Origin of the sequence: Microvirga arvi (genome assembly GCF_016892765.1) — a bacterium.
Lineage (GTDB): Bacteria > Pseudomonadota > Alphaproteobacteria > Rhizobiales > Beijerinckiaceae > Microvirga > Microvirga arvi.
The window spans coordinates 1-55,154 of the sequence record NZ_JAFEMD010000002.1 but is presented as its reverse complement, the minus strand read 5'-3'; the positions used below and the strand labels follow the sequence as shown (position 1 = coordinate 55,154).

Genomic DNA, 55,154 nt, shown 5'->3' with positions numbered 1-55,154 from the left:
AGCCTGCCAAGGGGCACCGCGCCGGCACCGATGCGGTGCTGCTCGCAGCTTCGGCTCCTGTGAAGCCCGGAAATATCGTGGTGGATGTGGGCGCTGCCACGGGCGCGGTCGGGTTGATGGCCGCCGCCCGGGAGCCCGATGGGCGCTTCATCTTCGTGGAGCGCGACCCCGCCCTCGCCGAGCTCTGCCGCCGGAACTGCCGAGACAACGGGGTGCACGGGGAGGTCGTCATCGCCGACGTGCTGGACAGGGCCTCGCGTCATGCCGCCGGCCTGATGCCGGAGAGCGCCGATCTCGTCCTCACCAACCCGCCCTTCCTGGAGGAGGGGCAGGCCCGGATCTCGCCCGACCAGGGGAGGGCGGCGGCGCATGCCCTGCCGGCGGGCGGGCTGGAGGCGTGGCTGAAGGCGTGCACGGGGCTCTTGAGGCCCAAGGGTCGGCTCGTGATGATCCACCGGGCCGAGAGGGTGGCCGAATGCCTCGAAATCTTGGGAAAAGGGCTCGGCGGCGTGGAGCTTCGCTTCGTTCATCCTGGCGCCGACCGGCCGGCGATCCGCTTCCTGCTCTCCGGCGTCAAGGGCAGCCGGGCTCCGTTGACCGTCTTGCCGCCCCTGATCCTCAATGGCTCCGATGGGCGCTTCACCCCTGAAGCCGAGGCGCTGCACCGGGGCGAGGCCACCCTCCTATGAAGAAGGGCGCCTTTCGGCGCCCGAGGAACCCCCTATAAACAAGGGCGCCATCCGGCGCCCTTGTTGTCAATAGCGGTAGTAGGGTCTGGCCGCCGTGCGGCAGACCTCCACCGGACGGCGCACCCAACCATAGGCGGTCCGGACCGGCCGGCGCTCGACCCAGCAGCGCCGGGCCGTGCGGACCGGGCGATAGGCGCCATAAGGCCGGTACTCGCGGTAGGGACGGCGGTACTGCACGCTCACGACGGGCCGCGGACGGCCATAATAGCGCTCGACCACCGGGCGATAGCCATAGCCGTAGCCCGGATAGTAGGGCTGGGCCTCGGCCGGTTGCGCCGAGAGGGCGCCGAAGCCGAGGGCCGCAAAACCAAGAAGACCAAAAACCAGCTTACGCATTCTTCTCTCCTTGCCTCCGCCTCGGTTCCGGCTGATCCGGAGCCGGGCAGGGCTCTTCTTCATGATGAGGGTTTAACCCATCGTAGCTGAACGAAGGCCAACGAATTCCCTAACGGGATGTTCATCTTGGGAAGCCGGGCCGTGCACCCTACATAGAGGCCATGGCTCAAAAATCCCTCCTCTCCATGCTCCCCGCGCGTCTGCAGTTCCTTCTTCCGGCCAAGTACCGCACATACGCCCATCCCATCGTGCCCGTGTTGCGCCTGTCCGGCCCCATCGGCGCCATCATGCCCCTGCGCTCGGGGCTTGCCATGTCCAGCGTGGCGCCCCTCTTGGAGCGCGCCTTTTCCGTGCCGGGCGCGAAGGCGGTGGCCCTCGTCATCAACTCGCCGGGCGGCTCGGCGGCGCAGTCGCACCTGATCTTCAAGCGGATCCGCAGCCTGTCGGAAGAGAAGAAGCTTCCCGTCATCGCCTTCGTCGAGGATGCGGCGGCCTCCGGCGGCTACATGATCGCCTGCGCGGCGGACGAGATCTATGCCGATCCGGCCTCCATCGTCGGCTCCATCGGCGTCGTCTCCGCGAGTTTCGGCTTCCATGAGCTGATCGAGCGTCTCGGCATCGAGCGGCGGGTGCACACCGCCGGCAAGAGCAAGGCCATGCTCGATCCGTTCCGGCCCGAGAACCCGGATGACGTGGTGCGCCTGAAGGGGCTTCAGCACAAGATCCACGATGTCTTCGTCGATCTCGTCCGCAGCCGCCGGGGCGAGAAGCTCAACGATTCCTACGACGATCTCTTCTCCGGCGCCTTCTGGGTCGGGGCGGAGGCGGTCGATCTCGGCCTCGTCGACGGCCTCGGCGACATCCGCTCCGTCATGCGTCAGCGCTTCGGCGAGAAGGTGCGGTTCCGCATGATCGAGCCGGCCCGTCCACCGCTCCTGGGCCGCCTGCTGGGTCGCCGACCCTTGGGCCAGAGCAGCCTGATCGATCCGGGCGAGATCGTCGGCACCCTGGAGGAGAGGTCCGCCTGGGCGCGATTGGGACTATAAGAGCGCCGTCATGGCCGCAACAAGTCCGGCCATGACGGCGAGAGCGTCCCCCAACGCTTGACTTGAAGCGCCCGCCATCCCAAGGGTTCGGCTGACATTTTCGAGACAAACCGGACGCTGACATGACGAGCGAACCCGCGCACATGAACCCTGCGCGCTCTTTCCAAGGCCTGATCCTCACGCTCCAGCGCTACTGGGCCGAACAGGGCTGCGTCATCCTCCAGCCCTACGACATGGAGGTCGGTGCGGGCACCTTCCACCCGGCGACGACCCTGCGGGCTCTGGGTCCGAAATCCTGGCGCGCGGCCTATGTGCAGCCCTCCCGCCGCCCGAAGGACGGTCGCTATGGCGAGAATCCGAACCGCCTCCAGCACTATTACCAGTTCCAGGTCATTCTGAAGCCGAACCCGCCGAACCTGCAGGAGCTCTATCTCGGCTCCCTGAAGGCGATCGGCATCGACACCGCGCTCCACGACATCCGCTTCGTCGAGGACGACTGGGAGAGCCCGACGCTGGGCGCCTGGGGGCTCGGTTGGGAATGCTGGTGCGACGGCATGGAGGTGTCTCAGTTCACCTACTTCCAGCAGGTGGCGGGCTTCGAGTGCTCTCCCGTGGCGGGCGAGCTGACCTATGGCCTCGAGCGCCTCGCCATGTACCTGCAGGGCGTCGAGTCGATCTACGACCTCAACTTCAACGGCCTCGAGGGCGTCGAGAAGGTCACCTACGGCGAGGTGTTTCTGCAGGCCGAGCAGGAATATTCCCGTCATAACTTCGAGCATGCCGATACCGACATGCTGTTCCGGCACTTCCGCGATGCGGAACTGGCCTGCCGCAAGTATCTAGAAGCCGGCGAGCCGAAGCCCGACGTCAACGACCAGCGCCACCTCATGGCGCTGCCGGCCTACGACCAGTGCATCAAGGCCAGCCACATGTTCAACCTGCTCGACGCCCGCGGCGTGATCTCCGTCACCGAGCGCCAGAGCTACATCCTGCGCGTCCGCGAGCTGGCGAAAGCCTGCGGCGCGGCATGGCTGAAGACAGAGGGCGGAGGCGTGGCGGCTTGACCGCTTCGCTCTCCCGTTCGCCACTCAGATAAAAAGTTCTCCCATGCCCGATCTCCTCCTCGAACTCTTTTCCGAAGAAATCCCCGCCCGCATGCAGCGCCGTGCGGCGGAGGATCTGAAGAAGCTCGTCACCGACGCGCTCGTGGAGCGCGGCTTCCTCTACGAGGGCGCCAAGGCCTTCGCGACGCCACGCCGTCTGGCGCTGCATATCGCAGGCCTGCCCGTGAAGGGCCAGGACGTGCGCGAGGAGCGCAAAGGGCCGCGCGTCGGCTCGCCGGATGCGGCGATCCAGGGCTTCCTGAAAGGGGCGGGGCTTTCCTCCATCGGGCAGGCGAGGATCGAGAGCGATCCGAAGAAAGGCGAGTTCTACGTCGCGATCATCGAGAAGCCCGGCCGCTCGACGCCCGACGTGCTGGCGGAGATCCTGCCGGGGATCATCAAGACATTCCCATGGCCGAAATCCATGCGCTGGGGCGCGGCCTCGCGTGAGCCGGGCAGCTTGCGCTGGGTGCGTCCGCTCCATTCCATCGTCTGCACCTTCGGGCCCGAGACCGAGGATCCTGAGGTAGTGCGCTTCAATGTCGAGGGCATCGGATCGGGCGACGTCACGATGGGTCACCGCTTCCTCGCGCCGGGCGAAATCCGCGTGAAGCGTTTCGACGATTACGCGCGGGCTCTGGAGCGCGCCAAGGTCGTGATCGACACGGACCGCCGCAAGGACATGATCCTGCACGACGCGAAGGACCTCGCCTTCGCGCAGGGGCTCGAGCTCCTCGAGGACGAGGGGTTGCTGGAGGAGGTCGCTGGTCTCGTGGAATGGCCTGTGGTGCTCATGGGCTCCTTCGACGAAGCCTTTTTGGACATCCCCCCGGAGGTGATCCGCACCACGATCCGCGCCAATCAGAAATGCTTCGTGCTGCGCGATCCGAATACCGGAAAACTCTCCAACAAGTTCCTGCTGACCTCCAATCTCATCGCCAGCGACGGCGGCAAGACGATCGTCGGCGGCAACGAGCGCGTGGTGCGCGCGCGCCTCTCCGACGCGAAGTTCTTCTGGGAGACGGACCAGAAGGTGAAGCTGGAAGACCGGCTCGAGAAGCTGAAGACCATCGTGTTCCATGAGAAGCTCGGCACGCAATACGAGCGCGTGGAACGCATCGCGGCGCTCAGCAAAGAACTGGCTTCCATCGTCGGCGCCGATCCTGCACTGGCGGAGCGCGCCGCGCGCCTCGCCAAGGCCGATCTCGTCACCGAGATGGTGGGCGAGTTCCCCGAGCTGCAGGGCCTCATGGGCCGCTATTACGCGACGTTGCAGGGCGAGCATACTTCCGTTGCAGCTGCCATCGAAGAACACTACAAGCCACTCGGCCCGTCCGATCGCGTGCCGACCGATCCTGTGTCCGTTGCAGTGGCGCTGGCCGACAAGATCGACACCCTCGTGGGCTTCTGGGCCATCGACGACAAGCCGACGGGATCGAAGGATCCCTATGCGCTGCGCCGCGCGGCGTTGGGTGTGATCCGACTGGTGCTGGAGAACAATCTCAAGCTGCCGCTGATCTCTCTGCTCGCGAAGCCATTCGCCCGCGACGCGAAGGACGTCCTATTCGAGGAGTTCCTGCAGGCCAAGAAACTCGTCGAGGCCATCGACGACAGTGCCATTGCCGGGCTCGTGTCTCACCCGACCCTTCCGGACCTCGAATCCATCTTCCGGCAACGGCAGCTGGGGAATGCCGAGAGCCTTGCACGCATCATGTATGTGCGTGCGCTCGATCTCCTCTCCTTCTTCGCCGACCGCCTGAAAGTCTATCTCCGCGACAAGGGCGCGCGTCACGATCTCATCGATGCCGTATTCGCGCTCGAAGGCCAGGACGACCTGCTCATGATCGTCCGCCGCGTGGAGGCGCTCGGCCGCTTCCTCGACACGGAGGATGGGCGGAATCTGCTCGCCGGCTATCGCCGCGCCGCGAACATCCTGCGCATCGAGGAGAAGAAGGACGGGCGCGCCTACAACGAGGCGCCCGATCTCCAGATCGTGAACGACCAGGGGCAGATCGAGGAGAAGGCGCTCGCCGTGGTGCTCGATGGGGCGAAGCGCGAAGCCGCCGCTGCGGTCGAAGCGGAGGATTTCGAGGGGGCGATGCGCGCCCTGTCCCGCCTGCGCCAGCCCGTGGACGCCTTCTTCGACAAGGTGACCGTGAACGCGGAGGATCCGGCGCTTCGGGCCAACCGCCTGCGGCTTCTCAACAGCATCCGCGAGGCGACCCGCACGGTAGCCGACTTCTCTCGCATCGAGGGATAATCCCGTACGGTCCCGGACAATGTGATGCCATAACCGATGAGGGTTGCACCACGCGCATGGGACCGCCCTCATAGGTTAATTCAGATTAAGGTGTTGCCTGAGGGGCACAGCCAACGCGGCTCTCAGGCCCTAGGTAGACGGCAACCGATTCCATTCAGAAGACCGATGATGATTCGACGCCTCCTGATCGCCGCTCTCCTGGGCGCGCCTCTTGCCGCCTGCCAGACCGCTCAACAGCCCGTCGCCTCGATGGACGATGACAATTGGTATGTCGGTTCGATCCCCGACCAGCCTCACAACATCCCGCTGGTCGACCGCCGCAGGATGGACGCGAGATACGCCCGCCAGACGGTGGAGTACAAAGGCTCCGAGAAGCCGGGCTCCATCGTGGTCGATATCGACGAGCGCATGCTCTATCTCGTCCAGCCCGAGGGCAAGGCGATCCGCTACGGCGTCGGCGTCGGCAGGCAGGGCTTCTCCTGGCGGGGCGTCGCGACCGTCGGCCGCAAGGGCGTATGGCCCAACTGGTCGCCCACCAAGACCATGGTCGGCATCAAGCCCGAACTGCCGCGCTACGTGGAAGCCGGCCTCAACAACCCGCTCGGCGCCCGCGCCCTCTACTTGCACCAGAACGGCGCCGATACGCTGTTCCGCATCCACGGCACCAACGAGCCCTGGAGCATCGGCGAGCAGGTCTCCTCCGGCTGCGTGCGCATGCTCAACGAGGACGTCGCTGACCTCTACGAGCGCGTCCCCGTGGGCACCACGGTCTACGTGAAGCGCAACGGGCAGTACCGGGTGTGACCCCGGATTCATGAAAGATCACGATGGCCGGGCATCTCCCGGCCATTTTTGTTTGGTTTATCGTCATGGCCGGGCTTGCCCCGGCCATCCACGTCTTGTGTCGTGTTTTAGGACGTGGATCCCCGGAACAAGTCCGGGGATGACGGGGAGGGAAGAGACTCCGGCTACCCAAATGTCTGCCCCTCTGAATTTTCCCGGAACCTCGGCTGTTCAGCTTGCGTTTGGGCTCCACATGTTTCAAGCCAACACCTGCGCTGCAGCAGGGCGTTTTCTGAGCCAAGGGATCGAGCGATGACGCAGTGGGTCTATACCTTCGGGGACGGTAAGGCCGAGGGCCAAGCGGGGATGAAGAACCTGCTGGGCGGCAAGGGGGCGAATCTTGCCGAGATGTCCAACCTGGGCCTGCCGGTGCCGCCAGGCTTCACCATCAGCACCGAGGTCTGCACCTATTACTACGACCACGGCCGCTCCTATCCGAACGAACTCAAGGCCCAGGTCGAGAAGGCCCTCACTTACGTCGGCCGCCTCACGGGCCGCACCTTCGGCGATGCCGAGAACCCGCTTCTGGTCTCCGTGCGCTCCGGCGCCCGCGCCTCCATGCCCGGCATGATGGATACGGTGCTCAACCTCGGCCTCAACGACGTGACCGTCGAAGCGTTGGCCAAGGGCGCGGGCGACGAGCGCTTCGCCTATGACTCGTACCGCCGCTTCATCACCATGTATTCCAACGTGGTGCTCGATATCGAGCATCATCACTTCGAGGAGATCCTCGACGAGTTCAAGGACCGCAAGGGCTACAGCCTCGACACGGACATGACCGCCCAGGACTGGAAGACCATCTTGCCGCGCTACAAGGCACTGGTCGAGAAGGAGCTGGGAAAACCCTTCCCGCAGGAGCCGCAGGAGCAGCTCTGGGGCGCCATCGGGGCCGTGTTCGGCTCTTGGATGAACAACCGCGCCATCAAGTACCGTGAGCTGCATGCCATCCCGGCGAGCTGGGGCACGGCGGTGAACGTGCAGGCCATGGTGTTCGGCAACATGGGCGAGACCTCGGCCACCGGCGTCGCCTTCACGCGCAATCCCTCCACTGGCGAGAGCGAGCTCTATGGCGAGTTCCTCATCAACGCCCAGGGCGAGGACGTGGTGGCGGGCATCCGCACGCCGCAGGACATCACCGAGAGGGCTCGCATCGCGTCCGGCTCCGACAAGCCGTCGATGGAAAACGCGATGCCGGATGCGTATGGCGAGCTGTGCCGCATCTACGGCATTCTTGAGAAGCACTACCGCGACATGCAGGACATGGAATTCACGGTGGAGAAGGGCAAGCTCTGGATGCTCCAGACCCGCAACGGCAAGCGCACGGCGAAAGCCGCGCTGCGTATCGCGGTGGAGCTGGCGAGCGAGGGCCTGATCACCGAGGAGGAGGCCATCACCCGCGTGGAGCCGGCGGCCCTCGACCAGCTGCTGCATCCCACCATCGACCCCAAAGCCGAGCGCAGGATCCTGGCCACGGGCCTGCCGGCCTCTCCGGGCGCGGCCTCGGGCGAGATCGTGTTCAACTCGGACGATGCGGAAGCGGCCAAGAAGGCCGGTCACAAGGTCATCCTTGTGCGCGTCGAGACCTCGCCGGAGGACATCCACGGCATGCATGCGGCCGAGGGCATCCTCACCACCCGCGGCGGCATGACCTCGCACGCGGCGGTGGTCGCCCGCGGCATGGGCAAGCCCTGCGTGTCGGGTGCCGGCCAGATCCGCGTGGATTATGCGACCCAGACGCTCATGGTGGCGGGCCAGACGCTGAAGAAGGGCGAGATCGTCACCATCGACGGCTCCAACGGCCAGGTGCTGCTGGGCCAGGTGGAAATGCTGCAGCCGGAGCTGTCCGGCGAGTTCGCCACCCTCATGGGCTGGGCCGACAAGGTGCGCCGCATGAAGGTGCGCGCCAACGCGGAGACGCCGCTCGACGCCAAGACCGCGCGCTCCTTCGGTGCTGAAGGCATCGGCCTGTGCCGCACGGAGCACATGTTCTTCGAAGGCGATCGCATCGTCGCTGTGCGCGAGATGATCCTCTCCGACGACGAGGCGGGCCGCCGCGCGGCGCTCGCCAAGCTGCTGCCGATGCAGCGCAAGGACTTCGTCGAGCTGTTCACGATCATGAGCGGACTGCCGGTCACGATCCGCCTGCTCGATCCGCCGCTGCACGAGTTCCTGCCGCATTCGGAAGAGGAGATGCAGGAGGTGGCGAAGGCCATGAACGCCTCCGTCGACAAGCTCAGGCACCGCGCCCGCGAGCTGCACGAGTTCAACCCGATGCTCGGCTTCCGCGGCTGCCGTCTCGCGGTGGCTTATCCCGAGATCGCCGAGATGCAGGCGCGCGCCGTGTTCGAAGCGGCGGTGGAAGCCGGCAGGACGACCGGCCGGCCCGTGGTGCCGGAGATCATGGTGCCGCTCGTGATGACGAAGCCGGAGCTCGACCTCGTGAAGGAGCGCATCGTCGCCATGGCGGAAGCCGTGAAGGCGGAAAGCGGCGTCGCCATCGAGTATCAGGTCGGCACGATGATCGAGCTGCCGCGCGCGGCGCTGCGCGCCGGTGAGATCGCGGAATCGGCGGAGTTCTTCTCCTTCGGCACCAACGATCTGACCCAGACCACGCTCGGCATCTCGCGAGACGACGCAGCCTCGTTCCTGGGTCCCTACACCCAGAAGGGCATCCTGCCCGCCGATCCCTTCGTCACCATCGACCAGGAGGGCGTGGGCGAGCTCGTCAGGCTCGCCGTGGAGCGCGGAAAGAAAACGAGGCCGAACATCAAGCTCGGGATCTGCGGCGAGCACGGCGGCGATCCGGCCTCGATCCACTTCTGCGAAGCGACGGGGCTCGACTACGTGTCGTGCTCGCCCTACCGCGTGCCGATCGCGCGCCTTGCCGCTGCGCAGGCGGCGCTCGGCAGCAAGGCCGCGAGTCAGGCTTGAAACAAATGGCTCTGTCGCGCGGGCGCCTGCTCTACATCGCCGCGGTGCTGGTCTCCGGCATCGTGATCGGCCTCATCGTGGCGCGGCAGCCCCATCTGCAGCAGCTCGCCGTACCGCCTGCCGCCTGGCCCTTCGCCGTTTCCCTGGTGCTCGATCTCGTCATCGGCCAGATGGCGGCGCAGGGCAGGGTGGAGCCGCTGACCATGGGCGACCGCTTCGTGGCCGTGCTCGGCGCTGGCCTGATCGTGACGGCGATGGTAGCGTTCGCGGCCTGACAATAAACGGGGGGAATGATGGCGCTGCACAAGGGCTCCTGCCATTGTGGCAAGGTCGCGTACGAGGTCGAGACGGATCTCGAACAGATCATCGAATGCAACTGCTCGATCTGCCGTCGCAACGGCTATCTCCTGACCTTCGTGCCGCGCGGAGCCTTGACCATGATCCGGGGCGAGGAGGACCTCGCCACCTACACCTTCAACACCCATACGATCCAGCACCGCTTCTGCTCCACCTGCGGCACGTCGACCTTCGGTGAAGGCAAGCAGCCGACGGGCGAGGCCATGGCCGCGATCAACGTGCGCTGCCTGGAGGCGGTGGACCTCTCGGCGATCAAGCCGGTGCCCTTCAATGGGCGGGATCTGCGCGGCTGACCTACGGCGTCATCCCGGACGAAGCGCAGCGCAGATCCGGGATGAAGCGCGATGTATGTGCGATCAAACCACCGCTTCCTGCGACCGCCGCAGGCCCACATACTGGAACTCCGCATACATCAGCACCACGATTGCCTGCGCAACCACGAAGGCATAGCCTGCGCTCGTCGGCGACACCCAGCCACTCGCCAGGAGCAGGATGCTGTCCGCCACCCAGAGGGCGTTGCCCAGCACCACGGCCCAGGCGATGGGCTTCTGGATTTCTTCTCGCACGCCGAGCCAGCCGATGAAGCCTGCATAGGGCAGGAGTGCGACGCCTGCGATGCGCAGCAGCATCTCCGGCAGTCCGAGGATGCTGCTTAAGGGGCCGGCGCCGATCAGCACCAGCAGGCCGAAGGCGGCGCTGGTGGCGGCATCGGCCACGAGAGCCTGGCGAAGAAGCGGGGAGGAATGGATCGTCAACATGGCAAGCTCCTTGTCATTCACCGGCTGATTGCCTCAACCGTGGATGAAGGATCGCGTGAGCAGGGAGCGCCGTCGATTACCTCCGAGGTCATGGAAGATGCACTCGTCTCGCGCTATGGTCCGCTCATGAAAACCGCGAGCCCCCAAACCGTGAACAGCACTCCGCATCTCGGCGATTTCCTGCGCGAGTGGCGCCAGCGCCGGCGCATGAGCCAGATGGACCTCGCTCTCGAAGCCGAGATCTCCACGCGGCATCTGAGCTTCCTCGAGACGGGCCGCTCGCAGCCGAGCCGCGAGATGGTGCTGCTGCTTGCGGAGAAGCTCGACATGCCCCTGCGTGAGCGCAACATCATGCTGGTCTCGGCCGGCTATGCACCGGTCTATTCTCAGCGCTCCCTCGATGATCCGGCTCTCGCCAGCATGCGCCAGGCGGTGGATCTCGTCCTGAGAGGGCACGATCCCTATCCGGCGCTCGCCGTCGACCGGCATTGGTCGCTGGTCTCAGCCAACGATGCGCTCGTGTCGCTCATCGGCGATGTCGATCCGGCCCTGATGAAACCGCCCGTCAATGTGCTGCGCCTGAGCATCCATCCCGCGGGCCTCGCGCGGCGCATCGTCAATTTCACGGAATGGCGCAACCATCTGGTCCATCGCCTGCGTGGCCAGGTCGATGCAACGGGGGATGCAGCGCTCGCCGCCTTGATTGAAGAGCTGCGCTCCTATCCGACGCCGGATGCCGCCGCGCGAGGTCCCAAGGCCGGCCACGACTATGCCGGCATCGTCGTGCCGCTCCAGCTCCTCACGGAGGAAGGCGTGCTGACTCTCTTCAGCACCACCACGATCTTCGGCACGCCGGTGGACGTGACCCTGTCCGAACTCGCCATCGAGGCCTTCTTCCCGGCCGATCCGGAAACGGTCGCCGCCTTGGGGCGCCTGGCCGAAAAGCGTCGGGCTGCCGCAGTCGCCGGATAGGCCGGGCCGCGTCGTGCGGATCCGGAGGGCTGCGTCAGTGACGCGGACCTCCGGTTCCGCTCCGAACGAGGCCCTCATCAAAGAAGGAGCGTCGGACCCAAAAGTGCGAGTCCACTTTTGGGTCCGACGCTCGCCTTTAACCACCCATCAACCTTAACCCCCGATAACTTTAAGCCATCGGAGCCCTCCTGCTGGATGCTCCGCAATGGTCACGAGTTTTTTGCAGGTGTTGCGCGTGCGTCTTCCATATCGTCGATCTCGGGTGAAATGGATCTGCGCCACGACGGCTCCGTGGGCCCTGGCGACCGGCCTGCTGATCTCGTTCACGGCATCGGCGAGCAACGATCTCTATTCGGGCGTGAGCTTCGCCCCTCGCAGCGCAACCGCCCGGATCGCCGACACGGCGCTTGTTCCGCCAACCGGCGCCTCCATCACGGGCGGCAAGTTCGGGATCGAACGCGATATTCTCCGCTCCCTGCCGCGTTACGATCTGCCGGATGAATCGGCTGATTCCGAGCCCCTCAAGGCAGACCGCAAGGCCAATGCCGGGGCCGATGCCGTCATCGATCGCTCCCTCAAGAGCAATCCGCTGGTCCCGCCCCACGCGACCCTTTCCCGCCGCGCCAAGCAGCTGCGCCCGGCTCTCGACCAGGCCGGAGGCGCCAAGCTGCTCTACAGCCGGGATGAGAACCTCCTGCCCCCGACCGTTCTCATGGAGGGCGAACTCGAAGCGTTCGAGATGGAGCAGGCGTTCGAGCCCTGGCAGGCACCGGAATACACCACCACGCAGCAGGCGACTTCGGTCCAGTCCCCGGCCGCCGCCGCGGCCGGCTCGACCGGGGCCTCGGCGAGCCCGACGACTCCCATGGTCAAGCGCGCCGTCGCCCTGTCCTCGACGACGCCAGCTCCCATGGATGCTACGCCCATCGAGATCGCTGCCGCCCCTGTCTCCCTGCAGTCGCTCCGTCTCGATCGGGGCGGCAGCGACCTGACGATCCTGCCGAAGAGCGATGATCCGGACCGGCCCCGCTATGCCGACCTGATCGATCCGGACAATTTGAGCAAGGAGCAGCGCTGCTTGGCGGAGGCGGTCTATTACGAGGCCCGCAGCGAGCCTGTGGAAGGACAGGCGGCGGTCGCCCAGGTGGTGCTGAACCGCGTGAAGAGCGGGCTTTATCCGTCCAGTATCTGCGGCGTGGTCTATCAGAACCGCCACCGCCATCTCGCCTGCCAGTTCACCTTCGCCTGCGAAGGCAAGGCCCTGCGCATCCGCGATGCGGAATCCTGGAACCGGGCAACACGCGTGGCGAGCGCCGTGCTCGAAGGCAAGACCTATCTCGCCGATGTGGGTGGGGCCACGCATTATCACGCCGACTACGTCAAACCCTACTGGGCACGGCGTCTGAAGAAGATGGACGTGATCGGCCGGCACATCTTCTACAAGCTCAAGCCCGGACAGACCTGAAAAATCCCTTGCCTGTGCGTTTCGGCACTAGGAGAGACGTAATAAAGTATTAAAAGCTTGGGGTACGAGGTCCCAAGGCGAGGGAATGATGGCGACGATCCGAAACGCTGTGCCGGGTGCCGGCTACGGAAATATCTATGTGGATTCCCTGATCTGGGGCGGAACGGCCTGGAATACGACCAGCGAGCCGATCAAGGTCTATTTCGGCCAGAGCGGTGACTTCGACGCAGCCAGCGGCCGCCATGGACCGAGCGAAATCCTCACCAGCGGAGCGCAGGCGCAGAACTGGACTGACGCGGAAAAGGACGTCTTCGACTACGCGACCTTTATCTACGAGCGAGTCTGTGGCCTCAGGTTCCAACGCGCCAGTTCAGTAAGCGAGGCCGACATCGTCTGGTGGAAGACCGCTATCGGCGACGACACGCTCGGTATCCATGAATTGCCAAGCGGCAGTCAGACCTGGGGGTATTTCGATCCCTCCACGCCCTCCTGGAGCAATATGAACTTCGGGGGTGATGGCCTCAACACCGTGCTGCATGAACTCGGACACGGCTTGGGACTGGCGCATCCACACGATGGCGGGGATGAGGGTGGCACGAAATTCCCCGGTGTCACGGACCCTTCCTCGCCGGGCACCTACGGCCTGAACCAGGGGATCTGGACTGTCATGTCGTACAATACCGGCTGGGACCGGGCCACCTACGATGTGACCTACGGTAATCAGGCGGGGCTCGGGGCCTTCGACATTGCGGCCCTGCAGGCACTCTATGGAAAGAACGCGACGACAGGTGCGAGCAAAAACGTCTACACCCTGCCGACATGGAACCTGTTCGCCGATGAACGAGGCTGGTTCTGCATCTGGGACGCCGGCGGAGAGGATACCATTACGGCCCCGAATGCTTCAGGAAACGTGCAGATCGATCTGCGGGCTGCCACCTTGAGGACTGGAGATCCCAACGCGGGAGGGTTCGTCTCGCGCGAAGCGAATGTCGCCGGCGGCTACACGATTGCCAACGGGGTGGTGATTGAGAACGCCGCAGGCGGGCGCTACAACGACAAGCTCTACGGCAATGACGCAGCCAACACGCTGAAGGGCAATGCCGGCAAGGACAGCCTGTCGGGATATTCCGGAAACGACATTCTCATGGGTGGAGCAGGAAGCGACACCTTGAGTGGAGGCATGGGCAGCGATGCCTTCGTCTTCAATGCGAAACCCAGCAAGACGACAAATCTGGACCGGATCTCCGATTTCAACGGCACATACGATGCCATCCACCTGGAGAATGCCGTCTTCACGAAGATCGGCAAGGCCGGGACGTTGAAAAGCAAGCACTTCCAAGTCGGGAGCAGGGCCGACGATCGGGACGACTACCTGATCTATAACAAGTCCAAGGGCATTCTCTACTACGATGCCGACGGGTCGGGGCAAAGGAGCGCGGTCGAGATCGCCGTTCTGACGAACAAGACCAAGATGAGCGCGGCCGATATCTTCGTCATCTGAAGCATGGAACAGAGGCCGATGGTGGCTCCGAGTCCTCCGAACCCATCACAAAGCCTCATACCAAAGGCGACAAACTTTCAATTCTGCTGATGCGGGACTTGGGATAATGTGCGCTCCCAATCGTCCGCCTTGAGGCCGTGACCATGTCCGCATCGCCCGCCCGCTCCCGCGTCTCCCCGGAAATCATCGTCGTTTGCGGCTGCCTCATTGCCCTCATCACCTTCGGGCCCCGGGCATCGTCGGGGCTGTTCCAGCTGCCCATGATCACGGAATACGGCTGGGGCCGGGACACCTTCGGCTTCGCCATCGCGATCCAGAACCTGCTTTGGGGCGTCGGGCAGCCCTTCGCAGGTGCCGTGGCGGATCGGTTCGGCGCGTTCCGGGTGCTCTGCGTGGGCGCTCTGCTCTATGCCCTCGGCCTCGTCGTCATGGCCTATGCGACCACGCCCGGCCTGCTGCATGTGGGCGCCGGCGTGCTCATCGGCTTCGGCCTCTCCGGCTGCTCGTTCAACCTGGTGCTCGGCGCCTTCGGCAAGCTCCTGCCGGAGAAGTGGCGGCCCATGGCCTTCGGCGCCGGAACCGCAGCGGGATCCTTCGGCCAGTTCCTGTTTCCGCCCATCGGCAACGTGCTGATCGAGTCTTTCGGCTGGCAGCAGGCGCTGCTGGTCTTCGCCGCCAGCGTCCTCCTCGTCATGCCCCTGGCGCTGGCTCTTGCGACGCGGGCCACCGGCGATTCCCCTCAGGCCGGACCGGCGGCAGTGCCGAACCAGTCGATCCGCCAGGCCCTCGCGGAAGCCTTCAAGCACCGCTCCTACGTGCTGCTGGTGCTCGGCTTCTTCACCTGCGGCTTCCAGCTCGCCTTCATCACCGTGCACCTGCCGGCCTACCTGAAGGATGCCGGCCTCTCGGCCGCCGTCGGCGGATGGACGCTGGCCACCATCGGTCTCGCCAATGCGGTCGGCTCGCTCGCCTCGGGCTGGCTGTCCACCCGCATGTCGAAGCGCTGGCTGCTCGCCTGGATCTATCTCGGTCGCTCGGTGGCCATCACGGCCTTCATCCTGATCCCGGCCTCGCCCGTCACCTCGATCCTGTTCGGCATCTCCATCGGCGTGCTCTGGCTCTCGACCGTGCCGCCGACATCGTCCCTCGTCATGCTGATGTTCGGCACCCGCTACATGGCCATGCTCTACGGTTTCGCCTTCTTCTCGCACCAGGTCGGCGGCTTCCTCGGCGTGTGGCTCGGCGGGCTGCTCTACGAGATCAACGGCAACTACAGTGCCGTCTGGTGGCTCTCGATCGTGCTGGGACTGGCCTCGGCTCTCATCAACCTGCCGATCAAGGAGCAGCCGGTCGTGCGCGAGCCGGCGCTGCAGCCGGCAGAATAGGCGCACATCTGCTGCGAAGGGCTAACGGCCCGGCGCTTGCCCTCGTCCTCCGCCGCGCCACAAATGGGTGCGGGAGGAATCGGAATGAGCGCATTCAAGGCTGTCGTCATCGACAAGACCGAAGCCGGTCAGAGCGTCGGGATCCGCGCGTTCAATGAGGCGGATCTCATGGACGGCGACGTGACCGTCCGCGTGTCGCATTCGACACTGAACTACAAGGACGGGCTCGCGCTGACCGGCAAGGCGCCGGTGGTGCGCCGCTTCCCGATGATCCCCGGTGTCGATCTCGTCGGCACCGTCGAGGCATCCTCGAACCCCGACTTCAAGCCAGGCGACGCCGTCGTCCTCAATGGCTGGGGCCTGGGGGAAACCCATCTCGGCGCCTATGCGGAAAAGGTCCGCGTGAAGGGCGACTGGCTGATCCCGCTCCCCGCAGGCCTTTCCCCGCAGCAGGCCATGGCCATCGGCACGGCCGGCTATACGGCCATGCTCTGCCTCATGGCGCTGGAACGTCATGGCCTCCGTCCGGATCGCGGGCCTGCCATCGTCACCGGCGCCGTCGGCGGGGTGGGCTCGGTGGCCGTAGCGCTGCTCGCCACGGCCGGATGGCACGTGATCGCCTCCACCGGGCGGCCCGAGGAGGCGGATTACCTGAAAGGCCTGGGAGCCGCCGAGATCCTTGACCGCGGCGAACTCACCGGCCCCGGACGGCCATTGGCCAAGGAGCGCTGGGCGGCGGGTGTCGACACGGTGGGCTCGACGACGCTGGCCAATGTCCTGTCGATGACGAAGTACGGTGGCGCCATCGCGGCCTGCGGCTTGGCCGGCGGGATGGACCTGCCCACCACCGTCGCGCCCTTCATCCTGCGCAACGTGTCCCTGCTCGGGGTCGATTCGGTGATGGCGCCCAAGGCGCTGCGGCTCGAGGCCTGGAACCGGATCGCCCGCGAGCTCGATCATGGCAAGCTCGCGGCCATGACCTCGACCATCCCGCTCGATGGGGTGCTCGAGGCGGGCCGGGAGATCGTGTCCGGCCGCATCAAGGGCCGGGTGGTGGTGGAGATCGGCTAGCTAACCCTCGTACGTCATGGCCGGCTTGTCCCGGCCATCCCGATGCTGAAAAGCGCGGCGCGTCACCAATCGGGATCACCGGCACAAGGCCCGTGATGACGTGGAGGGTGACGCGAAGTATCAAACGTCTAGCCGGCCCCGTTGAGCAGGGCGATTTTCGCTCCGCCGCCCTCGATCCGCTTCTTCTGCTTGGTGATCTCAGCGGCCATGAAGTCCATGAAGGCCCGCACGCGGGCTGATTGGCGTAGGTCCGGGTGGGTCAGGAGCCACAAACCGGCTGCGAAATCGGGGTTGATGTCCGCCAGCCTCACGAGATTGGGGCTTGCATCGGCGATGAAGCAGGGCAGGGGACCGATGCCGGTCCCGGCCTCCACCGACTCGGCGAGGCCCAGCACCGTGTTGACCTTGTAGACGATGTTCTCCGGCGCCACGTGCTCGCGCACGAAGCGCGCCGCTTTGAGCGTCGCCAGATTGTCCCCCAGCGCGACCCAGTGCCGGTCGAAGAGATCGGCGATGGTGACATCCTCCGGGCCCTTCACATCCGGAAAGTCCGCCACCCGGCCATAGATCGCCCAGGCGATTGTCGCCACCCGCCGGCCGACCAGCGTCTCGGGCGGATCGTCCGTGGCCCGGATCGCCACATCCGCATCCCGCTTCGAGAGATTCAGCGCCTGGTTGGCGAGAACGACGTCGAGCCGCATCTCGGGACAGGCCTTGATGAAGCGGGCGAAGATCGGCGTCAGAAGGTGGACGAGCAGGGTATCGTTGGTGGTGACGCGCAACTCGCCCGCGGGAGCGACCGCCTGGCCCGCGAGCTTGCGGGTGAAGGCGGTGACGTTCTCGTCCATCTGCTCGGCGAGAGCCATCATTTCCTCGCCGGCCGCGGTCAGCACGTAGCCGGTCCGGTGCCGCTCGAAAAGCTTGACCCCGAGGTTCTCCTCCATCTGGCCGAGCCGTCGGAAAACCGTCGAGTGATTGACCGCAAGACGCTCGGCGGCGCCGGCGAGGCCATTTGCTTCCGCGATGATCTTCACGAGCCGGAAATCGTCCCAGTCGAGATGCTGCTGCTTGCTCATGGGTTTGCATTCACGCAAGAGAACTCCTGCACATCTAACACTGGTTTTGCAGGGAAGAAAGCTTATCCTCTTGGAGGTCATCACCTGCGGAGCAGTATAGTCCCAGTCTCTTGTGAAAAGAGGCTCGGGAGAGCTGGTCTGCGTCTTAACCCAAGCAATCGGAGTTCACATGGCCAAGGTTCTGGTTCTTTATTATTCGTCCTGGGGGCATATCGAGCAGATGGCCTATGCCGCGGCCGAGGGCGCCCGCGAGGCCGGCGCCGAAGTCGTCGTGAAGCGCGTGCCGGAGCTCGTGCCCGCCGAGATCGCTCAGGCGGCCCACTACAAGACCGACCAGAAGGCTCCGATCGCGACCGTCGAGGAACTGCCGGAATACGATGCAATCATCTTCGGCACGCCGACCCGCTACGGCACCATGACCGCGCAGATGAAGAACTTCCTCGACCAGACGGGCGGTCTGTGGGCGCAGGGCAAGCTCATCGGCAAGGTCGGCTCGGTCTTCACCTCGACCGCCACCCAGCACGGCGGCCAGGAGGCCACCATCCTCACCACGCTGCCGGTGCTCCTGCACCACGGCATGGTGGTGGTCGGCCTGCCTTACTCCTTCCAGGGCCAGATGGGTGTCGACCAGATCCGCGGCGGCTCGCCCTACGGCGCTTCGACGGTGGCTGGTGGCGACGGCTCGCGCCAGCCGACCGAGATCGATCTCGACGGCGCCCGCTTCCAGGGCAAGCACGTCGCCCAGATCGCCGCGAAGCTCGCCGCGAAGTAAGAGTCTCTCACGTCATGGCCGGGCTTGTCCCGGCCATCTCGATTGGAAGAACGCCGCGCCTCATGCAGTCGGGATCACCGGCACAAGGCCGGTGATGACATTCGGTCTATGAGAGCGGGATCTACCGCTCCGCCGCGGCGCGTCTCAGGCGGTCGTTGATGGCCTCGCCCAGGCCCTTCTCGGGAATCGGGCTCACGGCAATGGTGGCGGCTCCTGACGCATCGAGCTGCCTCAGATAGGAAAACAGATGAGCGGCGGCCTCCACGAGGTCGCCGTTTTCGCTGAGGTTCAGCACGGTGCGCGCTGATTCGACGCCCTGCGGAGCCTCCGAGCCGAACAGCAGCACGGCTTCATCGGCCTCGACGCTCGCCGCATTCAGGCGCACCTGCGCCCGTGGTGCGTAATGGGAGGCGAGCATGCCGGGGGCGAGCGGATTGCGGCCGCCTTCCGGTCCGTCCTCAAGCCTCATGCCGATTAGCGCCTCGATCGCCTCCCGCGGCACGCCGCCCGGGCGGAGCAGGCGGGGCGTGCCGCCAAGGCAGGCAATGATCGTCGATTCCAGGCCCACCTGCGATGCTCCGCCGTCGAGCACCGCATCGATGCGCCCGTCGAGATCGCCGAGGACGTGATCCGCATCGGTGGGGCTCACCCGGCCGGAACGGTTGGCGGAGGGCGCGGCGACCGGGCGGCCGGTCCGCTGCAGGAGCGCATGGGCGAGCGGATGGGCCGGCACGCGAAGGCCTACGCTGTCGAGACCTGCGCGGGCGAGATCGGAGATCGTGCAGGTGGGCGCCGCCGGTACCACCAAGGTCAGCGGGCCGGGCCAGAACGTCTCCGCCAGGCGCCGGGCCGTCTCGTCGAACATGCCTTGCCCTTGAGCGGATTCGAAGCTGTCCAGATGGGAGATCAGGGGGTTGAAGCTCGGGCGCTCCTTGGCCTCATAGATGCCGGCGACCGCTTCGGCATTCGTCGCATCTGCCCCGAGGCCATAGACGGTCTCCGTGGGGAAGGCCACGAGGCCGCCGCGGCGCAGGATCCCGGCCGCATGGGCAAGACCGGTCTCATCCGACGTCAGACGCTGCGTTTGGCGCATTGACCCAAGATCGTTCACGTCTAAACTATCCCTTGCCCGTGGGGAAAATCCCCTTGCCGGGCGGGTTTAACGGCGCGAGAACACGCGTCAACATGAAAAGCCCTTGGCCCTGAGAGGAACCGCTGATGACCTACCGCGCGCCCGTCCCCGACATCATCTTTACCATGCGGCATGTGGCAGGGCTCGACCGCGCCGTGGCGGACGGCGTCTATGGCGACCTCTCCACGGACCTGGCCGAGACCATCCTGGAGGAGGCGGGCCGGTTCGCCAACGACGTGATCGCGCCCCTTAACCGGGAGGGCGACAAGCATGGTGTGACTTTGAGGGATGGCGCCGTCACCACCGCTCCCGGCTGGAAGGAGGCCTACAAGGGCTGGACCGAAGCCGGATGGAACGCGCTGCCCGGCCCGGTGGAATACGGCGGCCAGGGCCTGCCGACCCTGCTCAACTCGGCCTGCGTCGAGATGTGGAATGCCGCCTCCATGGCCTTCGGCATCGGGCCCGTGCTCACCATGGGCGCCATCGAGGCGCTGGTTCGGCACGGCACGGAGGATCTCAGGAGCCGCTACCTGGAAAAGCTCGTCTCCGGTGAGTGGACGGCGACGATGAATCTCACGGAGCCGCAGGCGGGGTCCGATCTCGCCGCCCTGCGCTCGCGCGCCGAACCGGTGGGTGACGGCACCTACAGGGTCACGGGCCAGAAGATCTTCATCACCTACGGCGAGCACGATCTCACCGACAACATCATCCACCTCGTGCTGGCGCGCCTGCCGGATGCACCCGCCGGCACCCGCGGCATCTCGCTGTTCCTCGTGCCGAAATTCCTGCCCGACGGCGCGCGCAACGACGTGCGCTGCCACTCCATCGAGCACAAGCTCGGCATCCACGCCTCGCCCACCTGCACCATGATCTTCGGCGACAATGGCGGCGCCGTCGGCTGGCTCGTCGGCGAGGAGAACCGCGGCCTCGCCTGCATGTTCACGATGATGAACAACGCCCGCCTCGCGGTCGGTCTGCAGGGCGTGGCGATTGCGGAGCGCGCCTATCAGCAGGCGCTCGCCTATGCCAACGAGCGCAGGCAGGGCCGCGCCATCGGTGCCGCGGAAGGCATGAGCCCGATTGCCGTGCATCCGGACGTGCAGCGCAATCTGCTCACCATGAAGGCGCTGACTGCGGCAGCGCGGGCGATCTGCTATATGACCGCCGAGGCCATCGACCGTGCGCATCTGGAAGACGACCCGGCGCGCCGGAAGAAAGCGAACGAGCGCGCTTCGCTGCTCACGCCGGTGGCGAAGGCCTTCTCGACCGATATCGGCGTGGAGGTGGCGTCCCTCGGCGTTCAGGTCCATGGCGGCATGGGCTTCATCGAGGAGACCGGCGCGGCGCAGCACTTCCGCGACGCGCGCATTGCGCCGATCTACGAGGGCACCAACGGCATCCAGGCCATCGATCTCGTCACCCGCAAGCTGCCGCTCTCCGGCGGCGAGACCGTGCGGGCGCAGATTGCCGCCATGCGCGCCACGCTCGCGCGCCTCCTGAAGGAGAACACGCCCGCTTTCGGCGCCACCGCGCCGCGCCTGCGCGATGCCATCGAGAGCCTCGACCGGGCGACGAGCCATCTGCTGCAGACGCTCTCCTCCAACGCGCAGGGGGAGGCGCTTGCCGGCGCAACGCCCTACCTGCGGCTTTTCGCTCTCGCGCAGGGCGGAGCCGCTCTCGCCGAGATGGCATTGGCTGCGAATGCGCAGGCCGCCGGCGGCGATACCGATCCGGCGCATGCCGGCCGCATCGCACTCTGCCGCTTCTTTGCCGAAAACATTGCGGTCGGCGCGAAGGGCTTGGAAGAAACGGTCATGAGCGGTGCAGGCTTCCTGCAGGACGCAACCCTGGCACTCGCGAGCTGATCCCATGAGCCTCAACGGAAAAACCCTCTTCATCACCGGCGCCTCGCGCGGCATCGGCCTCGCCATCGGCCTTCGTGCGGCCCGGGACGGAGCGAACGTGGTCATTGCGGCCAAGACCGCCGAGCCGCATCCGAAGCTGCCCGGCACGATCTATACGGCGGCGGAGGAAATCGAGGCGGCGGGCGGCAGGGCGCTGCCGCTGGTGGTCGACGTGCGCGACGAGGAGGCGGTGAAGGGCGCGATCGCAAAAACGGTTGAGACCTTCGGCGGCCTCGACATCGTGGTCAACAATGCGAGCGCCATTAGCCTCACGCCGACGCCCCAGACCGACATGAAGCGCTTCGATCTGATGCACCAGATCAACACGCGCGGCACCTACATGGTCTCGAAATATGCGATCCCGCATCTGGAGAAGGCGGAAAACCCGCACATCCTCATGCTCTCGCCGCCACTGGACATGAGCGAGAAGTGGTTTGCTCCGCATCTCGCCTATTCGATGGCGAAATACGGCATGAGCCTCTGCGTGCTGGGACTGGCCGGCGAGCTGCGGGGGCGGGGCATCGCCGTCAACGCGCTCTGGCCGCGCACCACGATCGCCACGAGCGCCGTCAGGAACATGCTCGGCGGCGATGCCATCGTGCAGGCCAGCCGCACGCCGGATATTCTGTCGGATGCCGCCTATGCGATCTTCCAGAAGCCCTCGAAAAGCTTCTCGGGCCACTTCCTCATCGACGACGTCTTCCTGCACGGGGAGGGCGTGACCGATTTCGAGAAGTACCGGGTCGATCCGACCAAGCCCCTTGCGCCCGATTTCTTCGTGCCCGACGACACGCCGCCCTTGTCGTCTTTGCGTTAAGGGTCAAGCACTCCCTCCGTCATCCCCGGGCTTGTCCCGGGGATCCACGTCTTTGACACGTGGCGGTCCCCAAGACGTGGATGGCCGTAAACCAAGTGCGGCCATGACGACAAGCAGGGGTGACAAGGTCACGACCCGAGTGAGAGAATAGGACCTTCTAGGGGCAAGAACACGCATGATTGTGATCCACAGGCCAGCGCGGTTGACGGGACCGGCAGGTCAATCCCTCGACCGTTCCGTTCTGCCGCCGGGGGAGCCGATCCCCGGCGACGCCCTGTGGATCGACCTGGTCGAGCCGAGCCGGGATGAGGACAGGCTCGTCGAGGTCCATCTCAACATCGAGATCCCAACCCGGGAGGAGATGGCCGATATCGAGCCTTCCGAGATCCTCTATCATGAGAACAACGCGCGCTACATGACGGCGCGGGTTCTGTGCAATTCCGATACGGACGAACCGAAGCTCATCGACGTGTCCTTCATCCTGACGGAGAAGGCGCTCGTGACCGTGCGCTACGGCGAGCCGCGCTCCTTCAGTATGTTCATGACCCGCGCGGGGAAGCCGGGCGGGTGCCGGCATCAGCCGGAGGCCGTGCTCGATGGCTTGGTCGAGACCATCATCGACCGTGCCGCCGAGATCCTCGGCACCGTCGGATCACGCATCGACCGCCTGTCGCAGGCGATCTTCGAGAACGAGCGGCAGGGTGCGCGCCGCGCCGCATCCTATCGGGTTGCCTTGAAGTCCATCGGACGTAAGGGCGACATCATCTCCAACGTGCGCGAGAGCATGGTCTCTGTGGAGCGCATGCTGCTCTTCCTTTCGGCCAGCATGCCGCGGCCGCAGAAGACGGCAGGCTATCAGGCGGAATGGCGCACGGCCCTGCGCGACGTGCAGTCCATCGAGGAGCACGCGACGTTCCTGTCCAACAAGATCCAGTTCCTGCTCGATGCAACGCTGGGCCTCGTCACCATCGAGCAGAACGACATCATCAAGATCTTCTCGGTCATGTCCGTGATCTTCCTGCCGCCGACCCTGGTCTCGTCGCTCTACGGCATGAACTTCAAGCTCATGCCGGAGCTTGATTGGGCGTTCGGCTACCCTTGGGCGATCACCCTCATGATCCTCGCCGCGGCGCTGCCGTATCTCTACTTCCGCTGGAAGCGGTGGCTTTGATACACAGTGATGTCATTCCGGGGCGGCTCGCAAGAGCCGAGCCCGGAATCCATAAACACGACGTTTCAAGAATTGCGAGTAGCGTTACACCTCATTCTGCAGCGTCAGCGGTTATGGATTCCGGGCTCCGCTACGCGGCCCCGGAATGACAGTGATAAGTAAAGGGAGAGGCAAACCATGTGCGGGCGCTATGCAATCACGCTCCCACCCGAGACCTACCGGGACTTGTACGGCTATCCCGAGCAGCCGAACTTTCCTCCGCGCTACAACGTGGCCCCCACCCAGCCCGTGCCCATCGTGCTGGAGGATCGGGGCGAGCGGCATTTCATGCTGGTGCGCTGGGGCTTCCTGCCGTCCTGGGTGAAGGACCCGAAGGACTTTCCCCTCGTGATCAACGCACGCGGCGAGACCCTGCAGACGAAGCCGACCTTCAAGGCGGCATTGAAGCGTCGGCGCTGCATCTTCCTCGCGGACGGCTTCTACGAATGGCAGCGGCACGGGCGCGAGAAGACGCCGTTCCTGATCCGCCCGCGCGACCGCAAGCCCATGCCGCTTGCTGGATTGTGGGAGACCTACAGCAGTCCCGACGGAGGCGAGATCGACACCGCCGCCATCGTCACCACCGACGCCAACGGCACGCTCTCCGCCGTGCACGACCGCATGCCGGTGATCCTCTCGCCCGATGATGTCGGAGCGTGGCTCGATGTCCGCGACGAGCGCGCCGACGTGATGCCCCTCGTGCGGCCATGCCCGGACGATTGGCTCGACCTGGTGCCGGTCTCGAGCCGCGTGAACAAGGTCGAGAACGACGATGCCGGCCTGATGGAACCTCTCGCCCAGCCGGAGCCCGCGCCGGTGAAGGAGAGAAAACCCAAGGCCAAGAAGCCCCTCTCCAGCGACGAGGATGATCAGGGGAGCTTGTTTTAGATTTTTCCTATGGCGTCATCCCGGACGCCGCAGGCGATCCGGGATCGCCAGACCAGTAAAGCACCGTCATCCCGGGGCCGCGCAGCGGAGCCCGGGATCCATAACCACGACCTTGGTCCAGTTCGGCACCGCCAGCGGTTATGGATCCCCGCCTGCGCGGGAATGACAGTGGAGTTTCAGGTGCCAAAATCGTCACACGGTCCCGGATCGGCTTCGCCGTCCGGGATGACGCCTCGGTTACCGCCGCTTCTTCGCCACGTCGCGGCGCAGGATGCCGACGACTTCCAGATGCGGCGAGTGCTTGAACTGATCGACAGGGAACACGCGCTCCAGGCGGTAGCCGCCGGCGATCAGGATGCCTGCATCCCGTGCGAAGGTGGCGGGATCGCAGGAGACGCTCACCACGAGCGGGACTTTCGAGACGGCAAGCTGCTTCACCTGCGCCTCCGCGCCCGCACGAGGCGGGTCGAGCACCACCGCATCGAAGGCGTTGAGCTCCGGCGTCAGCAGCGGACGGCGGAAGAGGTCGCGGGCCTCCGTCGTGATGCGCCGCAGGCCGGGCGTTGCGCGAAAGGCCTTGTCGAGGGCTGCCGTCGAGCCCTTGTCGAACTCGACCGCATGCACCTCAGATTTCTCCGCAAGACGCAATGAGAACGGCCCCGATCCGGCGAAGAGATCCGCGACGCGCTTGGCCTTCGCGCAGGCTTCCGTCACGAAGCCGGCAAGCACCTCCTCGCCGAGTCTCGTCGCCTGCAGGAACGAGCCTGCGGGCGGCACGACCAGGGCACGGCCCATGAGGATGGCAGGCGGGCGGCGCTCCACGATCACGTCGCCATGGATCGACAGGCGCGAGAGATCGAGCCTGCCTGCGAGATCGATGAAGCTAAGGCGGTCCGCATCCTTCAGGGGACCATGCCCGCGCACGTCCACGTCGAAGCCGGTCTGCGTCTGCGTGATCTGAACGTCGAGCGGCTTGCGCGGGCCTTTCATGTGCTCGCCGATGGTACGCGCGATCGCGGGCGCCTGATCCTTCAGGCCGGGTTCCGCGATGGGGCAGAAGGCGATCTCGACGATCTGATGGCTCCGTGGAGCCATGTAGCCCACATGCATGGCACGGTCGGGAAAGCGCACGTGCAGCGTCACGCGCCGGCGTCCCTCGCCATGGGCATCGACGATGGGCGCAATCGGCGCTTCGATCCGCGCCTGGCGCAGGGTGTGCGCGAGAATGTCCTGCTTCCAGGCCTGATAGAAGCCGTGCTTCATGTGCTGCGTCGCGCAGCCGCCGCATGCATCGAAATAAGGGCAGAACGGCGTCCCGCGCTCGGGCGAGGCCACATCGACGCTGATGAGGCGCGCATGCGATCCCTCGGGTTCGACCGTCACGGTCTCGCCGGGCAGCACCTTGGGAACGAAGACGGGACCCGAGGCGCCCTCCGCAGTGCCGTCGGCTTTCGCGCCGAGGCGCTTGATGGTGACCTGTTCAGCCAATGCGGGCTCCCAACAAAAACTCACGATTGCCGTCCCCGCCCTCGATGGGCGAAGGGATGAGCCCCATGATCTCGAATCCGAGCGAGGCGATGAAGGCTGTCATGTCCTCGCAGACCGCGCGATGCACGGCGCCATCGCGCACGATTCCCTTCTTCACATGATCGCGGCCCGCCTCGAATTGCGGCTTCACGAGCACGGCGAGTTCCGCGTCCGGCTTTAGAAAGGCGAGCGCAGGCGGCAGGACGAGCTTGAGCGAGATGAAGCTTACATCCGATACCAGAAGATCGACCTTGCGCGGGATAAGCTCGTCGCTCAACGCGCGGGCATCCGTGCCTTCGAGATTCGTCACGCGTGCATTGCCGACGACTTTCGGATGCAGTTGGCCGTGTCCCACATCGACGGCATAGACATGAGACGCGCCGCGCTTGAGCAGCACTTCCGTGAAGCCGCCCGTCGAAGCGCCGATGTCGAGGCAGACCTTGTCCTTCGGGTCGATCTGGAACACGTCGAGCGCTGCCGCGAGCTTCACGCCGCCGCGCGAGACGTAAGGGTGAGGCTGCTCGGCGGTGATCACCGCCTCCTCCGGCACGGAATCCGATGCCTTGCGGATGACGGCGCCGTTCACGGTGACGAGACCGGCCGCAATCGCCTCCTGCGCGCGAGCGCGGCTTGCGAAGAAGCCGCGCTCGACGAGAACCACATCGGCGCGTTTGCGGGTCATGACTCAAATGTGCGCTTTGTCACGGCGCATTCCTCTCTATCTGCTTAGGCGTATCGCAAGGGAAACAGCTCAGCTTAGTCCCTGAATTGAACCATTTTGGAGGAAACATGCCAGTCATCAGTCGCCGCAACCTTATGATCGGAGCTGCCGCTCTGGGCGTCAGCTCTGTCGCGTCCCGCGCCTGGGCGCAAGCCCCCGCGGGTCCCTTCAAGCTCGATCCCTTGCCCTATGCGCTATCGAAGAACGAGCCGCATATCGACGCGCAGACCATGGAACTTCACTATGGCAAGCACCACGCAGCCTATGTCAACAATCTGAACGCGGCTCTCACCCAGAACACGGAGGCGGCCAAGGTACCGCTTCATGAGATGCTGGCGAAGATAGGCGAGTTGCCGGAGTCGATCCGCACGGCTGTGCGCAACAATGGCGGCGGGCATGCCAACCATACCATGTTCTGGCAGATCATGGGCGGATCGGGCGGCGAGCCTTCGAGCGATCTCAAGAGCGCCATCGACCGGGATCTCGGCGGTTTTGCGAAGTTCCAGGAGGATTTCAATGCTGCCGGGACGCGGCAGTTCGGCTCCGGCTGGGTCTTCGTCACGGTCGCCCGTGACGGCAAGCTCGCCCTCGTGGCGAAGCCCAGCCAAGACACGCCGCTCATGGACGGGCAGCGCGTTCTCATGGGCAACGACGTGTGGGAGCACGCCTATTACCTGAAGTACCAGAACCGCCGGCCGGACTACCTCAAGGCATGGTGGAACGTGCTCGACTGGAACCGGATCGGCGAGCGCTATGCCGCCGCGAAGGCAGGGACGCTGACGATTTAAGCGCTACTGTCATTCCGGAGCGGCTCAGAAGAGCCGAGCCCGGAATCCATAACTGCTAACACTGCAGAATTGAATGCAGCGGCTTGCAAGGGTCTTTTCGATAAGTGTCGTGTTTATGGATTCCGGGCTCCGCTGCGCGGCCCCGGAATGACAAGTGGTAGGCCTTTAAGCCCGCACCTTGCGGCTCTCTTCCTGGCCCAGCGCCTCGAAGACCTTGGTCACGATGCCCACCGCGTCGAGCCCGGCCTTGGCATACATGCGGTCCGGCTTGTCCTGATCCTGGTAGATGTCGGGCAGGACCATGGAGCGCACCTTCAGGGTGCCGCGGTCGAGTGCGCCCTTTTCGGCAAGCAGCTGCAGCACATAGGAGCCGAAGCCGCCGATGGAGCCTTCTTCCACGGTGATGAGCACCTCGTGATCCCGGGCGAGCCGCAGGATCAGCTCCTCGTCGAGGGGCTTGGCGAAGCGGGCATCGGCCACGGTGGTCGAGAGGCCGCGCGCTTCCAGCTCCTCCGCCGCCTTCAGGGCTTCGGCGAGGCGTGTGCCGAGCGACAGGATGGCGATGCGGCTGCCTTGCTTGACGATGCGACCTCTGCCTATGGCAAGAGGCACGCCCTGCTCGGGCATGTCGACGCCCACGCCTTCGCCGCGCGGATAGCGGAAGGCGATGGGGCCTGCATCATAGGCGGCTGCGGTCGCCACCATGTGGACGAGTTCCGCCTCGTCGCTCGCTGCCATCACCACCATGTTCGGGAGGCATCCGAGATAGGCGACGTCGAAGGAGCCGGCATGGGTCGCGCCATCCGCGCCGACGAGGCCCGCCCGGTCGAGGGCGAAGCGCACGGGTAGGTTCTGGATCGCCACGTCGTGCACCACCTGGTCGTAGGCGCGCTGCAGGAAGGTGGAGTAGATGGCGCAGAACGGCTTGTAGCCTTCCGTGGCCATGCCGGCCGCGAAGGTCACCGCATGCTGCTCGGCGATGCCCACGTCGAAGGTGCGGGCGGGGAATTCCCTGCCGAAGAGATCGATGCCCGTGCCCGACGGCATGGCGGCCGTGACGGCGACGATCTTGTTGTCCTTCGCCGCTTCCTTCACAAGGCTCTCGCCGAACACCTTGGTATAGGCAGGCGCATTGGCTTTCGCCTTGGCCTGCGCCCCGGTCACCACGTCGAAGGTGACGACGCCGTGATACTTGTCGGCCGCTTCCTCCGCCGGCGCGTAGCCCTTGCCTTTCTTGGTGACCACATGGACGAGGATCGGCCCGGTCTCGGAATCGCGGACGTTCTTCAGGATCGGCAACAGGTGGTCGAGGTTGTGCCCGTCGATCGGGCCGACATAGTAGAAGCCCAACTCCTCGAATAGGGTGCCGCCGGTCCAGAAGCCGCGGGCGAATTCCTCGACGCGCTGGGCCTTTTCGTAGATGAATTTCGGCAGCTTCTTCGCCAGCTGCTTGGCCGTCTCGCGGATGCCGCGATAGGTGCCGCCGGAGACGAGGCGGGCGAGATAGGACGACATGGCGCCGGTGGGCGGCGCGATCGACATGTCGTTGTCGTTGAGGATAACGATCAGGCGCGAATGCATGGCGCCGGCATTGTTCATGGCCTCATAGGCCATGCCGGCCGACATGGCGCCGTCGCCGATCACGGCAATGACGTTGTTCTGCCTGCCATCGAGATCCCGCGCCACGGCCATGCCGAGGCTGGCCGAGATCGAGGTGGAGGAATGCGCCGCGCCGAAGGGGTCGTATTCGCTCTCCGCGCGCTTGGTGAAGCCCGACAGGCCGTCCGCCTGCCGCAGGGTGCGGATCCGGTCGCGCCGGCCGGTGAGGATCTTATGAGGATAGGCCTGATGGCCCACATCCCAGATCAGACGGTCGCGGGGGGTGTCGAACACGTAGTGCAGCGCGACCGTCAGCTCGACGACGCCCAGTCCCGCCCCGAGATGTCCGCCGGTGACGGAGACGGCGCTGATCGTCTCGGTCCGCAGCTCGTCCGCCACCTGCCGGAGCTGGCTCTCGGGCAGGTGCCGCAGATCGTCCGGGGTCCTGATGGTGTCGAGAAGGGGTGTGGACAATGGTTTACTCGCCTAGCTTTAAGCTGGAAGTCATATCCTGGAGATAAGGTCAGGGAGGCCCCCGGTCAAACCTGAGGCAGGGGCTTTCCGTGGAAGCTGAGCTATTCCGCCACGTCGAGCGGCGTCGTTCCGGAGACGGCTCCATCGGGGCCGATGGTGATCTTTTCGATCCGCGCCTCGGCCTTTTTCAGGAGCTGCTCGCAGTGCTTCTTCAGCGCCTCGCCGCGCTCGTAGATCGCGATCGAGTCTTCCAACGGCACGTCGCCGCGCTCGAGGCGCCGCACGATCTCCTCGAGCTCGGCGAGGGCCTTCTCGAAGGGGAGGGTCTTGATGGAGGCGGTGTCGGTCATGCGGCTGGTCCGTCGCTATCTGGCAATGAGCAATGTCACGATGGGATTGCGGCATTGCTGGGTCGGTTGGCAAGGAGTCTCTGATAGACGAGACCGATGCCGATGAGAACAAGGCCGAGGCCGATAAATGACAGGGCGCGCATGACGCCCTCCAGATTGGCCATATCGACGAGGAAGGCCTTCAGCACCGCCAGCACGAGATAGGCCGCAGAAGCGAGGCGGACGAAGCGGTTGCGGCGGACGAGCCCGAGGCCGAGAAGCAGGATGCCGGTGGCGAGGAGGGCCACGGAGTAGCTCCACTGTTCGCCCTGCGTGAAGCCGCGCCAGAGCCCCAGCTCGGGCCCTGCGAAAACCTGCCTGATCTCCAGCCCGACATAGCCGGTGAACAGGAGAAGGCTCAAGACGGCCGAGGACAGAGCATAGAAGCGGGGCCGGGCATTCCGCTCGACCAAGGCCAATCCGGCAGCCAGCAGGGACGGCAGCAGATAGGCCAGGATCAGGGCGTTGAGGAGCGGGCCGCCGGGGATCGGGTCATCCGTCAGGAGCGGATTTGCGAAGAGGAGAAGTCCGCCGGCGCAGAGGGCGAGGGACAAGATCTTGAAGATCAGCGAGCCCCAGCGATAGACCGGATCCGCCCGTCCGATGTCGAGGCGCGTCAGGAGGATCGAGAAGACGAGGCCTTCTGTCGCAACGAGCCCGACCTCCAGAAGATCGGTCGTCGCGGCGAGCGGGTCTCCCGCCCGGAGCGCATGGCGGATCTCGAAGAAGACCAGAAAGGCCGCGAAGACGATCCCCAGGCTCTCGGTCAGCTGGACGATGCGGTCGCGGCCGGACCTCTCCAGTAGGCGGCTTGCCGCGAGAAAGGCCGCCGCCGGAACGCCGTAGCCCCAGAGGAGCCAGTTGACCAGAACTGGGCCGGGATCTCCGCCCACGATGGTGGGGCTCCAGATGAGCCGCCCCAGGACGATGAGACCGATGGCGCCGACGGCATAGCGCAGGGCAGGCAGGGCTATTCTCTCGGCAACCCAGGCGGTTCCCAGGGCCGACAGGGCGAAGGCGACCGTGAGCATGCCCTTGTCGAGGGCGAAGGTCAGGCCAAGCGCAAGGGCGGCCAGGGCTGCCGAAGCGACCGCGCCGAGCGCGAGGCGGAGGGGAGTGCCCTCCGCACCCTCCTGGCGGGTGAGCCAGCGAAATGCGGCGATGAAGACCAGGGCCAGCCCGCCGGCGACAAGAGCGAAGGACAGGCTCCGCTCGAACTCCGCAACCCGCCAATAGGCGGCCAGGAGGGCAAGGAGCGGGCCGATGGTGGCCGCTCCCGCATACCAGGCGGCGGTGGAGAGGCGAAGGCCGGGTGAGCGGGCCAGCCTCAGCAGGGAAGCGCCGGCGATGGCGCCGGAAGCCAGGAGGGCAAGCGCCAGATAGGCATTGAGGGCGTGGGGCCTCACCGCGAAAGCATCGCCGCTCTGATAGAAGAGGTTCTCGGGCGTGCCGCCGAGCTCGGTTCCGATGGGCCAGACCAGGAGGGCGCCGAAAGCCGCCAGGGCGGCCCAGGCGGAGGCCGGGGCTGCGGGCGCGAATCGGATGCCCGTCGCCAGCAGGACGAGCACGATGGCGGCGACGAAGAGCGGACGTCCATCGCCCGCCGCCACCGATCCCGACACCGCGATGCCGGCCAGGGCGAAGGCCAGGAGAATGACGGCCGCCGCCCGATCAATCACGGTCTCGGCGTCAGGAACGTGGCGATAGGGAAGAGCGACCAGGAAGAAGGCGGCGAGGCCCGCCTGGAGCACCAGGTGTACCATGGCCGGCAGAGCATCCGACGGGTCCAGAACGAAGACCAGGAATGTCCAGGCCAGCACCCCTGCGGCGGTGGCCAGGGCAAGCCAGCGCCATAGGCGAAAGCGGGCGACGCCATAGGCGGGCATTGCCACGAAGGCGAGATAGATTACCAGCGCCCAGGGCTGCGGCTTGTCGGAGGAGACGAGGAGCGGGCTTCCCATGGCGCCGAGCAGGCCGAGCGCGGCCAGAACCGGGCCGTGCAGGGTGGAGGCGATCATGGTCGAGACGGCGATGAGCCCCAGGAGCACGAAGGTGGCGGCCGGGCCGATCAGGCCATAGAGCGCGTAAGATGCATAGGCCGAGGCGAAGGCGCTGCAGGTTCCTGCCGCCGTCAGGATGCTCGGCACGTTCGCGTCGGGCAGGCCCGGCAGGACGACGCTGCGCTCGCGGCGGCGCAGCCATTCGCCCGCTCCGATCAGGGCGAGAGCGAACAGCCCGCCGAGAGCGATGCGGGTCGAGGGGCTCAGCAGGTTCTGCTCGATGGAGTAGCGGACGAGAAAGATCCCGCCGAGGGCAAGCGCCACGCCGCCGACCCAGACGGCCCAGCGGGAGCCGAGCGTCTCCTCAAGGTCCTGCCCCCGCGGCGGCTGCGGCGGCGCAGCCTGGATGGTGGGGACGGAGACCGCCGGACGTGGGGCCTCGGCCTCCGACGCCGGCGACTCCTCGACGGTGGCTTCAGGGGCAGGTGTCGCCGAAGAAGCCGATGAAGGAGCCGCTTGGTCCGCCTGCCCGTAGCGGATTAGCCGCAACTCTCTTTCGAGAGTCTCGATGCGGCGGTTCAGGGCGTCGAGCTTGCCGCGTGCGGAAAGGCCAAGAACGAGGCCCGCAATGGCGCAGACCGGAATGCTGAGGGCGAGCAGGACGAGGAAGGGCATTTCCAAGGGACGATCTCGGCTTTCGTGTCAGGCAGACCGTCCGAAGCGGAATCGGGCTAGCTGCCGTTAAGCTGTAACATGAAGGGCGTGCCCTCCATAGCCTCGGCGCCCCGGCCGATGCCGCGGATCGCATCGACCATCCGCCCCCGGCGGCGGAGAATATCGTCGGCGAGCGCCACGAAGTGTGCGTTCGGGGTGGCGCTGGGGGAGGCCTGACGCAGGGCGAGGGCAAGGGTCGCCTCATTCCGCTCCGGCGCGAGGGCGCAGGCCGCAATGTACGCGGCGGCGGTCGAGCGGCTGATCCCGGCCCAGCAATGGAAGACGAGGGGGCTCTCGCGGCCCCAGGCCATGACGAAGGCGAGCAGCTGCTCCATGTGCTCCGCACCCGCCAGCACGTGCCCGTCGAGCGGCTCCACGATGTCGCTGACCCCGATGAAGAGATGGCGCTCGGCCGCAATCCCCGCAGGGCGCGGCACCTCGGCGCCCGCTCCCATGAGGCTCACCACATGGCTGGCGCGGGTCTGGGCCACGGTGTCGTGCAGGCGGGAGAGGGGGCAGACGTGGAGGGTCGGCATGATGTTCGTCTCGGGACTGTCGGGCAGGCTTACACGATTCGGGCCAACAACACGCGCATGATACTCCCTCTCCCGTGTGGGAGAGGGTCGGGGTGAGGGCAGGCCGATGCTGGATAAGGCGCTGAGGGTTCATGCATCGCAGGCGTCAAAGCCGGCGCCTCGTTCTGAAGCCGCACGCCCTCACCCCTGCCCCTCTCCCGCCCGGGAGAGGGGGTAGCGCTGCATCTAGCTCAGGCCTCAACCCGCAAGCGCCACCGTCACCTTTTCCTCATAGCGCGCCTCAGACTCCGCAACGGGCCAGGGCTCCAACAAAGCCAGCACCGAGCGGGGCAGGGGCTCGGGCCGGCCGAAGAACTTGATGGCTTCCTCGCGCCCGAAGCCGGCGAGATGCGTCGCTTCGAGGAAGGCCGCCTGACGGTCCGCCTGCTTGATGAAGCGCTTGAGGGAAGCAGCCGGCTGAGCGGGCAGGCCGAAATGGAGGTGGATGGCTGCAAGCAACCCCGCCTCGATGGCCTTGTAGGCGTCGCCGATCACCGCCTTGAACGGCGAGATGATGTCGCCGATCACGTATTCCGGTGCATCGTGCAGCAGCACGGCAAGACGCCACTCGCGCGACATGCCCGGATCGAGGTGGCTCGCGATGGACTCGACAAGCAGAGAGTGCTGCGCGACCGAAAAAATGTGCCCGCCCACCGTCTGCCCGTTCCAGCGCGCAACGCGGGCAAGGCCATGGGCGATGTCGTCGAGCTCCACGTCGAGCGGCGAGGGATCGAGCAGGTTGAGGCGGCGGCCGGAGAGCATCCGCTGCCAGACGCGCGGTTCCTTCACCATTCAACGTTTCTCGGCGAGAGCGGCGCATTCCGCATGGCGGTAGCAGCCGGTCAGGTGATCGTTCGTCATGCCCACCGCCTGCATGAAGGCATAGACGATGGTCGGGCCGACGAAATTGAAGCCTTCCGCCTTCAGGGCCTTCGAGATCTTCCGCGAGACCTCGGTCTCGGTCGGCACATCCTTGCGGACTTTAAGCTTCGGCTGGACCGGCCGGCCGTCGATGAAATCCCACAGGAAGCGCGAGAAGCCGCCGCGTTCCTGAATGACGAGCCAGGCACGGGCGCCGGCAATCGTCGCCTCGATCTTGGCGCGGTTGCGCACGATGCCGGGATCGAGCATCAGCGCCTCCACCTGCGCCTGATCGAACCGGGCGATCACCGCCGGATCGAAGCCCGCGAAGGCGCGGCGGAAGTTCTCGCGCTTGCGCAGGATCGTGATCCAGGACAGGCCTGCCTGAAACCCGTCGAGGATGAGTTTTTCGAACAGCGCGCGGTCGTCTAATTCCGGCACGCCCCATTCGGTGTCGTGATACGCGACATAGAAGGGATCGGTGCCGGGCCACCAGCAGCGGGTCTTGTTGTCAGGATGCAGGATCAGTCCGTCGCTCATGCGACGTGTGTAGCGGGAGAGTGCGCAAACGGGAAGAGAGCTCCCCCGAAGTCTCGCCGACAAAAGCCATACGCTGTTTTCCCCCTCCCCCTTGCGGGGAGGGGGAGGGGTGGGGGTGGTGCGACCGGGTGAGACGTATCCGTCATGGCCGGGCTTGTCCCGGCCATCCCGATGCTGTGAGACTCTGCGCTTCAGTCAATCGGGATCACCGGCACAAGGCCGGTGATGACGTGTAGCAGCTTTCATGCCCTCTGAACGAAGCGCAGCGCTCTGACTTTTCGACCCCCACCCTCAATCCCTCCCCGCAAGGGGGAGGGAAACGCGCGATTCTCTATGAGCCAGACTTCGGGAGTTCGTCAGTCGAGCGCCAGCGGCTTGCGGTAATAGACCACCCGCTCCGTCTCCTCGAAGCCGAGGGCCGCATGCATGCCCTGCGAAGCGGTGTTTTCCAGGAGGACGTCGGATGCGAATTCGGTGCAGCCGAGGCTCCTGGCCCAATCCTCGACGGCTTTGCACAGCAGCCGGGCAAGTCCTTGCTTGCGGTGCTCGGGCTGCACGTAGATGCCTTCGAGAAAGGCCACCGGTGAGGTGGCGCAGCCGTTCACGTAGTCGTGGCGCAATGCCGCTTCCGCGAAGCCTGCCGGCGTGCCGTCGGGCAGGCGGACGAGCAGCGCGATGGCTTGCCTCTGCTCCCAGAGCATGGCCTGCGCCTCGGAGCGATGGTCCTGCTCCGGCGCCTCCGGCCACAGGGCATGCCGCAGGGTGATCCAATCCTCGAGCGACTGCAGGCTGCAGGGCTCGACCCGCGGTGCAGGATTGTCAGACACCGGGCACGGCCCCTCGCGCATCGACCAGATCCGCCATCGTCTGCGAGGCGTCGTCCGGGGAAAGGCGCAGGCCCGCCGCGACGCCCTGGCGGTCGGCCTCCGACCGGTTCTGGCTCACCTTCCACTTGCCCTCGATCCGCGTGATCTCGATCTCGATGCCGACGATGCCCTTGAGCTGCGCCGCCACGAAGGGAGCCGGCGCATCGCTCACGGCCCAGGGTCTGGGCTGTGCGGCCTCATGCACATCGGTCATCGCTGTGATCTGCCGCAGCAGCCATGCGGGATCGTCCATGATCCGCATGCGGCCATAGGCCTGCACGATGGCGTAGTTCCAGGTCGGCACCACCTTGCCGTGTTCGCGCTTGGCCGCGTACCAGGACGGGGTGATGTAGGTCTCAGCGCCCTGGAAGACGACGAGGGCTTCCAGGGCCGGGTCGAAATCCTGCCATTGGGTATTGGCCCGCGAGAGATGGGCCTTGAGCGTTCCTTGCGGCGAGGCGGAGGCGTCGAGCACGAAGGGGATCGGATTGGCCACGAGCCCGCTTCCGCCCAGCGTCACCAGGAGCCCGAGCGGATGGGCTTTGATGAGGGCGTGCTGAACCTCGAGGCTGTCCTCGCGGAAGTGTGGCGGCTGATACATGGCATTCCCGGCTCGATTTTGCCGGGATGCTAGCGTCAAGCGCTCGGGCAAACCAATCAAAAATCCCAATGCCGCCTATCAAGCTCGGCAATGGCCTTTCAGCCTCCGGTCCTGAGCATCCGCAGCTTCTCGGCTAGCTCGGTCCATCGGTAAGGCTTGCTGATGAAGGAGACGCCTGCCCCCAGGCCCTCGGCGGGGAGGGCGGACATGGGATAGCCCGACGCCAGCAGGATCTTGAGATCCGGCCGCATCTCGCGGGCCTTGCGGGACAGCTCGACGCCGTTCATGCCGTTGGGCATGATCACGTCGCTGAACATCACGTCGATCGAGGCGTCGCCGCCCAGAACCGCGACGGCCTCATTGGCGTCGGTGGCCGTGAGAACATCGTAGCCGAGGCTGTCGAAGATGTCGCTCGCGACCTCCAGGACGGCAGGCTCGTCCTCGACGATGAGGACCGTTCCGGCGCTGTCGCGTGCCGGCCGCACCGTCTCGTCGTCGTCCTCCACGGCCTCCTCCCCGTTGTCCACGGCCGGCAGCAGCATGGTAAGCTTGGTGCCCTGGCCCAGGGTGCTCTCCACCTTGATGTCGCCGCCGGACTGCGTCACGAAGCCATAGACCTGGCTCAGGCCCAATCCCGTGCCCTTGCCGATCTCCTTCGTGGTGAAGAAGGGCTCGAAGACACGGTTGAGGATCTCGGGCGCCATGCCGGAACCCGTATCCTCCACGGTGATCGAGACATACGGGCCGGGCTTCGCCTCGGTGAGGGCATGCTCCTGCTCGCCCAGGGTCACATTGCTTGTCGCAATCCTCAGTGATCCGCCTTCCGGCATGGCATCGCGGGCATTGACGATGAGGTTGAGGAGAGCAGCCTCGAATTGCGGGCCGTCGACCGAGATCGACCGGACACGGGGCGCCAGCGCGAGCTGCAGATTGATCAGCTCGCCGCAGGCCCGGCGCAGAATCGCTTCGAAGCCTTCGATCAGCGTGTTCGGATTGTGCAGGGCCGGCTGCAGGGGCTGGCGGCGGGAGAAGGCGAGCAGCTGCTGAGTCAGCTTCGCCCCGCGCTCGGCCGCACGCTGCGCGCTCTCGATCAGCCGCATGTCGCGGGGATCGCGCGTGTTGCGGGTCAGAAGATCCAGGTTGTTGACGATGATCGTCAGGAGGTTGTTGAAGTCGTGGGCCACACCGCCCGTGAGCTGCCCGACCGCCTCCATCTTCTGGGCCTGAAACAGGGCTGCCTGGGCCTGAGCCAGGGCTTCCTGCGCCTGCCGGCGTTCCGTGATGTCGCGGGTGATCTTGGCAAAACCGATGAGCTCGCCCCAGTCATTGCGAATGGGATCGATGACGACGCTCGCCCAGAACCGGGTGCCGTCCTTGCGCAGGCGCCAGCCCTCGGCCTCGAACCTGCCCTCGCGGGCAGCCGTCTCAAGCGCCCGCCGGGGCAGGGCGGTGGCTTTGTCCTCCTCGGTATAGAATTGGGAGAAATGTTTGCCGACGATCTCGTCCTGCGTGTAGCCCTTGATCCGCTGCGCTCCGGCATTCCAGTTAGTCACATGACCGGTCGGATCGAGCATGTAGATGGCATAGTCCGTGACGCCCTGGACCAGCAGCCGGAAGCGCTCCTCGCTCTCCCTCAGGGCATCCTGCGCCTTCTTACGCTCGGTCAGGTCACGGGTGATCTTGGCGAAGCCGAGCAGGTTGCCGTCTGAATTGCGGATCGGGTCGATGACCACGTGGGCCCAGAACCGGGTGCCGTCCTTGCGCAGGCGCCAGCCCTCAGCCTCGAACTTGCCCTCGCGGGCTGCCGTCTCCAGGGCCCGCTTGGGCAGGTTGGTGGCCAGATCCTCATCGGTGTAGAACTGGGAGAAATGTTTGCCGAGGATCTCGTCCTGCGTGTAACCCTTGAATCGCTGGGCGCCCGCATTCCAGCTCGAGACGATGCCGGTCGGGTCGAGCATATAGATCGCATAGTCGGTGACCGCGTCGACGAGAAGCTGGAAGCGCCCCTCCTGGGACGTTGTCCCGAGACTTTGCACTGCATTCATCAGGTTTCCCCAGTCGACCCGTCCGTGCGCATGCTTCTGCGCCTTCTGCAGATCGATCAAATGTAACGTTTTCGTGAGGGTTTCGTTCCTGCCGAAGCTTGGCCTTTTGCCGGCTCAGGGTGCGGTGCCCTGCTCTCCGGGGAATGCAAACCCGATCCAGGCAGGCTTTTCCAGTTTCACGGGAATGCCGCCGGCTCTGATGGTCTCGCCTGATCTCAGCGCATCCTCCGCCCGGTCGAGACGGATCATCAGGAGCCCGCGACCCTCGGCGCCGGTTCCGGTCCTGCCCAGGACCTTGTCCCCGGCCATGACCTCGACGCCGAGATCGGCCGCAAAGCCGCCTTCGTAGAGGGCCGGGACGAACCGGGTGCGGGCGGTGCCCCGGTGCTGCATGCGCGAGACCACCTCCTGGCCCACATAGCAGCCCTTGTCGAAATCGACCCCGTTGAGCTGATCCATCAGGGCCTCGTGCGGGAAGGCATCCCCGAACAGGAAGTCGCGCCCGCCCTCCGGCACGCCGAGCGCGATGCGATGGGCGTGATAGATTTCGGCCGGATCGCCTGAGAACTCCGCCGCATCCTGCGTCGCCACGATGGCGCGCCACCCGAGCGCCGGCAGACGCGGGTCCTCGACCACGAGCCCGGCTTCATCCTCAGGCGGCGGCGCATCCCAGCCGGCGACAACGGCGAGGGCATCGGACAGGTCCTCGACGGCGACCTTCGCCCGCAGTTTGTAGAAGCCGAGGCGCTTGGCGAGATCGGGCGCGTGGACCTTCAGGACATCGAGGAAATAGGCGCCGCCGATCTCCTGCGGAGACTGGAAGACGAGGAAGTCGAACAGGATCTTGCCCTGGGGCGTCAGCAGGGCGCCGAACCGCGCGGCTTGCGGAGAGACCCGGTCCAGGTCGCAGGTGACGAGGTTGTCGAGAAAAGTCTTGGCGTCCTCGCCCGAAACCCGTACCACGCCCCGGTCGGCCAGATGGACTGACGGCATGTGACCGCTCCCCTTGCTCTAGATAGAGCTGTGACATATGCCCGTTCCGCAGCGGCCTCAAGGGAAGAGATTGCCATGCCCCAGACCTTCGACCTGATCCTCAAAGGCGGCATCGTCGTGAATCACGACGGACGCGCTGAGCGCGACGTCGGCGTGCGTAAGGGGCGGATCGCCGCCATCGGCGACCTGTCTCAAGGATCCGCCGCGCGGGAGATCGACTGCCGGGGCCTGCACATCCTGCCGGGCGTGATCGACACCCAGGTGCATTTCCGCGAGCCGGGCCTCGACCACAAGGAGGATCTCGAATCGGGCTCGCGCTCGGCCGTCATGGGTGGTGTGACGACGGTGTTCGAGATGCCCAACACCGATCCGCAGACCACGAGCGCGGAGGCGCTTGCCGACAAGGTCCGGCGCGGCCATCACCGAATGCATTGCGACTTCGCCTTCTGGGTCGGCGGCACCCATGAGAACGTGGGCGACCTCGCCGAGCTCGAGCGCCTGCCGGGCGCTGCCGGCATCAAGGTGTTCATGGGCTCGTCGACTGGATCGCTCCTCGTTGAGGACGACGAAGGCATCGCCAACATCTTGCGCCACACGCGCCGCCGCGCCGCCTTCCACTCCGAGGACGAGGCGATGCTGCGCGAGCGCAAGGGCCTGCGTGTCGAGGGCGATCCGCGCTCGCATCCCGTCTGGCGCTCGGCGGAAGTGGCGCTCGCCTGCACGCAGCGCCTCGTGCGCATCGCCCGCGACACCGGCGCGCGCATCCATGTGCTCCACATCACCACCGCCGAGGAGATGGCGCTGCTGAAGGATCACAAGGATCTCGTGTCGGTGGAGGTCACGCCGCATCACCTGACGCTGACAGGACCCGAGGATTACGAGCGCCTCGGCACCTATATCCAGATGAACCCGCCCGTGCGCGACGAGCTGCATCGCGCCGCGCTCTGGCAGGGGCTGGACGAGGGCATCGCCGACATCCTCGGCTCCGACCACGCGCCCCATACGCGCGAGGAGAAGGACAAGACCTATCCCAACACGCCATCAGGCATGACCGGCGTCCAGACCCTCGTGCCGATCATGCTCGACCACGTGAATGCGAGCAGGCTCACGCTGGAGCGCTTCGTCGACATGACGAGCGCCGGCCCCAAGCGCCTTTTCGGCATCGCGAACAAGGGCCGCATTGCGGTCGGCTACGACGCGGATTTCACGGTGGTGGATCTCAAGCGCACCGAGACGATCACGAACGATTGGATAGCGTCGAAATGCGGCTGGACGCCCTACGATGGCAAGAAGGTGACCGGCTGGCCCATCGGCACCATCGTGCGCGGCAACGTGGTGATGTGGGACGGTTCGCTGGAGACGCCGTCGCAGGGCGAGGTGGTGCGTTTCGAAGAAACGGTGGGGCGTTAACGGCGCATCGCAGATGCGTCGCCACCCAACGCGAGGCGCAGGCCGAGGCCGACCATGATGATGCCGGCGAAGCGCTCCTGCCAGGCGATGAGGCCCGGGCGACGCGCGAGCCAATCGCCGATCGTGCCCGTGCCCAGCGCAACGCCTCCGAGAACGAAGAAGCCTGAAAGTTTCTGCACGGCTCCGAGAAACAGCAATTGCGCCGTCACGGACCAGTTGCTCGTCGGATCGACGAATTGCGGCAGAAACGCCAGCATGAACACCATCGCCTTCGGGTTGGTCAGATTGTTGATCATGCCTTGGCGCAGGGCGGCACCATCCGAAATCGGCTGCGACGCCTTCCGCTTGAGTTCATGGGAGCCGAAGGATCCGATGAGGAGCTTGGCTCCCAGCCAGACGAGATAGGCCGCGCCCGACCAGCGCAGGAGATCGAAGGCCAAGGGCGACGCCTGAAGGAGTGAGGTCACGCCCAAAGCCAGAAGCGGCAGTTGAACGAGGGCCGCCAGCAATGTCATGCCAATGGCCGTGAGAACAGCCGTGCGGCGTCCCTGTCCCACCCCGCGACTCAGCAGGAGAACCATGTCGGGTCCAGGGGCGAGTTGGAGCGCGAGCACAGCTGTGTAGAAGGTCAGAAAGGTTGGCAGATCCAGCACGATAGAGACTCCCGCGCGTCGTTTTCGCGTCAAGCGGAGGGCGCTGCCTCAGTCTGCAGCCGCCCCCATGATTTCCGCATCAACGTGCGAAGGATTGATCATGCAAAATATTCTGACGAACGCCAGGTTCGCATCATGTTGCGCGAAGATCTCGTCGCTCAATGCTTCAGCGACATCGCCATCGAGAACGCTCCCGTGCGGATCTTGTCCGGCAGGGTGGCAGCATATTCCGCAACGGCATCTTCGCCATAGGTGGCGACGAGCTCGGTGAAGGCCGCGAAAAGGGCGGCCTGGGCCATGCAGTCGCCGTCGACCCCGTCGAGCTCCGCCTCGGCGAAGGCGTCGGTCACATAGCTCAGGGCCGCCTGCTTGAGGGCGCTGAGTTCGGGCAGCTCTTCGAGAGGGACGTCGTTGTCGTTCATGATCCAGGCCCCTTTGAGGGGCGGCGCGCGAGTTCGGTTGAATCATTTCTAGACATCGCGCCGACCCGCCGCCAGCATCACCTTGCAAGGAGGTTAACGCGAGAGGGCTGCTGCTCGAAAAATGTGGATAAGAGGCACGGCTGCAACACCTGTCTCAATCCAAGGAAACCGGCATTCCCAGTTTCATCCTGAGGAGCCTGCGTTTCTTCCCTCCCCCTTGCGGGGAGGGATTAAGGGTGGGGGTCGAAAAGTCAGAGCGCTGCGCTTCGTTCAGAGGGCCTAAAGGTTGCTACACGTCATCACCGGCCTTGTGCCGGTGATCCCGATGATCTGACGTGCTGAGGCTCACAGCAACGGGATGGCCGGGACAGGCCCGGCCATGACGGATACGTCTCACCCGGTCGCTCCACCCCCACCCTTGCCCCTCCCCGCAAGGGGGAGGGAAAAGCGGCGTATGGCTTTTCCAGACAGCCTCGCAGGATGAGGCCCTTCGAACGATCAAACCCGTTTCGGATCACCCGCCGTAGCGCCCGGTGATGTTGCGGGCGAGCTGCTCGCCCTCGGCCAGGAACCGCAGGGAAGCCTCCTGTGCGGAGGGGGTGCAGACCCGATAGGTAAGGGCATAGGCCTGATAACCCTTGTTGTAGGCGCCGGCGAGCCGCTCGCGCCGGCCGGGCGTCGAACCTTCCGCCTCGAGCAGGACCTGCATGCGGCGGCTCCATTCCTGGGCATCGGGGGTGGTGCAGAGGGGGCGGAGCAGGGCCAGCGAACCCATGATCTCGGCGAGCCGCAGCAGCTCCTTCTCGTAAGGGGCAGGCGGCGGCTCGACCGCCGGAGCGGGTTCCGCCTGCTGCTGCGGCTGTTGTTGCGGCTGCTGAGGTGCCGGACGCTGGGATTGCGGCGGCTGCTGCCGCCTCTGCGGCTGAGGCGCAGGCTGCGGCCGGTACTGAGGCGGGACACCAGGCTGGGGCTGCGGCAGGGGACGGTACTGCGGCTGCGGCCGGTATTGCGGCGGGACACCCGGCTGCTGGCCTGGCTGCTGACCCTGGGGAGGGCCGAACAATCGTTCGAAGAAGCCTTGAGCTGCGGCAGGGTCAGGAGCCGCCAGCAGCATTGCGGGGACTGCGAGGACCACGGCGGCGCGCCTCATGGCGCGCAATCCTGCCGCGCGATCCGGAAGGCCTGCTCCAGAATCCCGGCGAGTCCTGCCGTCATGGGCAGAGCGGCGATGTCCCTTTCCGTGATCCAACGGATTTCCTTTGCTTCCGGACCTGTCTGGGGTTCGCCCGAAACCCAGCGGGCAGCATGGGCGGCGATGACGACATGGTGTCTTATATGGCCTTTCTCATCCCTTTCAATGAATTCGACAGGGGCGATCAGGCCAATAAGCTTGGCCTCAACCCCCACCTCCTCGCGAAGTTCCCGCAAAGCGGCCTCTCCCAGGGTCTCGCCGGCCTCCACCATGCCGCCGGGCAGGGAGAACAGCCCCTCGCTCGGCGGCTTGCCCCGCGCGGCGAGCAGGATCCGCCCCTCGCGGAAGACGGCCACGGAAGCGGCGAGGATCGGACGGGAGGGATAGAAGCGGTCGCTCGTCATGAAGAAAGCTTTTCTTCGGCCGCCACATAGCGGGCCCGCGGCCGGATGAGGGTCGCCTGGCTGCGCTGCTCGATGGCGTGGGCGAGCCACCCGGCCGTGCGTCCGATGGCAAAGAGCGTAAACGCAGCCCCCACCGGCAGTCCATAGGCCCGCTCCATCATCACCAGGGCCACATCGATGTTGGGCCTGTCGCCGGAGGCGTTCGCGACGGCCTGCAGCGTTGTGGCATCCGAGGCGAGCAGGGGCACATTCTCCAGCAGGGCCCGCGCCCGAGGATCGCCCTCCGGGTAGAGGCGGTGCCGGAAGCTCGGATGGGGCAGCAGGCCGGGTGCGTCCAGAAAGGTCCGGACGCGCTCGGTCATGCCCCCGTGATAGGGGCCGCTCAGGGCTGCAAGGCCCGTGATGACGGCGTTGCGCAGGGATGCGCCGGTCGAAGCCGTGACCCTCACCGCGAAAGCCGAGGAGCTGAGTTCGTGGTCGGCGCACAGCACCAGCGCGCGCCGGATCGTGTCGACGGCCTGCGGGGGAGCCTTCCAGGCCGAGGCCAGATGCCGGTGGAGCGGGCTGGTGCCGGGATCCCCTCCGCTGGCCGCCGCAGCGGTCAGGCGCAGGATCGCCGCTACCTCCGCCGCCCGGGTCTCCCTGGGAGCCGGCTCCGCCAGGAGGCGGATGGCCTGTGCCACGAAGGCATGGGGTCCGAAGGCCGGAGCGGGCAGGGGGGCCGGCATCCGGGAGGGCCTGCGGAAAGCATTCTCGTCCAGGGCGCCGATCAGGAGGCGCGTCACGTCCTCGAGGGCGGCGGCGCGGGCGAGCGCAATGGCGTCCTGCCCGCGATAGAAGAGCCGTCCGTCCCGGATCTGCGTAATACTCGTCTCCAGCACGGGCAGGCCCCAGTCGAGAGCGGTCGCAGCCGCGACGGTCGGGCGGCGGAACCGCGCCTTGCGCTCCACCAGGGCTTCCACGTCCTCGAGGGCGTAGAGATGCTGGCGCGGATCGTGCGGCGAGGAGAACGAGCGGATCAGGCCCCGACTCACATAGGCATAGAGGCTCGCCCGGCTGATGCCGAGGCGGGACGAGGCCTCTTCGGCCGATGTCAGATCGAGGGATGCGGCGCTCATATGTTGATATGTTGATTCAAGATTGACCGTACCGCAAGCCTGGCGTGATGCTCCTGTAACGAAGGAGAGCATTCATGACGATCGGACTTGACGACGTGGTGGCGGCCGAGACCGTGCTGAGCCATGTGGACGGCGAAGCGGGCCGTCTGATCATTCGCGGCTATGACCTGGAGGAGCTTGCCGGCCGGGTGCCCTTCGAGGATGTCGTGGCGATCCTCTGGGAGGGGCTCGTCCCGCACGGCGCAGCCGATCCGCGCGCGCTTCTCGGCCGAGCCCGGGAGAGGGCGTACGGGTATTTTGCGCCCCTCGCCCCGCAGCTTTCCGCCCTGACGCCGGTCGAAGGCATGCGGCTGCTCCTTGCGAGCCTTCCGGACGCCGATGAGGACCATCCCGCCCTGGCCGTCGGGGCCGCGGGCGTTGCCGCCGCCATGGCGGTGCGGGGCGCTCGCGGCCTCGCGCCGGTCGCCCCCGACGCCTCCTTGAGCCACGCGGCCGATACCTTACGCATGATGCGCGATGCACCCGTTGGCGAGAGCGAGGCGAAGGCGCTCGACACCTATCTCGTGACGGTGATCGACCACGGGCTCAATGCCTCCACCTTCACGGCGCGGGTGGTCGCCTCGACCCAGGCCGGCATCCTCTCCTCCGTCGTGGCGGGGCTCTGCGCCCTCAAAGGTCCACTCCATGGCGGGGCACCGGGCCCGGTGCTCGACATGCTGGATGCGATCGGCCCGATCGGGAATGCGGAGGCCTGGCTCGACGACGCCATGGCCCGGGGCGAGCGCCTCATGGGCTTCGGCCACCGCATCTATCGGGTGCGCGATCCGCGGGCGGATGTGCTGAAGGCCGCCGCCGGGCGGCTGCGGGACAAGGACAACCGCATCGCCTTCGCGGAAGCCGTCGAGGCGACGGCCCTCAAGGTGCTGGAGCGCCGCAAGCCCGGACGCCGGCTCGAGACCAATGTGGAGTTCTACACCGCCATTCTGCTCGATGCGCTCGGCATCCCCCGCGAAGGCTTCACGCCGCTTTTCGCGGCCGGCCGCACGGCGGGCTGGGTGGCCCATGCCATCGAGCAGACCCGCCTAGGCCGCATCATCCGGCCGAAATCGCGCTATGTGGGAGCCTGGCCCGCGCAGGCGGCGTGACGACGGCCTATTGCCCTCGCGAAAGAGTCGAGACGTTGGGTCAAACCAGCGTATGCACTTCAGTCCCTGTGGAGACAGTGGATAGCGGGGGCAACCCGCAGTTCGGCCTTTGGGAAGGAAAACCTGTCACAGGTTCCGGAGTTTGCTTCCCGGATGGGGCGTGATGGCACAGGAGGGGCGCAATGGGACGCCGCTACTTCTACCACATGACGGATGGCATGGCCCTGATCGTGGACAGGCAGGGTCGTCGTTCCCGGTCCAGGAAGCAGGTCGAGCCCGAGGCGCTCTGCTACGCCCGCCAGTTCATGCAGGAAGCCCCGCCTCAGGTGGATTGGTCAGAATGGCAGGTCAGCGTTCATGACCAGGACGGCTATGCGGTGGCTCATCTGCCGTTCCCGGCAAACCACGCCTGACTTCAGTCCCCGGATGCCGATCGGACTCCGTCGATGGTCTTCGCGTTCTCGTCCTTCCGGCCGTTGAAGAAGATATCCCGTTCAGTCGTGGAATCGACCTATTCTGGGGAGCTATTGCCACGCTTAACTTGAGAACTACAATGACCTAAGGGAACTTCTTTGTGAGGTTGTTATGGGAAGATACCTCGCGCTTCTGATGGCACTAAGCGGTCTATCTCCAGCGTGGGCTGCAGATCCGCCGCCGACTCCACGAGCCGATCTAGTAGTGAATTGGTGTGTTCCCCATCGACCGCCGGCAGCTGGAGTGGCATCGCCGGGCAAGACCCTTAACCCCAAGCCACAGAACGGTACACCAACTGGCGCTCAGGCGTGTGTAACGACCAGTTCTCGACCGACCAACGTTTACTGTGCATGGACCCGAGATCGAGAGCCATGGTACCCGTGCGGGCCCGGCCTTGGATTTAATTGTCAGCCGTGTCCGGAGTGCAGCTCAGGCGACATCACAACAGACAATAATCAGCGGACCTTCCAAAAGCAGACCCCGACAGGTGATTGGACTACCTGCGTACACTTCAGTAATTCAAACCGTTGGGAATGGCGCTACGTGTATATCACTGTTCAGTAGGCCATAAGCGGCTCTATCTAGGCACCTAAACTGGCAGCGACCGCTTCATAGATCGCCTTTCAATGAGATGGCGGTGGTGTCGCGAGAGTAGGTCATGGAAAGGGTATAGCCTGAGGTCGGTGAACGGAAGGTTGCGTCGGGTGTCGCAGCGGCAGAGGCTAGGCCAGCCTAGGTATTGCTGGTGATCGCTCCATATCCGGTCCAGCGGTTCCCAACCTTGCACCGAAAGTGATCCCGGCATGACCAAGCTTGCTTTGTATGTACCCTTAGAAGCCAAATCAGGCAAAGAGGAAGAAGCTGCGGAGTTTCTCCGTTCGGCCTTGCCGCTCGTTGAGGAGGAGCCAGGCACGACAACTTGGTATGCCGTGCGGTTTGACCACAATACGTTTGCGATTTTTGACGCTTTCCCGGATGAAGAGGCCCGGAATGCTCATCTTGCCGGTAAGGTCGCTGTGGCTTTGAGCCAGCGAGCGCCTGACCTCTTCGTTGATCCATTTGAGATCAAACGCTTGGAGATCTTAGCATGCAAGCCGCATCAACCCCGGTGAGCTCGGAGATGGCGGTGGTGTCGCGGGAGTAGGTCACGATCGACTCGCTGCATTCGCGATGATCTTGTCACCCATAGTTCTACGCTGTTCCTTAGTGAGTCCCGCAAGTTGTCCTGTAAACTCAAGGCGTGCATGCAATGCCGTTGCTGGAGGAAGCAAATTTCGGTTGACCCAGTCCGTAAGGATCATGTCCTGATGGATATACTTGAGTGTGACAAACTCTGGATGACCTTGCGGCATGATGCGCGTTGTCGAGTAGTGGTTAATCTCCTGAATGATCACCTTGCGCTTTTCGTCACTCAGATCCGCAGACAATAAACTTGGATAGAGGTCCGCAACAAGCATTGTCGCACAGTGCTCTGGACTTAATCCCTCTTTCCGCCACTCAACAAAAAGCGTTTCAACTTTCGGAATTACTGCGGCGACTCTCAATGCAAAACCTCGCTCAGCTGTCAGCCGATCTATCGCCGCGTTTACATTTTTCAGGAAACTTCTCTTCTGAAACCAATCCAATATCACTTCGTCACCTACGTCTATGGGTCTTAGAGAACTACGTCCTCGACCGGCCTATAGCATAGGATCACCACTGGAAAGGTGCGAGCACTCCTATCATAAGGGGGGTGTCGCGGGAGTAGGTCATGGGGAAGGTTATAGCGTGGAGGGGTGAAGAGAGGGTTGAGACTAACGCCTACCGGTTCAGTTGTTCAGATAACGACATTCCTCTCATGACGATGGTATTATTAGTCCATCAAGCCTTGGTGGGTTAGCTACCTTGGACTTTGCAAATCCAGACTGGATAGCGTTACGCAATGGGGGCAGCATTGGAAGGCAAGACTTTTTATGGGTGTTTCGTATTTGTCATTGGGAGCTTCGCCTTTACAGCAGTCGGCGCGCAGACTGGTGCGCCAGCAATGCACACCGTTGAAGATTTCGTATCTTCAATGAGGTCTGTCGAAAAGCAACCTGGCGACTTCGCATTCAACTGCCCTTTCGGCCCTTCTCGTAATAGCCCAGCAGCTGCAATGACGATTGTAAGATCCAAGGCACTCGCTGCGCTTGTGATTGCAGCTAAGAGCAAAGATGCTTCGATAATTGGCCGTGCATCAACAGACACAGTGACTTTCGCTGCTGGTGAAAACCTGAATACAATATGCGTCAGGTCAGGGACTATGCGCGAACGAGACTCAACTGCGCATTTCTTTCTAGGAGCTAGGCTCTTAGGTAACGGTTACTATGGCGGCTGCGCTGGCGAACTGGAATTTGACTCCCCTCGGGTAACTCACAAATTTTACAACGTTCGTTTTTTTGTAGATCGCCCGACATTAAGGGCAGTAACCGAAGTCGATACTGACTCCATAGGCACCCAACGCCTTGAAAGCGGATCGTGTTCAGTCACTGACTTCAGTGAAGCGACGCAAAGGTTAGCGAAGACGATGTCAACTGCGCTCAAGGCGGCCGAGGGGCGCTGAGAGTAAGTTCGCTATCAAATCATATCCGCACAACCTGTAAGCTGGGGGAGGCGCATCTCATCCCCCTCCCTGTCCAAGAGACCGGAGGGAGGCGGGCCTGTCGTCGTGATGCGGCAATGGCCCGGCCCGCGCCAGCGCCGTGATGCTGTCTATTGCGCCGGCTCGTCCGGCCGCTGCGCAAGGCAGGGATCCAAGACGATGAAGTCCTCGTTCGGCCGGCTGTAGCCGCCGGCCACCGTCACCACGTCGCCGACCTTCATGTCGTTGGTCTGGTAGGTGACGCAGAGCACCTTCGGTTCGGATCCCGTGCCGCACAGGCCGAGATAGGCGAGCGTGCCGTCGAAATGCACGAGGGCGAGGGGACCCGTCACGCTGAAATCCACGCGGGTCGCGCCCGTTTCCCGCCCGTTCGTCAGCTCCCGGACCTCGGGGCAGCGCGCCTGATAGGACGGATGCATGTCCGGATCGGCGAAGGGGTTCTTCTCAGGGCTTTCCTGGCCCGATGCCGCCACTGAGCCGAGCATCAGCAGCGCGGTCAGGACTCTCTGCGCCCAATGCTGGGAAAGCCGCAGGGGCATGGATCACCTTTAGACGTGCTGACCGCCGTTGATGTGGAGCTCCGCGCCGGTGACGTAGGAGCTCGCCTCCGTGCAGAGGAAGTAGATGGCCTTGGCCACCTCGTCCGGCGTGCCGAGACGGCGCATCGGCAGCTGCTCGACGATCTTCTCCGTGCCCGGCGACAGGATCGCGGTGTCGATCTCGCCCGGCGAGATGGCGTTCACGCGCACGCCGAGCGGGCCGAAATCGGCCGCCATCTCGCGGGTCAGCGAGGCGAGCGCCGCCTTGGAGGTGGCATAGGCCGCGCCCGCGAAGGGGTGCACGCGCGAGCCTGCGATAGAGGTGACGTTGACCACCGAGCCCTTGGCCTTGGTCAGCTCGTCCTGAAGGCCGCGGGCCAGCATAATCGAGGCGAAGAAATTGACTTGGAACACCCGCAGCCAATCCTCGTAGCGGGTGTCGAGGGTTCCCATCCGCGAGCCGCCTTCGCCCTTGGGCGAAATGCCCGCGTTGTTGACGAGCGCGTGCAGGCAGCCGCCCTCGGCCGCGAGGCGCTCCTTCACCTCCGCGATGGCGCGGCGAGTGTCCTGCGCATCGGCCAGATCGACCTGCAGGTGGTCCTCCGGCCCCATCTCCCACGGGCAGTTCTCGGGGAAGCCGTGCCGCGAGCAGGTGATGACCCGCCACCCGGCCGCGGAGAAGCGCTTGACCGTGGCATGCCCGATGCCGCGGCTGGCGCCGGTGAGCAGCATGATGCGGCGGGAATTGCTGGGCGAAGAGGACATCGGGAGATCTCTCGTAAGCGGGGCAGAGCCTTATCCCGGTTCGGAATCCCGGTCTACGGCCATGAATGCCGGTCAGGGATAAAGCCGAACCTTCCGCCAGCCCTCGCCGTCGCGGGTGAAGACCACGCGGTCATGTAGGCGGAAGGGCTTGTCCTGCCAGAACTCGATGGAAACCGGCGCGATGCGAAAGCCCGTCCAGTAGGGCGGGCGCGGCACCTCGCCGACGGCATATTTGGCGGTGTTGAGCGCCACCGCCTTCTCCAGCGCGAAGCGGCTCTCGAGCGGGCGCGACTGCTGGCTCGCCCAGGCGCCGATGCGGCTGTCGCGGGGGCGGCTCTGGAAATAGGCGTCGGCCTCCTCGTCGCTCACCAGGGTCACCGGACCGCGGGCGCGCACCTGCCGGCGCAGGCTCTTCCAGTGCAGCACGATGGCGGCCTTCCGCTGCCCGAGAAGCTCGCGGCCCTTGTTGGATTCCGTGTTGGTGTAGAACACGAAGCCGTTCGCGTCGAAACCTTTGAGCAGCACCATGCGGACATTCGGCAGCCCGGTCTCGTCCACGGTGGCGAGCGCCATGGCGTTGGGATCGTTGGGCTCCGAGGCCTCCGCCTCCGTCATCCAGTCCTGGAAGAGGGCGAAGGGCTCTGCTGATTCAGTGAAGTCACCGGTTGTTAACGCGTTCACTGTTTTATCTCGTTCTATAACTTTAGCTTCTGGGGGACCCGACGCGTGACGTGGATCAATCCGCGCCGTTATAGATCAGTTGCTAGCGCCCGCGAAGCGCTGAAAGTGCTCGCGGTTGGGCTGCTCGCCCTGTCCACGAGCGCCTGCGGCATGTCGCTTGGGCTTTCGGCCCTGGACGAGGACGGGCCGAAGGCCACCGGCGCCATTGCCTCCAATGCGGTCGTTGCCCTGTCCTCCGATCTGGACGATGAGGATTGGCGGCGGGCCAAGGCGGCGCTTGCGGTGGCCCTCGATCCGCAGGGCCCCGGCACGCATGTCTCCTGGGACAACCCCGCGACCAGCCGGAAGGGCACCTTCACCCCCATGGGAGCCCCCTTCGTGAAGGACGACGAGATCTGCCGCAGCTTTTCGGCCAACGTAAGCGGTCCATCCTCGTCCTCCCTGCAGGGCACGGCCTGCCGCCCCTCCGGCGGCGAGTGGACCCTCAAGGAGGTCAAGCCCCTGAAGGGCTCGGCCAAGGTCTAGCTTTCACCGGTTCAGGCGTTGCAAGCAGGCAACACTTTGCCCATATGACCGTCAAACCCGTTGAGCTAGCGCATCGTGCGGAAAAGTGGATCCGGTTTTCCGCTTCCAACGATGCGCCAGCTCTAAATTGAGCATCGGATGGATCCCAAAAGTGCAAGTCCACTTTTGGGTCCGATGCTCGAGGCTCCCAATCCGACGGTTCAGGATTCCACGATGCGCAACCCCTATGACGTTCTCGGCGTGTCCCGCTCTGCGAGCGAAGCGGACATCAAGAAGGCGTTCCGCAAGCTCGCCAAGACTTACCACCCAGACAGCAACAAGGACGACCCCAAGGCCAAGGACAAGTTCGCCGAGGCGAATTCGGCCTATGAGATCCTGGGCGATGCGGGAAAGCGCGCCCAGTTCGACCGGGGCGAGATCGATGCCGAGGGCAAGCCGCGCTTCCAGGGCTTCGAGGGGTTCGGCGGCGGCGGACGGGGCGGGGCCGGGGCGGAGGGTTTTGCCGGCTTCGGGGGCGGCAATCCCTTCGGCGGGCGGCGCAGCAGCCGGAGCGGCTTCGGTGCCGATCAGGGCGACGACTTCTTCTCCCAGATCTTCGAGAACGCCTTCAAATCGGCGGGCGAGAGCCCGCGCCAATCCCGCACCCGTCCCCGGCAGCAGAAGGGCGAGGACGTCGAGGCCACGCTCACGGTGACCCTCGAGGAGGTCGCCGCCGAGGCGAAGAAGCGGGTCAGGCTTCCCACCGGCCGCGACGTGGACGTGGTCATTCCCAAGGGCGTGGCGGACGGCCAGGTGATCCGGCTGCGGGGCTTAGGCCAGGGCGCTCCCGGGATCGATCCGGGCGATGCGCTGCTGACCATCGCCTTCGCGCCCCATGAGCGCTTCACGCCCGAGGGCTCGAACCTGCGGCTGCGGCTGCCCGTGGAGATCGAGGAGGCTGTTCTCGGCGGCACGGTGCGGGTCCCCACCCTGACCGGCACGGTGGAGATGACGATCCCGCCCATGACCAGTTCCGGCCGCACCTTCCGCCTGCGCGGCAAGGGCCTGCCGGGCAAGACCGGGCCTGGAGACCTCTTTGCGACCACGGAGATCAAGCTGCCCGAGATCGTGGACGAGGACCTGATGGACTACGCCCGCAAGCGCCGCTCGGCCAAGGCGAAGTAGCGTCAAATCCCGGTCTGAGCCTTCGTTCTCCGTTTGCGTAACTCTCCACTGTCATTCCGGGCTCGCCTTTCGGCGCCCCGGAATGACAGTGGGTGTGCCGCCTCTCTACGTCATGGCCGGGCTTGTCCCGGCCATCCCGGTTCTATGAGGCTCATCGCTTCACACCATCGGGATCACCGGCACCAGGCCGGTGATGACGTGGTGGGATGTCATGCGGCACAGCACTCAGGCAGCCGTATTACCTAAACGGCTCCCAAGAGGGCTTCCCCGTGGCTGCCGGGTCGGCTAAAGAGGCCGTTCCTTATTTGAACTCTCCAGCGACGATCTAGGTGAATTATGGCGGAGACTAAGGCCCCCGGCATCCTGGCCGGCAAGCGCGGCTTGATCATGGGCGTGGCGAACAACCGGTCCATCGCCTGGGGCATTGCGCAAGCAGCCCGCCAGCACGGGGCGGAGCTCGCCTTCACGTATCAGGGCGATGCTCTCAAGAAGCGGGTGGAGCCCCTCGCGAAGGAGCTAGACGCCGCCGTCGTCGGCCATTGCGACGTCACGGACGGGGCCACCATCGATGCCGTCTTCGAGGAAGTGAAGCGCCTCTGGGGCTCCATCGACTTCGTGGTCCACTGCATCGCCTTCTCGGACAAGGACGAGCTCACCGGCCGCTACGTGGAGACCTCGGAGGGCAACTTCACCAAGTCGCTGCTGATCTCCTGCTATTCCTTCACGGCCATCGCGCAGCGCGCCGAGAAGCTGATGAACGAGGGCGGCTCGCTGCTCACGCTCACCTATTACGGCGCCGAGAAGTGGATGCCGCACTACAACGTCATGGGCGTGGCCAAGGCCGCGCTCGAGGCCTCCGTGCGCTATCTGGCGGCCGATCTGGGCCCCAAGAACATCCGCGTCAACGCCATCTCGGCCGGCCCGATCAAGACGCTGGCGGCCTCCGGCATCGGGGACTTCCGCTACATTCTCAAGTGGAACGAGTACAACTCGCCGCTCCGCCGCACGGTCACCATCGAGGAGGTCGGCGAGACGGCCGCCTATCTCGTGTCCGATATGTCCCGCGGCATGACCGGCGAGATCCTGCACGTGGATGCGGGCTATCACGTGGTCGGCATGAAGAACCCGGAAGCGCCGGATCTCTCCCTCGACAAAGAGTAACCTGTCTCAAGCGTATCTGGACCCTGCCGTGACCCCGTCCCGCCCCACGATCTACTTCATTCGCCATGGCGAGACGGACTGGAACCTCGAAGGACGGCTCCAGGGGCAGAAGGACATTCCGCTCAACGATGTCGGCCGCGTCCAGGCCGAGGAGGCGGCCCGCCACCTCGCCGCCCTCGTGCCGCATTATGAGGACCTAGCCTACATCGCGAGCCCCATGACCCGCACCCGCGAGACCATGGAGATCCTGCGCCGGACCCTGGGGCTGCACCCGGAATCCTACAAGCTCGACGAGCGCCTCGTCGAACTGACCTTCGGAATCTGGGAGGGGATGACCTGGAAGGAGGTCCGCAAGGCCGAGCCGCAGCTTGCGGCCCTGCGCGAGCAGGACAAGTGGCACTACGCCCCCCCGGGCGGCGGCGAGAGCTACGCCATGCTGGTCGAGCGCACCCGCCCCTTCCTCGACGACCTTACCCGCGACACGGCGGTGGTCGCCCATGGCGGCGTCGCCCGCGCCTTCCTCTCCATCGCCTGCGGCGTCTCCTCGCGTCAGGCCGCCAGCATGGACATCTGGCAGGGAAGGGTGCTCGTCATCGAGGGGCGCCATTACCGCTGGGTGTGACAGGATAAACGCACAACCTTCACCGCGTTCCCGCGTTGATCGATATGCAATACATCTGCGATGCGCCGGGATCGAAGACCTGGTTCCGGATCGAGACCGAGGGTGAGGCCGCGCTGGAATCCGATGCGATGAGCCATGCGGTCGAGAAGCATTTTCGCCAAGCGTGGGACGCCGCAGCGAACAGCTATCGGTCGACCTCGCGGTCCTTCGTCGAACAGAACATCGGCCTCAAAGATCACGTCCGGCAGGCCATGCCGATGTTCCTGACCTTGCGCGATGCGAACGGAGACGCGCTTGCCACCGCCATGCTGCCTCCGGGCGGGAGGAGCGATCCAACGTTCCGGATCATCATCGTGGGGCCTGGAAATCGCGACCCTTACTCCAAGCATGACGAGGCGATCCGCAAGCTCGGCGCCCATTTCGGCCTCTCGCTCGACCGAAGCCGTTGCTACCCCTACCGGTAAGCGCGTGTTTAACACCCTCTACCGTCATCCCCGTCTTTGTCTTCCCTTCCCCTCATCCTGAGGAGGAGACGAAGTCTGCGTCTCGAAGCAGGCTTCAGTGGTCTCTCCCTCCCCCTCTGCGGGGGAGGGTGGCGAACGAAAGTGAGCCGGGAGAGAGGGGGCGTCACTGCACGAGCACAGCCCCTCTCCCGACCCTCGCTGACGCAAGGGCCACCCTCTCCCGCACAGGGAGAGAGGGATCGCAGCGCGTGTGTTCTCACTTTGTTCTTGACAATAATCCCAATCTTGGCTATAAGGTTGTGTAGATCTGCTCCTGTCGAGGGGTGCGCTCGCGAGGCGTCGCAGTGCGGGAGCAGACACGGTCCTGTGGTGCGGCCTCGCACGCTCCACCGACAGGAGGCCCAGGCTGTTCTCTAATTCCGGGTTTGGGGTCAAGCTCTCTGTGAGCATCCTTGCCGGGTCCAGGGTTCTCTCCGCGGTAAGGACAGGCCTTCCGCATGATGGCGTCAGATGACGCTGGTGGACC

General features: G+C 65.2%; 54 protein-coding genes (1 of these 54 running past the window's edge). 29 read left to right on the top strand and 25 right to left on the bottom strand.

What is annotated here, in order from left to right:
- Positions 1 to 689 carry the 3' portion of a tRNA1(Val) (adenine(37)-N6)-methyltransferase gene (locus tag ILT44_RS01580; RefSeq protein ID WP_204237798.1) on the top strand. The gene continues 52 nt to the left of window position 1, outside the view, so only the last 689 of its 741 coding nucleotides appear in the window; its start codon lies off the left edge, out of view; its stop codon occupies positions 687 to 689.
- A 66-nt stretch (positions 690 to 755) separates the two neighbouring features.
- Here the strand turns inward: ILT44_RS01580 and ILT44_RS01575 are convergent, their stop codons facing one another.
- A complete protein-coding gene (locus ILT44_RS01575; protein ID WP_204237797.1) occupies positions 756 to 1,085 on the bottom strand; it encodes a hypothetical protein in 330 nt (109 codons plus the stop codon).
- Between the two features lie 161 nt (positions 1,086 to 1,246).
- Here ILT44_RS01575 and ILT44_RS01570 point away from each other — a divergent pair, with 161 nt between their 5' ends.
- From ILT44_RS01570 to ILT44_RS01540, 7 genes are all read left to right on the top strand, one after another.
- On the top strand, positions 1,247 to 2,131 hold the full coding sequence (locus ILT44_RS01570) for a S49 family peptidase (RefSeq protein ID WP_204237796.1): 885 nt from the start codon (positions 1,247 to 1,249) through the stop codon (positions 2,129 to 2,131).
- A gap of 122 nt (positions 2,132 to 2,253) precedes the next feature.
- Complete coding sequence (locus ILT44_RS01565) at positions 2,254 to 3,195, top strand: glycine--tRNA ligase subunit alpha (RefSeq protein WP_239467837.1); 942 nt, start codon at positions 2,254 to 2,256, stop codon at positions 3,193 to 3,195.
- Between the two features lie 43 nt (positions 3,196 to 3,238).
- The gene (glyS, locus tag ILT44_RS01560; RefSeq protein WP_204237795.1) at positions 3,239 to 5,494 is read left to right on the top strand and encodes a glycine--tRNA ligase subunit beta; all 2,256 of its coding nucleotides are present in this window, start codon (positions 3,239 to 3,241) and stop codon (positions 5,492 to 5,494) included.
- 165 nt (positions 5,495 to 5,659) lie between these two features.
- Positions 5,660 to 6,298, top strand: coding sequence for a L,D-transpeptidase (locus tag ILT44_RS01555; RefSeq protein ID WP_239467836.1), 639 nt, complete (start codon positions 5,660 to 5,662; stop codon positions 6,296 to 6,298).
- Positions 6,299 to 6,589: 291 nt separating this feature from the next.
- Positions 6,590 to 9,268, top strand: coding sequence for a pyruvate, phosphate dikinase (gene ppdK / locus ILT44_RS01550; protein ID WP_204237794.1), 2,679 nt, complete (start codon positions 6,590 to 6,592; stop codon positions 9,266 to 9,268).
- Positions 9,265 to 9,543, top strand: coding sequence for a hypothetical protein (locus ILT44_RS01545; RefSeq protein WP_204237793.1), 279 nt, complete (start codon positions 9,265 to 9,267; stop codon positions 9,541 to 9,543). Before ppdK ends, ILT44_RS01545 begins: the two co-directional genes overlap by 4 nt.
- Positions 9,544 to 9,561: 18 nt before the next feature.
- A complete protein-coding gene (locus tag ILT44_RS01540; RefSeq protein WP_204237792.1) occupies positions 9,562 to 9,918 on the top strand; it encodes a GFA family protein in 357 nt (118 codons plus the stop codon).
- 63 nt (positions 9,919 to 9,981) lie between these two features.
- On the opposite strand, the gene ILT44_RS01535 is transcribed toward ILT44_RS01540, so the two are convergent.
- Positions 9,982 to 10,383 (bottom strand): hypothetical protein, encoded by a 402-nt coding sequence (locus ILT44_RS01535; protein WP_204237791.1) that lies wholly within the window; start codon positions 10,381 to 10,383, stop codon positions 9,982 to 9,984.
- A 126-nt stretch (positions 10,384 to 10,509) separates the two neighbouring features.
- Here ILT44_RS01535 and ILT44_RS01530 point away from each other — a divergent pair, with 126 nt between their 5' ends.
- The 5 genes from ILT44_RS01530 (at position 10,510) to acuI (ending at position 16,777) form a co-directional block, all read left to right on the top strand.
- A complete protein-coding gene (locus tag ILT44_RS01530) occupies positions 10,510 to 11,355 on the top strand; it encodes a helix-turn-helix domain-containing protein (protein ID WP_239467846.1) in 846 nt (281 codons plus the stop codon).
- 205 nt (positions 11,356 to 11,560) lie between these two features.
- On the top strand, positions 11,561 to 12,820 hold the full coding sequence (locus ILT44_RS01525) for a cell wall hydrolase (RefSeq protein WP_204237789.1): 1,260 nt from the start codon (positions 11,561 to 11,563) through the stop codon (positions 12,818 to 12,820).
- 88 nt (positions 12,821 to 12,908) lie between these two features.
- A complete protein-coding gene (locus ILT44_RS01520) occupies positions 12,909 to 14,321 on the top strand; it encodes a M10 family metallopeptidase (protein ID WP_204237788.1) in 1,413 nt (470 codons plus the stop codon).
- Positions 14,322 to 14,464: 143 nt separating this feature from the next.
- Positions 14,465 to 15,706, top strand: coding sequence for an MFS transporter (locus tag ILT44_RS01515; protein ID WP_204237787.1), 1,242 nt, complete (start codon positions 14,465 to 14,467; stop codon positions 15,704 to 15,706).
- An 84-nt stretch (positions 15,707 to 15,790) separates the two neighbouring features.
- The gene (gene acuI / locus ILT44_RS01510) at positions 15,791 to 16,777 is read left to right on the top strand and encodes an acrylyl-CoA reductase (NADPH) (protein ID WP_204237786.1); all 987 of its coding nucleotides are present in this window, start codon (positions 15,791 to 15,793) and stop codon (positions 16,775 to 16,777) included.
- Between the two features lie 128 nt (positions 16,778 to 16,905).
- On the opposite strand, the gene ILT44_RS01505 is transcribed toward acuI, so the two are convergent.
- Positions 16,906 to 17,853: a LysR family transcriptional regulator gene (locus tag ILT44_RS01505; protein WP_204237785.1), complete on the bottom strand. Its 948-nt coding sequence runs from the start codon at positions 17,851 to 17,853 to the stop codon at positions 16,906 to 16,908.
- A gap of 169 nt (positions 17,854 to 18,022) precedes the next feature.
- On the opposite strand from ILT44_RS01505, the gene wrbA reads away from it, so the two are divergent.
- Positions 18,023 to 18,625 (top strand): NAD(P)H:quinone oxidoreductase, encoded by a 603-nt coding sequence (wrbA, locus tag ILT44_RS01500; protein WP_204237784.1) that lies wholly within the window; start codon positions 18,023 to 18,025, stop codon positions 18,623 to 18,625.
- Positions 18,626 to 18,746: 121 nt separating this feature from the next.
- Here wrbA and ILT44_RS01495 read toward each other — a convergent pair whose 3' ends face one another.
- The gene (locus ILT44_RS01495) at positions 18,747 to 19,718 is read right to left on the bottom strand and encodes an L-threonylcarbamoyladenylate synthase (RefSeq protein WP_239467845.1); all 972 of its coding nucleotides are present in this window, start codon (positions 19,716 to 19,718) and stop codon (positions 18,747 to 18,749) included.
- A gap of 125 nt (positions 19,719 to 19,843) precedes the next feature.
- On the opposite strand from ILT44_RS01495, the gene ILT44_RS01490 reads away from it, so the two are divergent.
- The 4 genes from ILT44_RS01490 (at position 19,844) to ILT44_RS01475 (ending at position 24,576) form a co-directional block, all read left to right on the top strand.
- Positions 19,844 to 21,622, top strand: a complete 1,779-nt coding sequence (locus ILT44_RS01490; RefSeq protein WP_239467835.1) for an acyl-CoA dehydrogenase family protein — start codon at positions 19,844 to 19,846, stop codon at positions 21,620 to 21,622.
- Between the two features lie 4 nt (positions 21,623 to 21,626).
- A complete protein-coding gene (locus ILT44_RS01485; protein ID WP_204237782.1) occupies positions 21,627 to 22,478 on the top strand; it encodes an SDR family oxidoreductase in 852 nt (283 codons plus the stop codon).
- A gap of 175 nt (positions 22,479 to 22,653) precedes the next feature.
- On the top strand, positions 22,654 to 23,649 hold the full coding sequence (locus tag ILT44_RS01480) for a magnesium transporter CorA family protein (protein WP_204237781.1): 996 nt from the start codon (positions 22,654 to 22,656) through the stop codon (positions 23,647 to 23,649).
- Between the two features lie 177 nt (positions 23,650 to 23,826).
- Complete coding sequence (locus tag ILT44_RS01475) at positions 23,827 to 24,576, top strand: SOS response-associated peptidase (protein ID WP_204237780.1); 750 nt, start codon at positions 23,827 to 23,829, stop codon at positions 24,574 to 24,576.
- A gap of 237 nt (positions 24,577 to 24,813) precedes the next feature.
- Here the strand turns inward: ILT44_RS01475 and ILT44_RS01470 are convergent, their stop codons facing one another.
- Together ILT44_RS01470 and ILT44_RS01465 are read right to left on the bottom strand one after the other, a co-directional pair.
- Positions 24,814 to 26,064, bottom strand: coding sequence for a class I SAM-dependent RNA methyltransferase (locus ILT44_RS01470; protein WP_204237779.1), 1,251 nt, complete (start codon positions 26,062 to 26,064; stop codon positions 24,814 to 24,816).
- Positions 26,057 to 26,785, bottom strand: a complete 729-nt coding sequence (locus ILT44_RS01465) for a TlyA family RNA methyltransferase (RefSeq protein ID WP_204237778.1) — start codon at positions 26,783 to 26,785, stop codon at positions 26,057 to 26,059. The genes ILT44_RS01470 and ILT44_RS01465 overlap by 8 nt, the downstream gene beginning before the upstream one ends.
- Positions 26,786 to 26,892: 107 nt before the next feature.
- Between ILT44_RS01465 and ILT44_RS01460 the strand changes: the two genes are divergently transcribed.
- Positions 26,893 to 27,612, top strand: a complete 720-nt coding sequence (locus ILT44_RS01460) for a superoxide dismutase (protein ID WP_239467834.1) — start codon at positions 26,893 to 26,895, stop codon at positions 27,610 to 27,612.
- A gap of 165 nt (positions 27,613 to 27,777) precedes the next feature.
- Here the strand turns inward: ILT44_RS01460 and dxs are convergent, their stop codons facing one another.
- The 10 genes from dxs to ygfZ all read right to left on the bottom strand — a co-directional run bounded on the left by dxs (position 27,778) and on the right by ygfZ (position 39,269).
- On the bottom strand, positions 27,778 to 29,685 hold the full coding sequence (gene dxs / locus ILT44_RS01455) for a 1-deoxy-D-xylulose-5-phosphate synthase (RefSeq protein ID WP_204237777.1): 1,908 nt from the start codon (positions 29,683 to 29,685) through the stop codon (positions 27,778 to 27,780).
- Positions 29,686 to 29,786: 101 nt separating this feature from the next.
- Complete coding sequence (locus ILT44_RS01450) at positions 29,787 to 30,035, bottom strand: exodeoxyribonuclease VII small subunit (RefSeq protein WP_204237776.1); 249 nt, start codon at positions 30,033 to 30,035, stop codon at positions 29,787 to 29,789.
- A gap of 35 nt (positions 30,036 to 30,070) precedes the next feature.
- Complete coding sequence (locus ILT44_RS01445; protein WP_239467844.1) at positions 30,071 to 32,749, bottom strand: DUF2339 domain-containing protein; 2,679 nt, start codon at positions 32,747 to 32,749, stop codon at positions 30,071 to 30,073.
- 56 nt (positions 32,750 to 32,805) lie between these two features.
- A complete protein-coding gene (locus tag ILT44_RS01440; RefSeq protein WP_204237774.1) occupies positions 32,806 to 33,324 on the bottom strand; it encodes a tyrosine phosphatase family protein in 519 nt (172 codons plus the stop codon).
- Positions 33,325 to 33,561: 237 nt separating this feature from the next.
- Entirely contained in the window at positions 33,562 to 34,155 is a 594-nt protein-coding gene (locus ILT44_RS01435) for a YfbR-like 5'-deoxynucleotidase (RefSeq protein ID WP_204237773.1), read from the bottom strand.
- Positions 34,156 to 34,764: a DNA-3-methyladenine glycosylase I gene (locus ILT44_RS01430; RefSeq protein WP_204237772.1), complete on the bottom strand. Its 609-nt coding sequence runs from the start codon at positions 34,762 to 34,764 to the stop codon at positions 34,156 to 34,158.
- A 356-nt stretch (positions 34,765 to 35,120) separates the two neighbouring features.
- Positions 35,121 to 35,591 (bottom strand): aminoglycoside 6'-N-acetyltransferase, encoded by a 471-nt coding sequence (aac(6'), locus tag ILT44_RS01425; RefSeq protein ID WP_204237771.1) that lies wholly within the window; start codon positions 35,589 to 35,591, stop codon positions 35,121 to 35,123.
- Positions 35,584 to 36,231, bottom strand: coding sequence for an FMN-binding negative transcriptional regulator (locus ILT44_RS01420; RefSeq protein ID WP_204237770.1), 648 nt, complete (start codon positions 36,229 to 36,231; stop codon positions 35,584 to 35,586). Before ILT44_RS01420 ends, aac(6') begins: the two co-directional genes overlap by 8 nt.
- Before the next feature lie 98 nt (positions 36,232 to 36,329).
- Complete coding sequence (locus ILT44_RS01415; protein WP_204237769.1) at positions 36,330 to 38,276, bottom strand: hybrid sensor histidine kinase/response regulator; 1,947 nt, start codon at positions 38,274 to 38,276, stop codon at positions 36,330 to 36,332.
- A 114-nt stretch (positions 38,277 to 38,390) separates the two neighbouring features.
- Positions 38,391 to 39,269 carry a CAF17-like 4Fe-4S cluster assembly/insertion protein YgfZ gene (gene ygfZ / locus ILT44_RS01410; RefSeq protein ID WP_204237768.1) on the bottom strand — a complete coding sequence of 293 codons (879 nt, stop codon included), beginning with the start codon at positions 39,267 to 39,269 and terminating at the stop codon, positions 38,391 to 38,393.
- Positions 39,270 to 39,344: 75 nt separating this feature from the next.
- On the opposite strand from ygfZ, the gene ILT44_RS01405 reads away from it, so the two are divergent.
- Complete coding sequence (locus tag ILT44_RS01405) at positions 39,345 to 40,679, top strand: dihydroorotase (protein ID WP_204237767.1); 1,335 nt, start codon at positions 39,345 to 39,347, stop codon at positions 40,677 to 40,679.
- On the opposite strand, the gene ILT44_RS01400 is transcribed toward ILT44_RS01405, so the two are convergent.
- The 5 genes from ILT44_RS01400 to ILT44_RS01380 all read right to left on the bottom strand — a co-directional run bounded on the left by ILT44_RS01400 (position 40,676) and on the right by ILT44_RS01380 (position 44,468).
- A complete protein-coding gene (locus tag ILT44_RS01400) occupies positions 40,676 to 41,332 on the bottom strand; it encodes a LysE family translocator (RefSeq protein ID WP_204237766.1) in 657 nt (218 codons plus the stop codon). The two genes, ILT44_RS01405 and ILT44_RS01400, sit on opposite strands and share 4 nt — an antisense overlap.
- Before the next feature lie 158 nt (positions 41,333 to 41,490).
- Positions 41,491 to 41,754, bottom strand: a complete 264-nt coding sequence (locus ILT44_RS01395) for a hypothetical protein (RefSeq protein WP_204237765.1) — start codon at positions 41,752 to 41,754, stop codon at positions 41,491 to 41,493.
- Positions 41,755 to 42,268: 514 nt separating this feature from the next.
- Positions 42,269 to 42,904 carry a TIGR02301 family protein gene (locus ILT44_RS01390; RefSeq protein WP_204237764.1) on the bottom strand — a complete coding sequence of 212 codons (636 nt, stop codon included), beginning with the start codon at positions 42,902 to 42,904 and terminating at the stop codon, positions 42,269 to 42,271.
- The gene (locus ILT44_RS01385; protein WP_204237763.1) at positions 42,901 to 43,350 is read right to left on the bottom strand and encodes an NUDIX hydrolase; all 450 of its coding nucleotides are present in this window, start codon (positions 43,348 to 43,350) and stop codon (positions 42,901 to 42,903) included. Before ILT44_RS01385 ends, ILT44_RS01390 begins: the two co-directional genes overlap by 4 nt.
- A complete protein-coding gene (locus ILT44_RS01380; RefSeq protein WP_204237762.1) occupies positions 43,347 to 44,468 on the bottom strand; it encodes a citrate synthase family protein in 1,122 nt (373 codons plus the stop codon). The genes ILT44_RS01385 and ILT44_RS01380 overlap by 4 nt, the downstream gene beginning before the upstream one ends.
- A gap of 74 nt (positions 44,469 to 44,542) precedes the next feature.
- Between ILT44_RS01380 and ILT44_RS01375 the strand changes: the two genes are divergently transcribed.
- The 3 genes from ILT44_RS01375 to ILT44_RS01365 all read left to right on the top strand — a co-directional run bounded on the left by ILT44_RS01375 (position 44,543) and on the right by ILT44_RS01365 (position 47,199).
- On the top strand, positions 44,543 to 45,613 hold the full coding sequence (locus ILT44_RS01375; protein ID WP_204237761.1) for a citrate synthase/methylcitrate synthase: 1,071 nt from the start codon (positions 44,543 to 44,545) through the stop codon (positions 45,611 to 45,613).
- 182 nt (positions 45,614 to 45,795) lie between these two features.
- The gene (locus tag ILT44_RS01370; protein WP_204237760.1) at positions 45,796 to 46,026 is read left to right on the top strand and encodes a DUF6894 family protein; all 231 of its coding nucleotides are present in this window, start codon (positions 45,796 to 45,798) and stop codon (positions 46,024 to 46,026) included.
- An 864-nt stretch (positions 46,027 to 46,890) separates the two neighbouring features.
- Positions 46,891 to 47,199, top strand: coding sequence for a putative quinol monooxygenase (locus ILT44_RS01365; protein WP_204237759.1), 309 nt, complete (start codon positions 46,891 to 46,893; stop codon positions 47,197 to 47,199).
- 33 nt (positions 47,200 to 47,232) lie between these two features.
- Here the strand turns inward: ILT44_RS01365 and ILT44_RS01360 are convergent, their stop codons facing one another.
- Positions 47,233 to 47,712 carry a hypothetical protein gene (locus ILT44_RS01360; RefSeq protein WP_204237758.1) on the bottom strand — a complete coding sequence of 160 codons (480 nt, stop codon included), beginning with the start codon at positions 47,710 to 47,712 and terminating at the stop codon, positions 47,233 to 47,235.
- Between the two features lie 296 nt (positions 47,713 to 48,008).
- Between ILT44_RS01360 and ILT44_RS01355 the strand changes: the two genes are divergently transcribed.
- Positions 48,009 to 48,668 (top strand): hypothetical protein, encoded by a 660-nt coding sequence (locus ILT44_RS01355; RefSeq protein ID WP_204237757.1) that lies wholly within the window; start codon positions 48,009 to 48,011, stop codon positions 48,666 to 48,668.
- Between the two features lie 149 nt (positions 48,669 to 48,817).
- Here the strand turns inward: ILT44_RS01355 and ILT44_RS01350 are convergent, their stop codons facing one another.
- The 3 genes from ILT44_RS01350 to pdxH form a co-directional block, all read right to left on the bottom strand.
- On the bottom strand, positions 48,818 to 49,246 hold the full coding sequence (locus ILT44_RS01350) for a hypothetical protein (RefSeq protein ID WP_204237756.1): 429 nt from the start codon (positions 49,244 to 49,246) through the stop codon (positions 48,818 to 48,820).
- Positions 49,247 to 49,255: 9 nt separating this feature from the next.
- Positions 49,256 to 49,978: an SDR family NAD(P)-dependent oxidoreductase gene (locus ILT44_RS01345; RefSeq protein ID WP_372441116.1), complete on the bottom strand. Its 723-nt coding sequence runs from the start codon at positions 49,976 to 49,978 to the stop codon at positions 49,256 to 49,258.
- A gap of 105 nt (positions 49,979 to 50,083) precedes the next feature.
- A complete protein-coding gene (pdxH, locus tag ILT44_RS01340) occupies positions 50,084 to 50,710 on the bottom strand; it encodes a pyridoxamine 5'-phosphate oxidase (protein ID WP_372441115.1) in 627 nt (208 codons plus the stop codon).
- A gap of 27 nt (positions 50,711 to 50,737) precedes the next feature.
- On the opposite strand from pdxH, the gene ILT44_RS01335 reads away from it, so the two are divergent.
- The 5 genes from ILT44_RS01335 to ILT44_RS01315 all read left to right on the top strand — a co-directional run bounded on the left by ILT44_RS01335 (position 50,738) and on the right by ILT44_RS01315 (position 54,628).
- Entirely contained in the window at positions 50,738 to 51,217 is a 480-nt protein-coding gene (locus tag ILT44_RS01335) for an RT0821/Lpp0805 family surface protein (RefSeq protein ID WP_204237754.1), read from the top strand.
- 213 nt (positions 51,218 to 51,430) lie between these two features.
- Positions 51,431 to 52,381 (top strand): DnaJ C-terminal domain-containing protein, encoded by a 951-nt coding sequence (locus ILT44_RS01330; RefSeq protein ID WP_204237753.1) that lies wholly within the window; start codon positions 51,431 to 51,433, stop codon positions 52,379 to 52,381.
- Between the two features lie 336 nt (positions 52,382 to 52,717).
- On the top strand, positions 52,718 to 53,542 hold the full coding sequence (fabI, locus tag ILT44_RS01325) for an enoyl-ACP reductase FabI (RefSeq protein ID WP_204237752.1): 825 nt from the start codon (positions 52,718 to 52,720) through the stop codon (positions 53,540 to 53,542).
- A gap of 28 nt (positions 53,543 to 53,570) precedes the next feature.
- Positions 53,571 to 54,164 carry a histidine phosphatase family protein gene (locus tag ILT44_RS01320; protein ID WP_204237751.1) on the top strand — a complete coding sequence of 198 codons (594 nt, stop codon included), beginning with the start codon at positions 53,571 to 53,573 and terminating at the stop codon, positions 54,162 to 54,164.
- Positions 54,165 to 54,208: 44 nt separating this feature from the next.
- Positions 54,209 to 54,628, top strand: coding sequence for a hypothetical protein (locus tag ILT44_RS01315; protein ID WP_239467840.1), 420 nt, complete (start codon positions 54,209 to 54,211; stop codon positions 54,626 to 54,628).
- Positions 54,629 to 55,154: the final 526 nt, after the last annotated feature.

What these genes read in the sequence shown, in the direction of transcription:
- ILT44_RS01575 (WP_204237797.1), bottom strand. Translation starts at nt 1,085, where the DNA reads ATGCGTAAGCTGGTTTTTGGTCTTCTTGGTTTTGCGGCCCTCGGCTTC.
- ILT44_RS01570 (WP_204237796.1), top strand. Translation starts at nt 1,247, where the DNA reads ATGGCTCAAAAATCCCTCCTCTCCATGCTCCCCGCGCGTCTGCAGTTC.
- ILT44_RS01565 (WP_239467837.1), top strand. Translation starts at nt 2,254, where the DNA reads ATGACGAGCGAACCCGCGCACATGAACCCTGCGCGCTCTTTCCAAGGC.
- glyS (WP_204237795.1), top strand. Translation starts at nt 3,239, where the DNA reads ATGCCCGATCTCCTCCTCGAACTCTTTTCCGAAGAAATCCCCGCCCGC.
- ILT44_RS01555 (WP_239467836.1), top strand. Translation starts at nt 5,660, where the DNA reads ATGATGATTCGACGCCTCCTGATCGCCGCTCTCCTGGGCGCGCCTCTT.
- ppdK (WP_204237794.1), top strand. Translation starts at nt 6,590, where the DNA reads ATGACGCAGTGGGTCTATACCTTCGGGGACGGTAAGGCCGAGGGCCAA.
- ILT44_RS01540 (WP_204237792.1), top strand. Translation starts at nt 9,562, where the DNA reads ATGGCGCTGCACAAGGGCTCCTGCCATTGTGGCAAGGTCGCGTACGAG.
- ILT44_RS01535 (WP_204237791.1), bottom strand. Translation starts at nt 10,383, where the DNA reads ATGTTGACGATCCATTCCTCCCCGCTTCTTCGCCAGGCTCTCGTGGCC.
- ILT44_RS01530 (WP_239467846.1), top strand. Translation starts at nt 10,510, where the DNA reads ATGAAAACCGCGAGCCCCCAAACCGTGAACAGCACTCCGCATCTCGGC.
- ILT44_RS01525 (WP_204237789.1), top strand. Translation starts at nt 11,561, where the DNA reads ATGGTCACGAGTTTTTTGCAGGTGTTGCGCGTGCGTCTTCCATATCGT.
- ILT44_RS01520 (WP_204237788.1), top strand. Translation starts at nt 12,909, where the DNA reads ATGGCGACGATCCGAAACGCTGTGCCGGGTGCCGGCTACGGAAATATC.
- ILT44_RS01515 (WP_204237787.1), top strand. Translation starts at nt 14,465, where the DNA reads ATGTCCGCATCGCCCGCCCGCTCCCGCGTCTCCCCGGAAATCATCGTC.
- acuI (WP_204237786.1), top strand. Translation starts at nt 15,791, where the DNA reads ATGAGCGCATTCAAGGCTGTCGTCATCGACAAGACCGAAGCCGGTCAG.
- ILT44_RS01505 (WP_204237785.1), bottom strand. Translation starts at nt 17,853, where the DNA reads ATGAGCAAGCAGCAGCATCTCGACTGGGACGATTTCCGGCTCGTGAAG.
- wrbA (WP_204237784.1), top strand. Translation starts at nt 18,023, where the DNA reads ATGGCCAAGGTTCTGGTTCTTTATTATTCGTCCTGGGGGCATATCGAG.
- ILT44_RS01495 (WP_239467845.1), bottom strand. Translation starts at nt 19,718, where the DNA reads ATGCGCCAAACGCAGCGTCTGACGTCGGATGAGACCGGTCTTGCCCAT.
- ILT44_RS01490 (WP_239467835.1), top strand. Translation starts at nt 19,844, where the DNA reads ATGACCTACCGCGCGCCCGTCCCCGACATCATCTTTACCATGCGGCAT.
- ILT44_RS01485 (WP_204237782.1), top strand. Translation starts at nt 21,627, where the DNA reads ATGAGCCTCAACGGAAAAACCCTCTTCATCACCGGCGCCTCGCGCGGC.
- ILT44_RS01480 (WP_204237781.1), top strand. Translation starts at nt 22,654, where the DNA reads ATGATTGTGATCCACAGGCCAGCGCGGTTGACGGGACCGGCAGGTCAA.
- ILT44_RS01475 (WP_204237780.1), top strand. Translation starts at nt 23,827, where the DNA reads ATGTGCGGGCGCTATGCAATCACGCTCCCACCCGAGACCTACCGGGAC.
- ILT44_RS01465 (WP_204237778.1), bottom strand. Translation starts at nt 26,785, where the DNA reads ATGACCCGCAAACGCGCCGATGTGGTTCTCGTCGAGCGCGGCTTCTTC.
- ILT44_RS01460 (WP_239467834.1), top strand. Translation starts at nt 26,893, where the DNA reads ATGCCAGTCATCAGTCGCCGCAACCTTATGATCGGAGCTGCCGCTCTG.
- ILT44_RS01450 (WP_204237776.1), bottom strand. Translation starts at nt 30,035, where the DNA reads ATGACCGACACCGCCTCCATCAAGACCCTCCCCTTCGAGAAGGCCCTC.
- ILT44_RS01445 (WP_239467844.1), bottom strand. Translation starts at nt 32,749, where the DNA reads ATGCCCTTCCTCGTCCTGCTCGCCCTCAGCATTCCGGTCTGCGCCATT.
- ILT44_RS01440 (WP_204237774.1), bottom strand. Translation starts at nt 33,324, where the DNA reads ATGCCGACCCTCCACGTCTGCCCCCTCTCCCGCCTGCACGACACCGTG.
- ILT44_RS01435 (WP_204237773.1), bottom strand. Translation starts at nt 34,155, where the DNA reads ATGGTGAAGGAACCGCGCGTCTGGCAGCGGATGCTCTCCGGCCGCCGC.
- ILT44_RS01430 (WP_204237772.1), bottom strand. Translation starts at nt 34,764, where the DNA reads ATGAGCGACGGACTGATCCTGCATCCTGACAACAAGACCCGCTGCTGG.
- ILT44_RS01420 (WP_204237770.1), bottom strand. Translation starts at nt 36,231, where the DNA reads ATGTATCAGCCGCCACACTTCCGCGAGGACAGCCTCGAGGTTCAGCAC.
- ILT44_RS01415 (WP_204237769.1), bottom strand. Translation starts at nt 38,276, where the DNA reads ATGAATGCAGTGCAAAGTCTCGGGACAACGTCCCAGGAGGGGCGCTTC.
- ygfZ (WP_204237768.1), bottom strand. Translation starts at nt 39,269, where the DNA reads ATGCCGTCAGTCCATCTGGCCGACCGGGGCGTGGTACGGGTTTCGGGC.
- ILT44_RS01405 (WP_204237767.1), top strand. Translation starts at nt 39,345, where the DNA reads ATGCCCCAGACCTTCGACCTGATCCTCAAAGGCGGCATCGTCGTGAAT.
- ILT44_RS01395 (WP_204237765.1), bottom strand. Translation starts at nt 41,754, where the DNA reads ATGAACGACAACGACGTCCCTCTCGAAGAGCTGCCCGAACTCAGCGCC.
- ILT44_RS01390 (WP_204237764.1), bottom strand. Translation starts at nt 42,904, where the DNA reads ATGAGGCGCGCCGCCGTGGTCCTCGCAGTCCCCGCAATGCTGCTGGCG.
- ILT44_RS01385 (WP_204237763.1), bottom strand. Translation starts at nt 43,350, where the DNA reads ATGACGAGCGACCGCTTCTATCCCTCCCGTCCGATCCTCGCCGCTTCC.
- ILT44_RS01380 (WP_204237762.1), bottom strand. Translation starts at nt 44,468, where the DNA reads ATGAGCGCCGCATCCCTCGATCTGACATCGGCCGAAGAGGCCTCGTCC.
- ILT44_RS01375 (WP_204237761.1), top strand. Translation starts at nt 44,543, where the DNA reads ATGACGATCGGACTTGACGACGTGGTGGCGGCCGAGACCGTGCTGAGC.
- ILT44_RS01370 (WP_204237760.1), top strand. Translation starts at nt 45,796, where the DNA reads ATGGGACGCCGCTACTTCTACCACATGACGGATGGCATGGCCCTGATC.
- ILT44_RS01365 (WP_204237759.1), top strand. Translation starts at nt 46,891, where the DNA reads ATGACCAAGCTTGCTTTGTATGTACCCTTAGAAGCCAAATCAGGCAAA.
- ILT44_RS01355 (WP_204237757.1), top strand. Translation starts at nt 48,009, where the DNA reads ATGGGGGCAGCATTGGAAGGCAAGACTTTTTATGGGTGTTTCGTATTT.
- ILT44_RS01350 (WP_204237756.1), bottom strand. Translation starts at nt 49,246, where the DNA reads ATGCCCCTGCGGCTTTCCCAGCATTGGGCGCAGAGAGTCCTGACCGCG.
- ILT44_RS01345 (WP_372441116.1), bottom strand. Translation starts at nt 49,978, where the DNA reads ATGCTGCTCACCGGCGCCAGCCGCGGCATCGGGCATGCCACGGTCAAG.
- ILT44_RS01330 (WP_204237753.1), top strand. Translation starts at nt 51,431, where the DNA reads ATGCGCAACCCCTATGACGTTCTCGGCGTGTCCCGCTCTGCGAGCGAA.
- fabI (WP_204237752.1), top strand. Translation starts at nt 52,718, where the DNA reads ATGGCGGAGACTAAGGCCCCCGGCATCCTGGCCGGCAAGCGCGGCTTG.
- ILT44_RS01315 (WP_239467840.1), top strand. Translation starts at nt 54,209, where the DNA reads ATGCAATACATCTGCGATGCGCCGGGATCGAAGACCTGGTTCCGGATC.